Source organism: Bradyrhizobium sp. AT1, from assembly GCF_001590795.1.
Taxonomy (GTDB): Bacteria; Pseudomonadota; Alphaproteobacteria; order Rhizobiales; family Xanthobacteraceae; genus Bradyrhizobium.
In genome coordinates this window covers 5,669,461-5,718,192 of record NZ_JXDL01000001.1, presented here as the reverse complement: position 1 = coordinate 5,718,192, position 48,732 = coordinate 5,669,461, and the positions used below count along the sequence as shown (strand labels likewise).

The 48,732-nt window shown below is 64.9% G+C and carries 55 protein-coding genes, 1 tRNA gene and 2 pseudogenes; 28 read left to right on the top strand and 30 right to left on the bottom strand.

What is annotated here, in order from left to right:
* The 3 genes from SE92_RS26475 to SE92_RS26465 form a co-directional block, all read right to left on the bottom strand.
* On the bottom strand, window positions 1–299 hold a 299-nt coding region (locus SE92_RS26475), incomplete at its 3' end, for a PepSY domain-containing protein (RefSeq protein ID WP_198172790.1).
* 2 nt (window positions 300–301) lie between these two features.
* Window positions 302–2,626: a TonB-dependent siderophore receptor gene (locus tag SE92_RS26470; protein ID WP_063200013.1), complete on the bottom strand. Its 2,325-nt coding sequence runs from the start codon at window positions 2,624–2,626 to the stop codon at window positions 302–304.
* 212 nt (window positions 2,627–2,838) lie between these two features.
* Entirely contained in the window at window positions 2,839–3,723 is an 885-nt protein-coding gene (locus SE92_RS26465; RefSeq protein WP_063200011.1) for a dihydrodipicolinate synthase family protein, read from the bottom strand.
* Window positions 3,724–3,901: 178 nt separating this feature from the next.
* On the opposite strand from SE92_RS26465, the gene SE92_RS26460 reads away from it, so the two are divergent.
* Window positions 3,902–5,314 carry an FAD-binding oxidoreductase gene (locus SE92_RS26460; RefSeq protein WP_063200008.1) on the top strand — a complete coding sequence of 471 codons (1,413 nt, stop codon included), beginning with the start codon at window positions 3,902–3,904 and terminating at the stop codon, window positions 5,312–5,314.
* A 9-nt stretch (window positions 5,315–5,323) separates the two neighbouring features.
* Window positions 5,324–6,004 carry a GntR family transcriptional regulator gene (locus tag SE92_RS26455; RefSeq protein WP_063200005.1) on the top strand — a complete coding sequence of 227 codons (681 nt, stop codon included), beginning with the start codon at window positions 5,324–5,326 and terminating at the stop codon, window positions 6,002–6,004.
* Window positions 6,005–6,010: 6 nt separating this feature from the next.
* On the opposite strand, the gene SE92_RS36810 is transcribed toward SE92_RS26455, so the two are convergent.
* The 3 genes from SE92_RS36810 to SE92_RS26445 all read right to left on the bottom strand — a co-directional run bounded on the left by SE92_RS36810 (window position 6,011) and on the right by SE92_RS26445 (window position 7,529).
* Window positions 6,011–6,175: a hypothetical protein gene (locus tag SE92_RS36810; RefSeq protein ID WP_198172788.1), complete on the bottom strand. Its 165-nt coding sequence runs from the start codon at window positions 6,173–6,175 to the stop codon at window positions 6,011–6,013.
* A gap of 126 nt (window positions 6,176–6,301) precedes the next feature.
* A complete protein-coding gene (locus SE92_RS26450; RefSeq protein ID WP_245324702.1) occupies window positions 6,302–7,258 on the bottom strand; it encodes a DMT family transporter in 957 nt (318 codons plus the stop codon).
* Window positions 7,227–7,529, bottom strand: coding sequence for a hypothetical protein (locus SE92_RS26445; RefSeq protein ID WP_063200002.1), 303 nt, complete (start codon window positions 7,527–7,529; stop codon window positions 7,227–7,229). Before SE92_RS26445 ends, SE92_RS26450 begins: the two co-directional genes overlap by 32 nt.
* Window positions 7,530–7,749: 220 nt before the next feature.
* Here SE92_RS26445 and SE92_RS26440 point away from each other — a divergent pair, with 220 nt between their 5' ends.
* Window positions 7,750–9,771, top strand: a complete 2,022-nt coding sequence (locus tag SE92_RS26440) for a YgiQ family radical SAM protein (protein WP_063199999.1) — start codon at window positions 7,750–7,752, stop codon at window positions 9,769–9,771.
* A 4-nt stretch (window positions 9,772–9,775) separates the two neighbouring features.
* A complete protein-coding gene (locus SE92_RS26435) occupies window positions 9,776–10,411 on the top strand; it encodes a hypothetical protein (protein WP_157095686.1) in 636 nt (211 codons plus the stop codon).
* Between the two features lie 15 nt (window positions 10,412–10,426).
* Here SE92_RS26435 and SE92_RS26430 read toward each other — a convergent pair whose 3' ends face one another.
* Together SE92_RS26430 and SE92_RS26425 are read right to left on the bottom strand one after the other, a co-directional pair.
* A complete protein-coding gene (locus tag SE92_RS26430; protein ID WP_063199993.1) occupies window positions 10,427–10,720 on the bottom strand; it encodes an NIPSNAP family protein in 294 nt (97 codons plus the stop codon).
* Between the two features lie 324 nt (window positions 10,721–11,044).
* Entirely contained in the window at window positions 11,045–12,283 is a 1,239-nt protein-coding gene (locus SE92_RS26425; RefSeq protein WP_063199990.1) for an MFS transporter, read from the bottom strand.
* Between the two features lie 144 nt (window positions 12,284–12,427).
* Between SE92_RS26425 and SE92_RS26420 the strand changes: the two genes are divergently transcribed.
* Both SE92_RS26420 and SE92_RS26415 read left to right on the top strand, forming a co-directional pair.
* Window positions 12,428–12,886 (top strand): Rrf2 family transcriptional regulator, encoded by a 459-nt coding sequence (locus tag SE92_RS26420; RefSeq protein ID WP_063199987.1) that lies wholly within the window; start codon window positions 12,428–12,430, stop codon window positions 12,884–12,886.
* A gap of 24 nt (window positions 12,887–12,910) precedes the next feature.
* Entirely contained in the window at window positions 12,911–13,594 is a 684-nt protein-coding gene (locus SE92_RS26415) for a class I SAM-dependent methyltransferase (RefSeq protein WP_063199985.1), read from the top strand.
* A 7-nt stretch (window positions 13,595–13,601) separates the two neighbouring features.
* On the opposite strand, the gene styB is transcribed toward SE92_RS26415, so the two are convergent.
* Complete coding sequence (gene styB, locus SE92_RS26410; protein WP_063199982.1) at window positions 13,602–14,105, bottom strand: styrene monooxygenase NADH-dependent flavin reductase subunit StyB; 504 nt, start codon at window positions 14,103–14,105, stop codon at window positions 13,602–13,604.
* Between the two features lie 6 nt (window positions 14,106–14,111).
* On the bottom strand, window positions 14,112–15,362 hold the full coding sequence (gene styA / locus SE92_RS26405; RefSeq protein WP_063199980.1) for a styrene monooxygenase subunit StyA: 1,251 nt from the start codon (window positions 15,360–15,362) through the stop codon (window positions 14,112–14,114).
* 118 nt (window positions 15,363–15,480) lie between these two features.
* Between styA and SE92_RS26400 the strand changes: the two genes are divergently transcribed.
* From SE92_RS26400 to SE92_RS26395, 3 genes are all read left to right on the top strand, one after another.
* Window positions 15,481–16,407: a LysR family transcriptional regulator gene (locus SE92_RS26400; RefSeq protein ID WP_063203771.1), complete on the top strand. Its 927-nt coding sequence runs from the start codon at window positions 15,481–15,483 to the stop codon at window positions 16,405–16,407.
* Between the two features lie 218 nt (window positions 16,408–16,625).
* Entirely contained in the window at window positions 16,626–16,790 is a 165-nt protein-coding gene (locus tag SE92_RS36105) for a hypothetical protein (protein WP_157095685.1), read from the top strand.
* Window positions 16,791–16,957: 167 nt separating this feature from the next.
* Window positions 16,958–17,263 (top strand): hypothetical protein, encoded by a 306-nt coding sequence (locus SE92_RS26395; RefSeq protein WP_063199977.1) that lies wholly within the window; start codon window positions 16,958–16,960, stop codon window positions 17,261–17,263.
* A gap of 105 nt (window positions 17,264–17,368) precedes the next feature.
* On the opposite strand, the gene SE92_RS26390 is transcribed toward SE92_RS26395, so the two are convergent.
* Window positions 17,369–18,559, bottom strand: a complete 1,191-nt coding sequence (locus SE92_RS26390) for a sensor histidine kinase (RefSeq protein ID WP_063203770.1) — start codon at window positions 18,557–18,559, stop codon at window positions 17,369–17,371.
* A 718-nt stretch (window positions 18,560–19,277) separates the two neighbouring features.
* On the opposite strand from SE92_RS26390, the gene SE92_RS26385 reads away from it, so the two are divergent.
* The 4 genes from SE92_RS26385 (at window position 19,278) to SE92_RS26370 (ending at window position 21,851) form a co-directional block, all read left to right on the top strand.
* Window positions 19,278–19,436 carry a hypothetical protein gene (locus tag SE92_RS26385; protein WP_157095684.1) on the top strand — a complete coding sequence of 53 codons (159 nt, stop codon included), beginning with the start codon at window positions 19,278–19,280 and terminating at the stop codon, window positions 19,434–19,436.
* Window positions 19,437–19,685: 249 nt separating this feature from the next.
* Window positions 19,686–20,141: a hypothetical protein gene (locus tag SE92_RS26380; protein WP_245324701.1), complete on the top strand. Its 456-nt coding sequence runs from the start codon at window positions 19,686–19,688 to the stop codon at window positions 20,139–20,141.
* Between the two features lie 125 nt (window positions 20,142–20,266).
* Window positions 20,267–21,289, top strand: a complete 1,023-nt coding sequence (locus SE92_RS26375) for an LLM class flavin-dependent oxidoreductase (RefSeq protein WP_063199968.1) — start codon at window positions 20,267–20,269, stop codon at window positions 21,287–21,289.
* Window positions 21,290–21,389: 100 nt separating this feature from the next.
* On the top strand, window positions 21,390–21,851 hold the full coding sequence (locus SE92_RS26370) for a DUF2846 domain-containing protein (RefSeq protein WP_063199966.1): 462 nt from the start codon (window positions 21,390–21,392) through the stop codon (window positions 21,849–21,851).
* A 48-nt stretch (window positions 21,852–21,899) separates the two neighbouring features.
* On the opposite strand, the gene SE92_RS26365 is transcribed toward SE92_RS26370, so the two are convergent.
* Together SE92_RS26365 and SE92_RS36805 are read right to left on the bottom strand one after the other, a co-directional pair.
* Window positions 21,900–23,237: an aminotransferase class V-fold PLP-dependent enzyme gene (locus SE92_RS26365; protein ID WP_245324700.1), complete on the bottom strand. Its 1,338-nt coding sequence runs from the start codon at window positions 23,235–23,237 to the stop codon at window positions 21,900–21,902.
* A 100-nt stretch (window positions 23,238–23,337) separates the two neighbouring features.
* Window positions 23,338–23,496, bottom strand: a complete 159-nt coding sequence (locus SE92_RS36805; protein ID WP_198172786.1) for a hypothetical protein — start codon at window positions 23,494–23,496, stop codon at window positions 23,338–23,340.
* A gap of 419 nt (window positions 23,497–23,915) precedes the next feature.
* Between SE92_RS36805 and SE92_RS26360 the strand changes: the two genes are divergently transcribed.
* The 4 genes from SE92_RS26360 to SE92_RS26340 all read left to right on the top strand — a co-directional run bounded on the left by SE92_RS26360 (window position 23,916) and on the right by SE92_RS26340 (window position 26,364).
* The gene (locus SE92_RS26360; protein ID WP_063199960.1) at window positions 23,916–24,260 is read left to right on the top strand and encodes a DUF1236 domain-containing protein; all 345 of its coding nucleotides are present in this window, start codon (window positions 23,916–23,918) and stop codon (window positions 24,258–24,260) included.
* A 706-nt stretch (window positions 24,261–24,966) separates the two neighbouring features.
* Entirely contained in the window at window positions 24,967–25,500 is a 534-nt protein-coding gene (locus tag SE92_RS26350) for a hypothetical protein (RefSeq protein ID WP_063199954.1), read from the top strand.
* 60 nt (window positions 25,501–25,560) lie between these two features.
* Window positions 25,561–25,914 carry a hypothetical protein gene (locus tag SE92_RS35165; RefSeq protein WP_084251889.1) on the top strand — a complete coding sequence of 118 codons (354 nt, stop codon included), beginning with the start codon at window positions 25,561–25,563 and terminating at the stop codon, window positions 25,912–25,914.
* 21 nt (window positions 25,915–25,935) lie between these two features.
* Complete coding sequence (locus tag SE92_RS26340; protein WP_063199948.1) at window positions 25,936–26,364, top strand: hypothetical protein; 429 nt, start codon at window positions 25,936–25,938, stop codon at window positions 26,362–26,364.
* 85 nt (window positions 26,365–26,449) lie between these two features.
* On the opposite strand, the gene SE92_RS26335 is transcribed toward SE92_RS26340, so the two are convergent.
* From SE92_RS26335 to SE92_RS37395, 6 genes are all read right to left on the bottom strand, one after another.
* A complete protein-coding gene (locus tag SE92_RS26335; protein ID WP_063199945.1) occupies window positions 26,450–26,908 on the bottom strand; it encodes a hypothetical protein in 459 nt (152 codons plus the stop codon).
* 7 nt (window positions 26,909–26,915) lie between these two features.
* Window positions 26,916–27,137, bottom strand: coding sequence for a hypothetical protein (locus tag SE92_RS26330; RefSeq protein ID WP_063203769.1), 222 nt, complete (start codon window positions 27,135–27,137; stop codon window positions 26,916–26,918).
* Window positions 27,138–27,268: 131 nt separating this feature from the next.
* Window positions 27,269–28,828 (bottom strand): hypothetical protein, encoded by a 1,560-nt coding sequence (locus SE92_RS26325; protein ID WP_084251888.1) that lies wholly within the window; start codon window positions 28,826–28,828, stop codon window positions 27,269–27,271.
* Window positions 28,829–28,907: 79 nt separating this feature from the next.
* Entirely contained in the window at window positions 28,908–30,047 is a 1,140-nt protein-coding gene (locus SE92_RS26320; RefSeq protein ID WP_063199942.1) for a glycoside hydrolase family 5 protein, read from the bottom strand.
* 2 nt (window positions 30,048–30,049) lie between these two features.
* Window positions 30,050–32,209, bottom strand: coding sequence for a GumC family protein (locus tag SE92_RS26315; protein ID WP_063199939.1), 2,160 nt, complete (start codon window positions 32,207–32,209; stop codon window positions 30,050–30,052).
* 77 nt (window positions 32,210–32,286) lie between these two features.
* On the bottom strand, window positions 32,287–32,937 hold the full coding sequence (locus tag SE92_RS37395) for a LysR family transcriptional regulator (RefSeq protein WP_063199936.1): 651 nt from the start codon (window positions 32,935–32,937) through the stop codon (window positions 32,287–32,289).
* A gap of 203 nt (window positions 32,938–33,140) precedes the next feature.
* Between SE92_RS37395 and SE92_RS26305 the strand changes: the two genes are divergently transcribed.
* A complete protein-coding gene (locus SE92_RS26305; RefSeq protein ID WP_063199933.1) occupies window positions 33,141–34,340 on the top strand; it encodes an MFS transporter in 1,200 nt (399 codons plus the stop codon).
* On the opposite strand, the gene SE92_RS26300 is transcribed toward SE92_RS26305, so the two are convergent.
* Window positions 34,333–35,376: a zinc-binding dehydrogenase gene (locus SE92_RS26300; RefSeq protein ID WP_063199930.1), complete on the bottom strand. Its 1,044-nt coding sequence runs from the start codon at window positions 35,374–35,376 to the stop codon at window positions 34,333–34,335. The two genes, SE92_RS26305 and SE92_RS26300, sit on opposite strands and share 8 nt — an antisense overlap.
* 13 nt (window positions 35,377–35,389) lie before the next feature.
* Complete coding sequence (locus SE92_RS26295) at window positions 35,390–36,055, bottom strand: class I SAM-dependent methyltransferase (protein ID WP_063199927.1); 666 nt, start codon at window positions 36,053–36,055, stop codon at window positions 35,390–35,392.
* 180 nt (window positions 36,056–36,235) lie between these two features.
* On the opposite strand from SE92_RS26295, the gene SE92_RS36100 reads away from it, so the two are divergent.
* The 5 genes from SE92_RS36100 to SE92_RS26275 all read left to right on the top strand — a co-directional run bounded on the left by SE92_RS36100 (window position 36,236) and on the right by SE92_RS26275 (window position 38,421).
* A complete protein-coding gene (locus SE92_RS36100) occupies window positions 36,236–36,433 on the top strand; it encodes a hypothetical protein (RefSeq protein ID WP_157095683.1) in 198 nt (65 codons plus the stop codon).
* An 86-nt stretch (window positions 36,434–36,519) separates the two neighbouring features.
* Window positions 36,520–36,984 carry a GreA/GreB family elongation factor gene (locus SE92_RS26290; protein WP_245324699.1) on the top strand — a complete coding sequence of 155 codons (465 nt, stop codon included), beginning with the start codon at window positions 36,520–36,522 and terminating at the stop codon, window positions 36,982–36,984.
* Window positions 36,985–36,993: 9 nt separating this feature from the next.
* The gene (gene rnk / locus SE92_RS26285; protein ID WP_063199921.1) at window positions 36,994–37,434 is read left to right on the top strand and encodes a nucleoside diphosphate kinase regulator; all 441 of its coding nucleotides are present in this window, start codon (window positions 36,994–36,996) and stop codon (window positions 37,432–37,434) included.
* A 230-nt stretch (window positions 37,435–37,664) separates the two neighbouring features.
* Entirely contained in the window at window positions 37,665–37,928 is a 264-nt protein-coding gene (locus tag SE92_RS26280) for a hypothetical protein (protein ID WP_063199918.1), read from the top strand.
* Window positions 37,929–38,055: 127 nt separating this feature from the next.
* A complete protein-coding gene (locus SE92_RS26275) occupies window positions 38,056–38,421 on the top strand; it encodes a BA14K family protein (RefSeq protein WP_063203767.1) in 366 nt (121 codons plus the stop codon).
* A 103-nt stretch (window positions 38,422–38,524) separates the two neighbouring features.
* Here the strand turns inward: SE92_RS26275 and SE92_RS26270 are convergent, their stop codons facing one another.
* Genes SE92_RS26270 through SE92_RS26260 form a run of 3 tightly spaced genes read right to left on the bottom strand, consistent with a single transcriptional unit; the run spans window position 38,525 to window position 42,455 of the window.
* Window positions 38,525–39,550 (bottom strand): tripartite tricarboxylate transporter substrate binding protein, encoded by a 1,026-nt coding sequence (locus SE92_RS26270; protein WP_063203766.1) that lies wholly within the window; start codon window positions 39,548–39,550, stop codon window positions 38,525–38,527.
* 22 nt (window positions 39,551–39,572) lie between these two features.
* Window positions 39,573–41,660 (bottom strand): acetate--CoA ligase family protein, encoded by a 2,088-nt coding sequence (locus SE92_RS26265; RefSeq protein ID WP_063199916.1) that lies wholly within the window; start codon window positions 41,658–41,660, stop codon window positions 39,573–39,575.
* Window positions 41,661–41,663: 3 nt separating this feature from the next.
* On the bottom strand, window positions 41,664–42,455 hold the full coding sequence (locus SE92_RS26260) for an enoyl-CoA hydratase/isomerase family protein (protein ID WP_063199913.1): 792 nt from the start codon (window positions 42,453–42,455) through the stop codon (window positions 41,664–41,666).
* A 164-nt stretch (window positions 42,456–42,619) separates the two neighbouring features.
* Between SE92_RS26260 and SE92_RS37215 the strand changes: the two are divergent.
* Together SE92_RS37215 and SE92_RS26255 are read left to right on the top strand one after the other, a co-directional pair.
* Window positions 42,620–42,799 (top strand): annotated as a pseudogene (locus SE92_RS37215) (helix-turn-helix domain-containing protein); the annotation flags it as partial.
* 3 nt (window positions 42,800–42,802) lie between these two features.
* A complete protein-coding gene (locus SE92_RS26255) occupies window positions 42,803–43,396 on the top strand; it encodes an IclR family transcriptional regulator domain-containing protein (RefSeq protein ID WP_245324827.1) in 594 nt (197 codons plus the stop codon).
* Window positions 43,397–43,411: 15 nt separating this feature from the next.
* On the opposite strand, the gene SE92_RS26250 is transcribed toward SE92_RS26255, so the two are convergent.
* From SE92_RS26250 to SE92_RS26225, 6 genes are all read right to left on the bottom strand, one after another.
* Window positions 43,412–44,305, bottom strand: a complete 894-nt coding sequence (locus SE92_RS26250) for a hypothetical protein (protein ID WP_063199908.1) — start codon at window positions 44,303–44,305, stop codon at window positions 43,412–43,414.
* Between the two features lie 117 nt (window positions 44,306–44,422).
* Entirely contained in the window at window positions 44,423–44,731 is a 309-nt protein-coding gene (locus tag SE92_RS26245) for a HigA family addiction module antitoxin (RefSeq protein WP_063199905.1), read from the bottom strand.
* Window positions 44,732–44,744: 13 nt separating this feature from the next.
* Window positions 44,745–45,029: a type II toxin-antitoxin system RelE/ParE family toxin gene (locus SE92_RS26240; protein ID WP_063199902.1), complete on the bottom strand. Its 285-nt coding sequence runs from the start codon at window positions 45,027–45,029 to the stop codon at window positions 44,745–44,747.
* Window positions 45,030–45,207: 178 nt separating this feature from the next.
* Complete coding sequence (queD, locus tag SE92_RS26235; RefSeq protein ID WP_063199899.1) at window positions 45,208–45,564, bottom strand: 6-carboxytetrahydropterin synthase QueD; 357 nt, start codon at window positions 45,562–45,564, stop codon at window positions 45,208–45,210.
* Window positions 45,565–45,648: 84 nt separating this feature from the next.
* Window positions 45,649–45,725, bottom strand: a tRNA-Arg gene (locus SE92_RS26230).
* Window positions 45,726–46,003: 278 nt separating this feature from the next.
* The gene (locus tag SE92_RS26225; RefSeq protein ID WP_198172784.1) at window positions 46,004–47,497 is read right to left on the bottom strand and encodes a sensor histidine kinase; all 1,494 of its coding nucleotides are present in this window, start codon (window positions 47,495–47,497) and stop codon (window positions 46,004–46,006) included.
* Between the two features lie 364 nt (window positions 47,498–47,861).
* On the opposite strand from SE92_RS26225, the gene rpmH reads away from it, so the two are divergent.
* The 3 genes and pseudogenes from rpmH to SE92_RS26210 all read left to right on the top strand — a co-directional run.
* Complete coding sequence (gene rpmH / locus SE92_RS35160; protein WP_008542748.1) at window positions 47,862–47,996, top strand: 50S ribosomal protein L34; 135 nt, start codon at window positions 47,862–47,864, stop codon at window positions 47,994–47,996.
* A 28-nt stretch (window positions 47,997–48,024) separates the two neighbouring features.
* Window positions 48,025–48,423, top strand: a complete 399-nt coding sequence (gene rnpA / locus SE92_RS26215) for a ribonuclease P protein component (protein ID WP_063199891.1) — start codon at window positions 48,025–48,027, stop codon at window positions 48,421–48,423.
* A 16-nt stretch (window positions 48,424–48,439) separates the two neighbouring features.
* Window positions 48,440–48,732: pseudogene (locus SE92_RS26210) on the top strand (membrane protein insertase YidC); the annotation flags it as partial.

The following is a 48,732-nucleotide window of genomic DNA, read 5'->3' as shown; positions in this document are numbered from 1 at the left end:
CCGAAGCGGACATGGACCGCGGCCGACGGATCGCTCGACAGCGTGACGGCGGCGACCTTGCCGAGGTCCTGCCCTGCTTTCAGCCGCGCCACCAGCTCGTCCGGCATCAGCCTCGGCGCCTGACGCGGCGCGACCTGCATGATGCCGGCATTGAGATGATCGACGATCTCGTCCTCGAAACTCATGATCGCGCCGGTCAGCGCGATCAGGGACACCAGCAGCGCCAGGACCAGGCCCGCGGCGGAATGGACCTGGAACAGGATCGCCTTGATGGTGTGTCCCAGCCGCCGCACTGCCATGGCTAGAACTTCACCGTCGCCGACAGCGAGACGCGCCGTGCATCGCCGATGGCCACGTTGAGATTGTTGACGGCGGAGGGATAATAGACGGTGTCGAACAGGTTCTTGACGTTGAACTGATAGATCACCGGCGTGTTCTGGTACTTCGTCTCATAGGTCGCAAAGATGTCGGCGACCACATAGGACGGCAGGAAGAAGCTGTTGGTGGAGTCGCCGGGACGATCACCAACGTAGCGCGCACCGCCGCCGACGCGAAGTTGACCCGGCAATGCCGTGCCGAAGTCGTAGACCAGATAGAGCGATGCGGTGTTCAGGGCGACGTTCTGCAGCTTCCTGCCGAGCAGCGTCGCATCCTCGGACGCCGTCACGCGGGCATCGGTATAGCCATAGCTGCCGATCAAGGCCCAACTGTCGGTGAGCCTGCCGGTGACGTCCAGCTCGACGCCGCGCGAGTGGGCACGACCGACGGTGTGAAGCTCCACGATGCCCGCGCTGTTCGTCTTCGTCGTCTGTACGTTCTTCTTGTCGAGATCGTAGACCGCCAGCGTGCCGGAGATGCGCTTGTTCAGATCGAACTTGACGCCGGTCTCGTACGATACGCCCTCTTCCGGAGCGACGTTGGAATCGATCACCACGCCGATCGGCGCAATCGTCGAGTTCGGCTTCAGCGATTGAGTGTAGCTCGCATAGAGCGAGATCTGGTCGGTCAGCTTGAAGATGGCGCCGCCGAGGGGCAGCACCTTGTCCTGGGACACGTTGGTATTGGTGTTGAACGGCTTTCCGCGCCCCGCGAGCTGGTCATAGTCCATGTAGCGCGCGCCGCCAACCAGCGCGAGCCGCTCGGTCAGATGCAACGTGTCCTGGACGAACAGCGACCACTGGCCAAGCTTGTCGGTCTGGGCGCTGTCGGGGTTCGACGGCGTCGTCCCTGGCCCGATCAACCCGTAGACGGGATTGTAGACATTGAAGTTGGGCGTTGACTGCCGGATCAGAGTGTCACGGTAGATCGTGCGATACTGACCGTCGCCACCAAACACCACCTCATTACGCATGTTGCCTAGCCAGAAGCCGCCTGAAACGTAGGACGTTCCATAGCTGACGTTGCTGAGCGAGCTTCCCGTGCCGTCATTGCTGCGCTTCTCAGCGCCGGTGGCGAAGTCGATGCTGGTGATGCGAAGCTGGTTGGCACTGAAAGTTTCGGTGTTGTAGCTGTAACCGGCGTAGAGTTTCCAATCCTGGTTGAAGCGATGCTCGACCGAGGCCTGGATCAGGTCCGACGTACCCCAGGTGTTGTTGAAGGGCTCGTCGAGCCGGCGGGTGGCGGGCACCGCGAGCGGTGACTTGGTCACTGGATTGAACGCCGTGCCGCGATCGAATGGGTAGATGAACTCGCGGTGCTCGTAGTTGAGCTGCATCGTGGTGTCCTGGCCGTACCAGGCCAGCGACGGCGCCACCAGCAGCTCGCGGTGCCGGCCGAAATTGCGCCAATAGTCTTCGCTGACGCCGTAGCCGATGAAGCGATAGGCGAGCCCCTGGTCGCCGATCGGGCCGGTGACGTCGAGGAGGCCGTCGGCGCCGGTCTTGGAAGCGCTGAAGGCCGAACCGAGCAGCGTGACCGAACCGTGCTGGTAGAGCTCCGGCCGCTTGCTGATGGTGTTGACGATGCCACCGGGATCCATGATGCCGTAGAGCAGCGAGGCCGGCCCTTTCAGCACCTCGACGCTTTCGACGGCGGGATTGAAGCTGCGCCCTTGCACCAGCGGCATGCCGTTGCGCATGATCGAGCCGTCGCGGTTGTCGCCGAAGCCGCGGCGGATCACCGCGTCCTGGCTGCCCGCGAGCGTGTTGGTCTGGGTGATGCCGGAGACGTTGATGAGCGCGTCGTCGATGTTGCGCGGGAGCTGGTCCTTCAACACCTGCTCGGGCACGACGTTGACGGCTTGCGAAGTGTCGAGCGGCGAGGCGCCGCTGCGCAGCGTGGTCGAACTCGGCATCGCGCGGTAGCCGAGCTTTGCCGCCTGCTGCGCGGCGGCTTCCGCGGCCGCGCGCTCCGAGAGCGTCGGCGCTGCGGGCGCAGGATTGCGATCGCGCTGGCGCGCCGCGGTCTGCGTGCGGCGTGGGGACTGCTCGGATGTGCGCGCCGGTTTCGGCCGTTGTGTCGGCGCCTCCACCGTCACCGGCGGCAGCGCCGATTGCGCCTGCGCGATCGTCGTCGTGGAGGGACATTCGGCGAGCAGCACGGCTGCTCCAATGAGAAGATTTGCGCGGCGCTTGCCGGCGAGATGACGATGGCCACCGACGCGGAGGCCATTCGGATGAGCACGCACGTTCGATTCACTTCCAGGTCAGACACGGCATTGAAGCTCGCGCGTCTAACAGTCGTGGCACGTGAAGAGAACTGCGGGCGGCTTTGAATCGCTCTAGTGTTGAATCGTTCTAAGAACGGATCGGCACCGAACGGCAATCTGCAATTGTCGCCATGGCAACGGCGACACGTCGCGCGCGAGTTCGCGGCGACGTATCACGATCTTGTGCGATCTCACGCGATGGCGGGAGCCGTCAATTCGTCGAGCTTGCGCTTGAGCGCGGCGCCGTCGGACGAGGCGCGCAGCGGCGGGCGCACGCGCTGCCAGGCGGCATCGCCGGTCTGTGCCGCCAGAATGGCCTTCAGCGTCGCGGTGAACGAGGCCGTCTTCAGCACGATGTCGATCGCGGCCTGCATGCGCGCTTCGACGTCCTTGCCCTCGACCATGCCCTTGACCAGCGCCGGCACGGCATTGGCCATGCCGCAGATGGTGCCGGCGCCGCCGGTGGCGATCGCGCGGGTGATATCAGCTTCGTTGCCGACGGTGATGGCAAGTTCGGGAGCGGCGGCGCGGAAGGCCTGGAACTGCTTGAAGTCGCCGCTGGAGTCTTTCAGGCCCGCGACCACCTTGCCGTAACGCTTGCGCAGGTTCGCAGCGACGGTCGTGGGGATCGCAACGCCCGACGTCTGCGGGATGTGATAGAGATAGGCGCGCAACCGATCGTCGGCGACGCCGTCGATGATCGCAGCAAAGGCATCCTCGATGCCTTCAGGCGTGACGCTGCGGTCGAAATAGGGCGGCAGCACCAGCACGTGACGCAGGCCGAAGCCGAGCACGGCGCGCGTCAGGGCGATGCTGTCGGTGATGGCGGGAAAGCCGCCGCCGATGCCGATGCGCTCCGGCGCAACGCCGGCCTTGAGCACGGCTTCGATGGTCGCGAGACGCTCGGCGACATTGAAAGAGGTGCCCTCGCCCGTGGTGCCGAACAGCACGACGCCGTCGACACCCTTGCCGAAGAGCTGCTTGGCATGCGCCGCGAGCTTTGCGGAGTCCACGCTGCCGTCCGCCGCCAGCGGCGTCGCCGATGCCACCCAGAACCCGCGAATTGCCTCGGTCATCACACTGCCCTTTGCTTCGATCCCGACCTAATCCTCTGATCTCCAACGATCTTACGGAACTGTGCCGGGCCTTGTTTTTGCTTTACTTTTCATCTTGTACCTTACATACAAGAGACACGCAAATCCTTTCCGGCGGCACGGCGCGCATGGGCGCAGCCAAATATTGAGGAGGTCTCGCATGAACATGGTGACCCCCATCGGGCGACCCGACCAATTGCTCGGCGCCCTGCGCGACAAGCTCGGCGCGGCCGCCGTGTTGATCGGCACCGACGTGCCCGCGCGCAATTGCAACGACTGGAGCGCGAGCCTGCCGCAGACGCCGCTGGCGGTGATCCGCCCCGTCGACGCGCAAGGCGTGGCGGAAGCGATCGCGACCTGCCGGCAGGCGCGTCTGCCGTTCGTGCCGCAGGGCGGACTGACCGGACTGTGCCGCGGCGCCTCGCCCGAGGCCGGCTGGGTCGCGATCTCGATGGAGCGCATGACCGGCATCGAGGAGATCGATCCGGCGTCGATGACGATGACGGTGAAGGCCGGAACGCCGCTGGAGACAATTCAGAAAGCCGCGGATGAAGCCGGCTTCTTCTTTCCGCTCGACCTCGGCTCGCGCGGCTCCTGCGCGATCGGCGGCAATCTCTCAACCAATGCCGGCGGCAACCGCGTGATCCGCTACGGCATGACGCGCGAGCTGGTGCTCGGTCTCGAAGTGGTGCTGCCCGACGGCACAATCATCACCAGCCTCAACAAGCTGATGAAGAACAATGCGGGCTATGACCTCAAGCATCTCTTCATCGGCTCAGAAGGCACGCTCGGCATCATCACCCGCGTGGTGCTGAAGCTGTTTCCGAAGCCGCGCTCGACCATGGCCGCGCTCTGCGCGCTGAACGATTATGCCGCGGTGGTCGCGCTGCTCGGCGCGGCGCGCAGCGGGCTCGGCCCGCTGCTGTCGGCCTTCGAGGTGATGTGGCCGGACTATTGGGACGTGATCACGACCCGCGCCGGCGTGAAGCCGCCGGTCGCAGCTAACCAGGGCCTCTACGTGCTGGTGGAAGCGCAAGGCACCGACGAAAGCGTCGACGCGCCGCGCTTCCAGGCCTGGCTCGAAGAGCTGATGGAGCGCGGGCTACTGGCGGATGCCGCCGTGGCGCAATCGCTGGCGCAGACGCAAAGCTTCTGGCGCGTGCGCGACATCTGCGCCGAGTTCGGCCAGGTGCTGGGGCCGCACATCTCCTACGACATCGGCCTTGCGGTGGCCCGGATGGACGAGTTCGCCACGCGCTGCAAGGCGGCGCTGGCTGCCGGCATCAAGGGCTGCGAAAGCGTCTATTACGGCCATATCGGCGACGGCAATCTGCACCTCGTCTCCTGGGTCACCGGCCTTGCCGTCGAGCAGCAGCCGAAGGAAGAGATGGACGCGATCATCTACGGACTGGTGCGCGAGCTCGGCGGCAGCGTCTCTGCCGAGCACGGCATCGGCACCTTGAAGAAGAAATGGCTGGGCCATGCCCGGAGCGAAGCCGAGATCGCGCTGATGCGGACGCTGAAAGCGGCGCTCGATCCGGACCAGCTGCTCAATCCCGGCAAGGTGGTCTGAGACAGGCAAATGCGCTCGCTCAAGCTCGATACGCCGAAATCGCTGTCGCAGCGGGTGATGCAGCGGCTGCGGCAGGCGATCATCGACGGCGAGTTCGCGCTGGGGGCCGCCATCTCCGAGGAGATGGTGGCGAATTCCTTTGGCGTCAGCCGCACCCCGGTGCGCGAGGCGATGGGCCAGTTGCAGGCCCAAGGCCTCGTGGTGATCCGTCCGCAGGTCGGCAGTTTTGTCTTTACGCCGAGTGCGGATGATATCTCGGCGCTCTGCACCTTCCGCATCGCGCTCGAGCCGAAAGCCGCCGAGCTTGCCTTCCGTCACGATCGCGACGGCGCGATGGCGTCGATGGGCGAGGCGATCGCGGCGATGGAGCCGGCGGTCGCGGCAAAGGACAACGTCGCCTATGGCCGCGCCGATGCCGCCTTTCACGAGGCGCTGTTCGCCCATTGCGGCAACCGCTACCTCGCCGAATCCTATCAGCTGGTCTCGGGCCGCGTCGCCGCGCTCCGCACCAATCTGACCTCGCCGATCGACGTGCGCACCCGCACCTCGTTCGACGAGCATCGCAAGCTGCTCGATCTGTTCGCGCGCGGGGAGTTCGCCGCCTTCGAAGAATTGATGACAACGCACATCACCAATTCAGGCGTGGTCTACGCCAGGGCTTTGAAGGTCGAGACATCTACGGTGGATTGAGCGCGGCTATTTCGCGTCCTTCGATCCCGGCCTGTCCAGAAAATCCAGCGCGGTGTTGATCTGCTCGAGCTGGTGCTCGATCTTGTCGCGATCCTCGACCGACGGCGCCTTTTCGAGCTGCTCCACGAGCTTCTGCTTCCGCAACAGCAGGTTCTCTATGACTGTACTCACAGCTCCCCCAGCGCCAGAGGCGAACATTGCGAGCGCACGCGAGCCGGGCCCGCCGCAACCCCTCCATCAGAATGTTCACGAGACCCGATGGTTCCTGCGGATGCACCGGCACGCGTGCGGATGGAACTAGCGGCGCAGGCTGGCCCAGACGCCGCCCAGGATCAGCAAACCGCCGAAGAGATGGATCAGCTTCGGCGGTTCGCCGAGAATGGCGAAAGACAATAGCGCGCTTGCGACCGGCCCGAGATAGAGCACGAGCGAGGTTCGCACCGAGCCGAACTTGCCGCCGAGCCAGGCAAAGCCGGCATAGGCGAGCAGGCCGGGAACGATCCCGGCGAAGACATAGGCCGACAGCGCCTTGGTGCTGAAGACCTCGCCCGGCCTCGCCCACATCTCCATGGCCGCTGGTGGCAGCGAGAACAACGCGCCGGCGGCGGAGAACAGGCTGATGCGTGCGAGCAGCGACGCCTTTGGCGCGGCGCGCGATTGCAGCAGCGTATAGCCGGACCAGCCGAGCATCGCGATCACGACGAGGCCGTCGCCTGCCGCGGTCTGAAGCTCGATCAGCGTCTGCGGATGGCCGCCGGAGATGATGAGCAGCGCTCCTGCGAGCGCCAGCGCCGTGCCGAGCCATTGCAGCGGGCCGACATGCTCGATGCCGCGCAGGGCCGAGATCAGCAGCACCACGATCGGCGACAGCGCCATGATCAGCGCGATGTGGATCGCCGTCGTCGACACGCCGGCGACATAGACCGGACCGCCGCACAGGAACATGCCCATGAAGCCGGCGGCGAGGATCGGCCAGATGTTTCGGCCGAGCGTCACGCGGCCCTCACGAATCTCCCTCAGCGCGATCGGCGCGAGCCCGATGGCGACGATGCCCCAGCGGAAGAAAGCGAGCGCGAAGGGCGGAACGGAGCCGGCGAGCCCGCGCGCCAGAACCTGATTGGAGGCTTGCGCGGTCGCCACCAGGATGAAGCCGATCAGCGCAATGGCACCCAACCAGGCGTCGCTGGCCGGCACTATGCCGGCCACGGCGTCACGACCGCCGTCAGAGGTTTCCTTGCCCAGTTCCTCGCCCATGGATCAATCGGATATCCGATGTCGGCCGTGGTGAGAACCCCGACGACGGCTCAGCCACATGCATATGCGGCACGCGCGCCATTCCGGGCGGCGCCGAGACACTCGCCAGCAGCACCGGCACGATGGGGGTGCGGGTGATCGACACCGAGAACACCGCGAGCAGCGCACAGACCATGCAGAGCCTCATCCGCACCGTCCTGCGATCGGAGATCGGCAGGAACAGGAAAAACAGCATCGCCAGGATCAGCAGCGCGTCGATCAGAAAAAACATGGCTCTCTCCCTTGCAACTGCGGGAGAGCATGGCCTGAGCCGCGGTGGACCGTATGTGGAAGGCGTCACACACCTGACGGCACCGGCGCGCGAGCGCGTCGAGGAGGAAGCGGCACGCGTCCGTTAACCGCTGACCTGCTCCGGACTGCCGGGCTGGAACCTCGATCTTTCACGCGTCCGTCGGTTGTATTCGCAAGCCCGGAGTCCTATGCCTACGCCCATGGACACCCAGATCATCACCGCCGCAAAGCCCCTGATGGCGCAGGCCCGGCCGCGCAAGCCGGCGCCGTTCCTCCCCATGAGCCGCGCCGAGATGGACGCGCTCGGCTGGGACGCCTGCGACATCGTGCTGGTGACGGGCGATGCCTATGTCGATCATCCCAGCTTCGGCATGGCGATCATCGGCCGCCTGCTGGAAGCGCAGGGATTTCGGGTCGGTATCATCTCGCAGCCGGACTGGCATTCGGCCGAGCCGTTCAAGGCGCTGGGCAAGCCACGCGTGTTCTTTGGCGTCACCGGCGGCAACATGGACTCCATGGTGAACCGTTACACCGCGGACCGCCGCATCCGCAGCGACGACGCCTATACGGCCGGCGGCGAAGGCGGCAAGCGGCCGGACCGCTGCACCGTCGTCTATGCGCAGCGCTGCCGCGAGGCGTTCAAGGACGTGCCGATCGTGCTTGGCGGCATCGAGGCCTCGCTGCGCCGGATCGCGCATTACGACTATTGGTCCGACAAGGTGCGCCGCTCGGTGCTAGCCGACGCCAAGGCCGACCTGCTGCTATACGGCAATGCCGAGCGCGCCGTGGTCGAAGTGGCCAACCGCATCGCGGCCGGCGAGACCGCGCGCGAGCTCGACGACATCCGCGGCGTCGCGCTGTTCCGCAAAGTCCCCGAGGACTACACCGAGCTGCACGCCGACGATCTCGATTCCGCCGACGAGGGCGCAACGCGCCAGAAGGGCGCGACCGTGATCCGACTGCCGGCGCTGGAGCAGGTCGAGCAGGACAAGGAAGCCTATGCGCGGGCGTCACGCGTGCTGCACCGGGAGAGCAATCCCGGCAATGCGCGGCCGCTGGTGCAGCGTCATGGCGATCGCGACCTCTGGCTCAATCCGCCGCCGATCCCGCTCACGAGCGAAGAGATGGACGCGGTCTACGACCTGCCTTACGCCCGCGCGCCGCATCCCTCCTATGGCGAGGCCAAAATTCCCGCCTGGGACATGATCAAGTTCTCGGTGACGATCATGCGCGGCTGCTTCGGCGGCTGCACCTTCTGCTCGATCACCGAGCACGAGGGCCGCATCATCCAGAACCGCTCCGAGGGATCTATCCTGCGCGAGATCGAAAAGATCCGCGACAAGACGCCGGGCTTCACCGGGGTGATCTCCGACATCGGCGGCCCCACCGCCAACATGTACCGGATGGCGTGCAAGGACCCGAAGGTCGAGGCGGCGTGCCGGCGGCCGTCCTGCGTCTTCCCGGAGATCTGCCCGAACCTCAACACCTCGCATGACGACTTGATCAGGCTCTATCGCAAGGTGCGCGAGACCAAGGGCATCAAGAAGGTGATGGTCGCCTCGGGCGTGCGCTACGACCTCGCGGTGGAGAGCCCGGAATACATCAAGGAGCTCGTCACCCATCACGTCGGCGGCTACCTCAAGATCGCGCCTGAGCACACCGAGCGCGGCCCGCTCGACAAGATGATGAAGCCGGGCATCGGCGCCTACGACAAGTTCAAGCGGATGTTCGACGAAGCCGCCGAACGCGCCGGCAAGAAATATTACCTGATCCCCTATTTCATCGCGGCGCATCCGGGCACGACCGACGAGGACATGATGAACCTCGCGCTGTGGCTCAAGAAGAACCGCTACCGCGCGGATCAAGTGCAGACCTTCCTGCCCTCGCCGATGGCGACGGCGACCGCGATGTATCACACCGGCGTCAATCCCTTGCGCGGCGTGCGCCACGGCGGCAGCGACAAGGTCGAGGCGATCAAGGGCCTGCGCCAGCGCCGCCTGCACAAGGCGTTTCTGCGCTATCACGACCCCGACAATTGGCCGGTGCTGCGCGAGGCTTTGATCGAGATGGGCCGCCGCGATCTGATCGGCTCGCAGCCGCATCAGCTCGTCCCCGCACACCAGCCGCCCGGCACCGGCAAGGCTGCCGGCACGCGGCGACCGGTGCGTCCCGGCGATAAGACCCAGCGCTTCACGACCAAGGGCGTGCGCATAAGGAAGTGAGGCGATGTCTTCGTTGATCGTGATCGGCCGTCTCGACGGGATGATCCAGTCGAAGCAAGAGGGCCTTTCCTTCAACCCCGATCAAGCCGACATCAAGGACCTCGGCTTTTGCGACGGACCGGATCAAGCGTTATCGTATCGTCCACCCCGGCCCGAACGGCTGCCGTACGATCTCTGGTGTACAGACAGGTTCCTGTCGATCAAACCCGAGGACGATAGTCCTTCCATCGGAAGTGTGGAGATCGGCGAGGCTCTGGTCTACGATAACAGGATGCACGCGGAGATCGACTTTACCGGCTTCCGCGTGAGGCTGTCGCTGCGAAGGGACGCTTACCAAGCCTACCTGCAATACATCGGCGAAGTCCCAAGGCCGGAGCCGGGCGACGAAGATTGTTGGCAAGGCTGGATCGTGCTTCGTATCCCCTCGGAGCCTTTCGAATTCCCGGCGCCGCGCGGCGGCTCCGATCCGTGGCAGATCGCGAAGCCGGTCGTCGGCCGACTGAATCTGATCAAGCAATTCGCCTTCGACGAGATCGAGATCCAGGCGCTTCGCGACGGACAAGACCATCGGGTGACGTTCGACGATGCCGGGCGCCGGCAGCGGCCTGGCTGGCGACCGGCGCTGACGCTGCGCACGTAACGGGACACGACCGCTTTAGAGATCCAGCACCACCTCGCCCGACACCGCATCGGTCACGCCGCGTCCGTTGCCCTGGTCCTCGAGCACGGACCTGAAACTATCGAGGGTCTTGATCATTGCTGGTCGTGCCGCGAGCAGCGCATCCTGGCTGGACCACGCGCCAATGAGACAGAAGGTCTGCTCGCCGGTCTTGATGATGACGCCATGCTCCAGGCCCGGCCATTTGGCCTTGCCGTCACGGTGCGCGTCGAGGAAAGCAGCTTCCTCACCCGGCTTCACCTTGAACTTCACCACATTGTAAACCTGCATGACGCGCCTCCGAAAATGGATGGATGAAAACGGGCGCCGCGTGCGGGACAGGACAAAACGTCCATACCGTCGCCCGGCGGGATGTTGCGCCTCGCTCGTGAGGCCGTCACCGTGACAAATCGGCATGCCGGGCCCGCCTCCGGACATTTCAGGCTCGCCGAAACAAAAAAGTCGAAAACAACCCCATGCAAAGTAGCCGGCCCTAGCGGGATCAAGGGCTTAGGCGGATTACGGAGATGCTGACCGGTCGACCGGACGGGCGTTGCACCGTCGGGCAACACAGGCGCATGATGGCATCATCGGACGTGCTGGCCGTCCGGCGGTCTAAAAGGTCCGCGCCGGCCGCCCCACCCAAAATGCGCAGATGGCCAATCCCTGCACCAGCGCCGCGGCAGCATAAAATTCTGGTGTGGCAGCCGAACCGGCCGGAAATAGTTCGCGGATCAAGCCGAACACCGCCGGCGCAAATGAATAGGCACCTTGCGACATGGCAACGATCAGCGCGACCACGCGCGGCACATCCTCTCGCGCGAACTCGACCTGGGCAATCAGCGGCGGGAGGAACGTGCCATTGCCGAAGCCGAGGCCGTAGAGGACGACCCCGAGGATCAACAACGGGATGTTCGTTCCAGCCGCGGCAAGGAAGATGATCGAGCCCGTGATCTGAACGGCATAGCTGGCGCAGGCAATCAGCCGCCGGTCGATCCGCGCAGGCATGAGCCAACCCAGCAGCGTCCGGCCGGCGATCGCTATGATGCCGACCAATCCCACGGCCGGCCCTGTCCATTTCGCACCGAGCGCAGGTTGCAACAGCGAGAAGAGATGCGCGGCGAGGCCGATCTGTGCGAACAGTCCGAGGCTCATGCCCGCTGCAAGCGTCAGGAATTTTCGATCGTGCCAAAGCAGCGATCCGGGCAGCGGCCGTGCTGTCTCCGCCGAGATAGTCTCGGAGGCCGGCGCAGCTCCATCCGGCACCGATCCGGCGGACTCCGGCGGCCGCGACAGCACGGTGCTCGCGAGCGTCCACACCACGACGATCATGACGAGGCCGATGGCAGCGGCGGCCGCGGCAAATCCGACCATTGCGATGGCTGTGGCCCAGAGCGGTGAGAACACGATGCCGCCGACATTTGCGCCGTTATACGCAATGGCGAGGGCAGCGGGACGACGGCGGGTGAACCAGGGCGACACGATGGCGTTCACCGCGGCGATACCCATCGTCACCCAGCCGGCACCACCCAGCAGCGCCGCGGCGAAGAGCTGCCAGGGCGTTGCCGCCACCGCCCATCCGAGGACGCTGACGGCCAGCAACGTGGCACCGACCTTGGTCACGGCTGGAATGCCGAAGCGCCGATAGAGCGCCGGCAGATTGGCCGTCACGATCGATCCCGTCAGGAAGTGGACGGTGACGGCCGTCGAGACCAGGGCCAGCGACCACCCCCTGGCTTCGTGAACGGTACTCAGGAAGACCGGCGGACCATAGAAGCCGAACCCCAGCCCGAAGACAGCAAGCACGAAGGCCGCGGCGACAACCCGCCATCCATGGAACGTATCGGTTTGCATTTTCTTCGACCGCTCGAGTCCGGCGATTTGATTGTGCACACGCGGGCCGATGCGTCCTTCGCTGCCGGTCGAAGCGTGAGATCGGAAGCAAATGCATCGCGAAATGAGTTGACTCGGGCGGCATCACGCAACATATAAAGTTACATGAAACGAGATTCCCGACTATCCGGCGTGCTCCACGTGCTCTTGCACATGGCGCAGCAGCCGGGGCCGTTCACGTCCGAGACGCTGGCGACGGCGATGGACACCAACCCCGTGGTGATCCGCCGCATCATGGCGGGCCTGCGCGATCTCGGTTACGTGCGCTCGGAGAAAGGGCATGGCGGCGGCTGGATGCTGGCATGCGACCTCTCGAAGGTGACGCTGCGCGATGTTTACACCGCGCTCGGCAGTCCGTCGCTGCTGGCGATGGGCAACCGGACGGAGGCGCCGGGCTGCCTCGTCGAGCAGGCCGTCAATGCCGCGCTCGATCAGGCCTTTGCCGACGCAGAAGCGCTGCTGCTGGCGCGCCTCGGCGAGGTGACGCTGGCGATGCTGGGCGAGGACATGCGCAAGCGGCTTGGGTCTCGCAGGATTCACGACATCGGCGCGCATCGCGCGTGAACAGCTGTATTCAGGGACAGTATCATGACCGACATTCAAGCCGCATTCGCCGATCCGCAATTCGTGACTCGATACACCGAAGGACCACCGCGGTTCGTGCCGGGCTATGACGCCATGCAATCCATGGCGTCCATTCTGCTGGCCGAAAGCGTTCCCAGCGATGGGCAGGTGCTCGTCCTCGGTGCCGGCGGCGGCCTGGAGCTCAAGGCCTTTGCGCAGGCGCATCCCGGTTGGCGCTTCGACGGCGTCGACCCGTCCGCGCCGATGCTGGCGCTGGCCGGGCAAACCCTGGGAGAGCTCGCACCACGTGCACGCTTTCACCAAGGCTATATCGATGACGCCCCTGAGGGACCATTCGACGGCGCGACCTGCCTGCTGACCCTGCACTTCGTCGATGCTACGGAGCGACGCCGGATCGCCTCGGAAGTCCGCCGCCGGCTCAAGCCGCGCGCACCGTTCGTTGTCGCGCATTTCAGCATTCCCGACGGCGAGCAAGAGCGCCCGCGATGGCTGGCGCGGTATTCCGCATTCCTGGCCTTCTCCGGCGTCGATCCCGACAGGGCGGCAGCCGCGCGGGACGCCGTCACTAATCATCTGGAAATTCTGGAGCCCGCGCAGGATGAAGCGATCTTGCGCGAGGCAGGCTTCTCCGACCCGACCCTGTTCTATACCGGCTTCACGTTCCGAGGCTGGGTGGCTTATGCGTGAGGGGTGCTCACCGGTCCACAGGCACCCCGGGCCCGAGATGATACCGGCTGGAGAAGAACACCAGCGGCGTGGTGTCGCGATAGTCGCAGGCCGAGACTTCGGCGATGATCAGGGTGTGGTCGCGGACATCGACGTGGCGCGTGACCTCGCAGGCGAACCAGGCCATGGATCCCTGAAGGCGCGGCAGGCCGTCGACGATGTCGAAATCGGGAGCGGCGCCGGTGTTCGGCTGGCTCGCGAAATGTTGCGACAGATCCCGGCCATGGTCCGGCAGGACGTTGACGCAGTAGCGGCGGGTCGCCGAGATCGCGCGGTGCATCCGGCCGGGCATGACCGATACCAGCACGGTAGGCGGCGAGAGGCTGACGGTGACAAAGCTGTTCGCGGTCATGCCACAGACGCGGCCGTGCTCGTCGAGCGCGGTTAGCACCGCGACGCCAGTCGCAAAGCGTGACGCAGCTTCGCGGAACGCCGCCGGAGTGGCGCGCGGAATCTCAGTCCCTGCTCGCATCGGTGCTCACGCAATCGCCCGGACGGGCTCAGCCGGTGCTGACATGCGCTCGATCCAGGCCTGGATGCGCTGCGGCGTGGAGATGCGGTCCCACTGGCGATCCGGGTAATTGAAATTCTCGGTGAACTCGTTGGCCAGCGCGGGGTTCTGGCTCATCGCGCCGATCAGCATGCCCAACGCTTCGGTCGGCGGCTGCAGCATCACATTGGTCCAGCGCGAAGCCGCGAGCACGCGGTCCTGCCGCTTCAGGTCGATCTTCTCGCACAGGCGTGCATCGAGCACGTCGGCGTTGACGATCTCCTCGCCCAGCACGAAGGCGGCATAGGAGGCGACGTTGGCGCCCTGGCCCATCATGGGATCGACGATAGCGTGGACGTCGCCGAGCGCGATCGCGCATTTGCCGTCGTCGAATTCGACCATGGTGTTGCGCACCGTCGGCACGACGCCGCCCTGCAGCAGGTCCTGCGGCTGCGCCAGGTCGAAGCGCGCGGTGTCGATGCGGTCGTAGGTCGTCGGATGATGCTTCTCCAGCTTGCCCAGCAGCACTTTCAGGAAGTACTTCGGATTGTCGTCGTAGCTGAGCGTCGCCAGTTCCTCCATGTCGCCGCCCGGCACGTTTTCCATCAGCAGTGCGTTGGCGATGCCGCCGAAGGTGACGGTCGGGATCACGATCATCTCGCCGTGGCCGGGTGACACCGAGAGCGTGACGTTCATGGGATCAGGCTGCCGCACGCCGGTGTAGAGCCCGACGCACAGCCGCCGCTGGGGCTGCGAATAGGGCGAGTGCTCCGGCCGGTAGGTGAAGAGCTGTCCGAGCGGACCCTTGCCGGTCGAGACGACCAATAGGTCGAACCGCGCGACCAGCGGACGAATGTCGCGCTCCTCGATGCGGCGATACTCGATCTTGCCGCCGCGGTTCGCGAAGTCCTTCATCAGGGCGGGCAAATAGAGCCGGTAGTCGACGGCGCGGCTCGGCTTGGAGAAGTCGCCGCGAAAGCTCAGCGGCTGCGGGAAGTTGAAGACGTGGTCGTGGTAGTAATAGTGATCCTTCGGATCGCTCCAGTGGTTGACGCCGAGATAGTCCTCACGCGCGAGCGTCACGTGGTGATGCGCCACGGTGTTGATCAGCCGGATATCGCGATAGTCCTCGTGCGGACGGTCGGTGATGATGGTGGCGTCCACGCCATGCTTTTGCAGGTAGAGCGCGAGATGCAGGCCGGCGATGCCGGCGCCGACGATTCCGACGTTTCGTGCCACGTGGTCTCCTCCCCGTTTGCGGCCCTTGCGAGGGCTTGTTTTGAGGGATGCTAGCCAGCAGCCGTGTTGCACGCTACGGAATATATAGGATAAGAATCATTCCAGAATGGAATGAATGATGGACCGGATCGATTGCCTGCGCGCTTTCGTTCGCACGCTGGAGGGCGGCAGCTTCTCGGCGGCAGCCAAGGAGCTCGGCATCGGCCAGCCCGCGATCAGCAAGCGCATCGCAACGCTGGAAGCCGAATTCGGCACGCAACTGTTCTCGCGCACGACGCGCACCCTGAAGCCGACGGCAGAGGCGCATCGCATCTACGATCTGGCGCGCCAGATCCTCGACAGCTTCGACATGGCGCGCTCCAGCGTCGAGCAGGCCGCACCGCGTCCCAGCGGCACGCTTCGGATCGGCGTGCCCTCCTCGTTCGGACGGCGCTACATGATGCCTGTCATCGCCGACTATGTGCGGCACTATCCCGAAGTACGGGTCGACATCCGCTTCAGCGAACGCTTCGTCAATCTCGTCGAGGAAGGCATCGAGCTGGCACTTCGGATCGGGAATCTGGAGGCGAGCACCCTGGTGGCGCGCCGGCTCGGCACCGTGCAGCGCTATCTGGTGGCGACACCGACCTATCTGCACGGCCGCCCGCTGCCGCGCACGCCCGACGATCTCGCCGCCCATCAGTGCATCGTCTATTCCAGGATGTCGCCGGCGCACCAATGGGCCTTCGAATCCGAGCATGGCCGGCACGTCGCCTCGATCAACGGCCCCATTCACGTCGACGACGCCGACGCCATGCAGGAAGCGACCATGCATCATCTCGGCATCGCCATCCTGCCCGAATGGAATGCCGCGGACGGTCTTCGCAGCGGCGAACTCGAGCACGTGCTGCCGGACTACACCATCGCCGCGCTGCCGCTGCACGCGGTCTATCCGGAGACGCACTGGATGTCGCTGCGTGCGCGCAGCTTCCTCGATCTGCTGATCGCACGCGCCGATCATTTCTCACCGGCCTCGCCGATGGTCCACCGCGGGCACGACAGTTGAAGCCGACCGAAGCCGTGCCGGGAACAGTGCTTCCTATCCCGGCGGGGAGCCCTGGCAAATTCGAATCGAGAAGCTCGGCAAATTCCACGAACGCTAATAAGGGACAGCGCCGCTGAGGCATCTCGTCATCAGGCCCAGAATAGTTCTTGCATCGCGTGCACAATGAGCGGCTGATGTCAGCCTGAGCGCGCCACGCTGCTGAACTGCCGGAGGCCGCAATGAAGAGCTACGTAAACCACGAAAACATCAGACGGTATGAGAAGCTCATCGCCATCAGCGAAGGTGATCCCTCGCGCGATGAAGCAAGGCATCAGACGCTGTTGCGCCTCCTGGCCGAGGAAAAAGCCAAGGACGCGCGGCCGGACGACTGGCCAAATATCTGATCGGGACCGCCGAAGCCGACGCAATCCAATTCACTCCAAGCCCGTTCGGGCCATGGCGGCAATTTGCAGTTGACCCGCAACGGAGGAGTTTCTTTTGACGCTCGCGGAACCATTGTTCCCCGAGTCCATTGGCTCCCTGACACAAACTTATTTTTGGGAGATACTTCATGAGAATTCTCACAGTCTTAGCAGCCGCAGCCGGTACGCTCATCGTGACCGCTGCTTCGGCAGCCCCGCTTTCCCTCAGCGCGCCGTCCACACCCGAGAACAGCGTTCAGAACGTTCGCATGGTCTGCAACGAGAACGGACGGTGCTGGCGCGAGCGTAGCGAACGACGCGTGATCATCCGCGAAGGACGCGATGCCTACGGCTATGCACCGCGCGAGCGCTACATCGAGCGGCGTGGCTATGATGACCGCGGTGGCGTCGGCTTCCGCGCTCCCGGTGTCAGCGTCGGAATCGGCACCTACTGAGCGACGAAGCGAGCGAATGAAACAGGCCGCGGTGCAACCCGCGGCCTTTTTTTTTGGGATTTTTTTATCGGACTCTCGGGCGATCGGCGGGTGAAGAGATCCAGCTCAGCCCGCTGCGGCGACCGAGCCGAGCGGCACGTCCAGTGCGTAAACGAATCCGCCCCGTTCATATGCGAGGCTCACCTGCCCGGTCAGTTGCTGACCGAGAGACCCCATCATCCGGGTGCCGAAACTCCGGCGTGTGGGCGGCTCGACCGGGGGACCGCCCCTTTCGGTCCAGACAAGGCGAAGCCTTCGCTTCGCCTCATCGATCGCCCACGAAATCTCGACGCGGCCTGTCGGGACGGACAGCGCGCCGAACTTGGTGGTGTTGGTGCACAGTTCGTTGAACGTCATCGCGAGCGCAATGACGGCGACGGAGGTAATCCGGATATCCGGTCCATTGAAGTGGAAGCGTCGGTCTCCCGGACTGTCGTAGGGCTCCGTTGCGCTGCTCAGCGTGTGGGTCAGGCTCGCATCGGCCCAACTCACCTGCATCAAGAGATCATGGGCTCGCCCCAAGGCGAGCAGCCTGCCCTCCATGGCCTTCTGTCCATGCTCGATACTCGGCGCGCCGCGGAAGCTCTGGGACGCGATCGCACTCACCATGGCAAGCGTGTTCTTGACGCGATGATGCAGCTCTCCGAGGATGAGCTTCTGCAACTTGTCGGCGGCACTTCGCTGCTCGGCATCGATACCGGCCTGAACGATCAGGGCGCGCGCGTCTATCTCGGCCTGTTCGAGCAGCAGGCGGAGGGTGTCGTTCTCGGCGGACAGGGAAGCCTCCTGCTCCGACCGGGAGGTGGGCGCAGCGGTCCGCGCGGCGTCGAATATCCTATCTGGCGTCCAGTCGCCTGCCGTCGGAACGATCTGCAAAGCTCCTGCGCCGACCATGGCCTGCAACTCGGTGATCATTTGCTCGACACCGAGCGGTTTACCGAAAAACCTGCTGTCCGCTGGCCGTTCCGCCTCGGACGGCTTCACCTGGCCGGACACCAGAATGATCTTGATCGAGGGCCAGCGCTCGTGCACCGCATGGGCGAGCTTGAGGCCATCGATGCTGCCGGGCATCTGAATGTCGGTCAGCAGCAGCGAGATGTCCGATCGGGACTCCAGAACCGAGATTGCCTCGTCGGCGTTGATCGCCTCGATGGGACAGAACCCGGCATCCTCCACAATGTCGACCGCACGCATCCGCAGGATCATTTCGTCTTCCACGACGAGAACGTTCGGCACCTGGATTGGATCTGTCGACATGGTGATCTCACTCTCTCTCGTCGGGCCGAGGGTGTCTCGGAAGCCGCGAATCTCGTAAGCCGATTGCGCTTGACCGACGTCCCCCACCCATTGCTGCGCTTCTCGAGCGGAGAAGGCCAGCCAATTCGCCTGCGTCAGCGATATCTCGTCTCAGCGCTGCGGTCCGATCACGACCAGGCGGGTCGGATGGAAGCACTGGAGGGTTGGGCTGATCCCCTCAGGCGAGCGGATTGACGGACGACCGATCTATCGCCGGGCAGTCACGAGGCGAGCTTCCTGGATCTTCGCTCCAGCACCGGCATGTCGCAAGCAGGACGTGGTAAGGTCCGGCCAGACCTGTGCCGAGCAATCCGATGAAGCGGCTTGGATTGCGAGCCGGTCCCCTTTGGCCAGTGCCTGAAGCTCATCCGCCTGCACTTTTGGAGCAAAAGCCGGCAAAGCGATCACCGACGCTCCGAGGAGAACGAAAGCCGCGAGGGATGACAGAGATCTTACCATTTTGTTCTGCTGACTTTTTTCTCGTCGACCCTGCCACGTCTGAGGATCCGGCATGACAACAACCATAACGAGAGATTGTTCCCCTTTCTCAACTCCGTCGTTTGGTCTTGCTCATTCCAGTGGCTGGTGCGCCTCGGGTATCCAGCGGAGCGACGCGCGCTGACGCAACAGATCTGAACCATTGGCCCTGCTAATCGTCATCCTCCGTGGAGGACAACAGATGATGGAAGACCAATTGGCGCGCCAGGAGCAGATCGCTTCTCGTTTAGAACAATCCAAGCGCCTGCTGCGGGCTGCGAAAAGCCCCACGATCACGCAGCGCATTGGGAAGCTGATCAGTGCCCTGGAGCGGGAGCAAGCGGAAGAAAACGAAAAATAATCACCGCTCGCGGCCGCGGCCCCCCCGGGTCAGGCTTGCGCCGGCATGGAGCGTCACGGCGTCAACGCTAGCGATGGGGCGCGGCTCCCACTCGCCGAACTGAAAGACCCGCCAGCTATCATCACTGCCGCCGTTAACCCTGTCGGCAAATGATCCGCCGCAGGTCGGCGGCCGCCGTCAAAGTTGCCTTATTGGCGCGGAGAATTTTCCGGGGGGGCTAACTTGGGTTAGAGGCGCGTGATGCTGAGAATGGCGCTGTTGGGCCTCCTCATCCTGTTGAGTGTGGGAATGCTGTCGGCCATGGAGCTGAGCGCGCCACCGCGTCGCGCCGTCGCAATGGTCCAGCCACCGGCCGAACAGAGCGAGGGCATCACTGCTTCGCATGATGCGCTGGCGAAGGCGGATCGCCTCGAGGTCGCCGCTGTGAGCAGCGGGATGCCGACGCAGGCGGCTTCGATCGAAAACTCCGTTGCTCCGCAAGACGTCCATGTCGGTTCGTCCGCGCCGGCACCGCTCATCCGCCAGCGAAACAAGCCGAAGCCGATCGCGACCGCGAAACCTCGCGAGCCGAAGCCGAAGGCAATCGTCGTCAAGCGAACCGCCAATGTTCAACGCGCCCAGGCCGCCGGCGAAACCGAGTCCTGCCGGCTCAAGGCGTTTGGCGGCTTGCTCAAGGCACTGAATATGAGGGGCTGCGAAATCTGAGGACGCCGCGAACTGCCTGAGCCTGTGGCTGCTTTCCTCCGAGAGCTGCTGACCCTACGCCTGACTGCCATCTTTCCCCCGGCCGGCGTCTCGCAAACCGCTCCGATCATCCCTAAATTGCGCGCATGAAGAAGATCGGATTTCTGTCCTTCGGACACTGGACGCCCTCGCCACAATCGCAGACCCGGTCCGCCGGCGACACGCTGCTGCAATCGATCGAGCTGGCCGTGGCGGCCGAGCAATTGGGGGCCGATGGCGCCTATTTTCGCGTGCATCATTTTGCGCGGCAGCTCGCCTCGCCGTTTCCGCTGCTCGCGGCCGTCGGTGCAAAAACGAGCCGTATCGAGATCGGCACGGCTGTGATCGACATGCGCTACGAGAATCCGCTCTACATGGTGGAGGACGCCGGCAGCGCCGACCTCATCGCCGGCGGGCGGCTGCAGCTCGGCATCAGCCGCGGCTCACCCGAGCAGGTGATCGACGGCTGGCGCTATTTTGGCTATCAGCCGGCCGAGGGCCAGAGCGATGCCGACATGGGACGGCGCCACGCCGAAGTCTTTCTCGACCTCTTGCGCGGCGAAGGCTTTGCCGAGCCCAATCCGCGGCCGATGTTTCCGAACCCGCCGGGCCTCTTGCGCCTCGAGCCGCATGCGCAAGGCCTGCGCGAGCGGATCTGGTGGGGCGCCGGCTCGAACGCGACCGCGGTGTGGGCGGCCAGGCTCGGCATGAATTTGCAGAGCTCGACGCTGAAGAACGACGAGACCGGCGAAGCCTTTCATGTGCAGCAGGCCGCGCAGATCCGCAGCTATCGCGCCGCGTGGAAGGAGGCCGGCCACGCCCGTGAGCCGCGCGTGTCCGTCAGCCGCAGCATCTTTGCGCTGATGAACGATCGCGACCGCGCCTATTTCGGCGGAGAGCGGGGCGGCGAGGACCAGATCGGCTTCATCGACCCGCAGACCCGGGCCATCTTCGGCCGGAGTTATGCCGCCGAGCCCGATGCGCTGATCGAGCAGCTACGCCAGGACGAGGCCATCACCGAGGCCGACACGCTGCTGCTGACGATCCCGAATCAGCTCGGCGTCGATTACTGCGCGCATGCGATCGAGGCGATCCTGAAGCACGTCGCACCGGCGCTGGGGTGGCGGTGACAGGAGCCGGTGCGGCACCACCATAAGGCGCGGTTGACTTCGCGCACCACCCTCGCCAATGATCCCCCCGGGGACTATTGGACTGAATCAGGGGGTTGGAATGGGCTTGCGTCCGGGAATTTTCGTTGCGGCTTTCTTGCTTGCGGGGTGTGCGTCGGGACCGATGGGCAGCACGGCCCTGACAGATAACGTCAAGGCAAATAATGCGCGGCTGGTGGTCTATCGCTCATCGGCCCTCGGTTTCGCCATCCAGCCAAGCTATTCGGTCGATGGACGCTCCGTTGGAGGCAGTCAGGCTGCCGGCTTCGTGGCCTGCGACCTGCCTCCGGGCCGCCACGAGGTCGCGGTCAACAATCTTCCGCTGAGCAGCAATCTGTTCGGGCAGGGAAGCGAGAAGGTCAGCCTCGATCTGCGCGCCGGCAGCACCACCTACCTCTCCGCCCAACCGCAGATGGGAATCATCACGCCCGGTGCAATCACGCTGGTTCAGGTGACGGAAAGCCAGGGCCGAGCCGACGTCGCCAGCTTGCATCAGAGCAACAGCTCATGCGGCAAGGCATGATCTGAGGCGATACACTCTCATCGCATCGCGCTTTGGCGCGCCTCCACCTCACCCCGTCTTCGTCCCGGTGATGACGGCCAGCGCCTCGACGAGACGATCGAGATCGGCCTCGTCGGTGAACAGCGCCGGCGTCACCCGGATGCATTGGCCTTTGGCGACGCCGGCCCGGCGCACCGTCATGACCTTGTGGCTGTCGCGGAGCTTCACCACGATGGCCTCGTTGTCGGCCTTGCTGGTCTTGCCGGCGAGACGAAACGACGTGATCGCGCCGTATGAGCCGGCTTCGTCCGGCGTCAGGATCTCGATGTCCTTGAAGCCGCGGGCGCGGCTCACCCAATAATCGCGCAAATGGCGCAAGCGGGCCTGCTTCGCCGCCGCGCCGATCTGCTGATGCAGCGCGATCGCCGTGGGCACCGTCAGCACCGTGGCGAAATTGACCGTGCCGGTGTGAACCCTCGAGCGGATATCGGTCTCGGCAAAATCCTCGTCGCCCATGTCGCGATCGATGGCCGCGAGGCGGTCCTTCCTGATGTAGAGGAAGCCGACGCCGAGCGGCGCGCCGATCCATTTGTGCAGGTTGAAGCCGACGAAATCGGCTTCGAGCTCACCCACCTTGAAGTCGATCTGCCCCCAGGAATGCGCGGCGTCGACGATGGTGTCGATGCCCTTGGCCTTCGCCATGCGGGCGATCTCCGCGATCGGCATCACGAAGCCGGTGCGGTGGCTGACATGGGTCAGGAGCAGAAGCTTCGTCTTCGGGTTCGCTTCGATGGCGCGGGCATAGGCGTCGAGCACCGCCTGGCGCGTGGCGGGCTCCGGCACGTCGAACTTGACAACCTCGACGCCGCGGCGCGCCTTCAGCGCGTTCATCGCATATTGCATCGAATCATAATCGAGGTCCGCATAGAGCACGCCGTCGCCGGGCTTCAGCCTGTTGTAGCCGCCGATGAGCAGCTGCAGCGCTTCGGTCGCGCCGCGGGTGAGCGCGATCTCCTCCACCGCCGCGCCGACCGCTTCCGCCACCTTGGCGCGCACGGCATCGAAATCCGCACCCGCGCGCAGCCGCGCATAATAGGTGTTCTGATAATTGATCATGTCCGACTGGCGGATGAACTCTCGCCGCACCGGCTCGGCCATGACGCCCCAATAGCCGTTCTCGAGATTGACGACGTCGGACGTCACGGCATAGAGCCGCTTGACCTCGGCCCAATAGGCCCTGTCGGTGGCGATTGCGGCCCCGGCCGGCCGCATCGGAAGCCCCTCGGTCGCCACACCCTCGGCTGCCAGACCCTCGGTGACCATGGCCGGTGCCGCCAGCGACGTGACGGCGGCGGCCGCGAAACCCCTCAGGATCGACCGGCGGGCGGATGAAATCGTCTCAGTCATATGCATATCATTCTCCACGACGCGCGGCGAAAGGACCAGCGATCGATAGAGAGCGAATGACGAAACGGTGACGGTTCGATGATGGCGGATTCGCGCGATCTCACAGCAAGGCAGCGTTGGCTGCCTGCTGGTAGATCATCGCGGCCACCAGGGACAGCAGCAGGCCCGCGCCCGCGAAGATCAGCAGCACCTTCAGAGTCTCGGCGTCGACGTCGGCGCGTGTCGCACGCGATATCGCCCTTGCCAGTGCAGCCATCATCGCCAGCTCCGAACCGGGCCGCGCCGCACGCGAGCCCTTGGTTGATCTAGCGTGATCGGTCAGGTTTGCGTGTGAAGCAGATTACGGGTGAGCTTGCGAGCTGCGCCGACAGCGCGCGGCCACGATCAACGGCAAGACGTCGCGGTGCCGGCAGCACGACGTTGTTAGGTGCGGGCGGCGTGGGCCCCGGTTCTCGCAGAACGGGACCCCTCGCATTCAGTGCATGTGGCCGATGAGATAGATGCCACCGCCGACAACCAGGATGGCGGGCACGGCCCAGAGAATCAGTACCGGCATTTTCCTCTCCTCCAATCAGCGATGAAACGGGAAAAACTGGCAAATGTTCCTCTCGCAGAGGGAACGGGCAGGTGGATGGCGAGTTCATTGCAGCGCCGCATACAGCGGCGAGGGAGAATGCGATGAAGAAATTCATACTGATATCCGCGGCCGCGTTGCTCGTGTCGTCGAGCGCGATGGCGCAGACCACTGTCGTCACCACGACTGGCGCCGGCCATGGCGCTGCGGTGCAGATCGAGCCGGAATATCGCACCAAGATCCGGTCCTACGTCACCGAACACAAGATCCGCCCCGTCGAAACGCGCGAGAAGATCGTGATCGGCTCGCCGGTGCCGCGCGACGTCGAGCTCGCGACCGTTCCGAGCGACTGGGGTCCTTCGCTCACCAAGTACCGCTACGTCTATTCGGGCAGCCATGTGATGCTGGTCGATCCCGAGACCCGCATGGTCGTCCAGGAGGTCGACTAACACCGCCGCGGCGGGCCGTGGAGGAGCGGCCCGCCGCGTCATCGCACCTCGTCATGCCGCGGTAGCATTCAATGCCCATCGTTCGATACTTTCTGTTTGCAGGCGCATTCGTTGTCGCCCTGCTATTCGCACTCGATCGCTCCCTGCCACCGCCCGCCGATAGTTCTGCAAGCTCCGACGTCGACCGCAGCATCATCCGCATCCACTCCGCGCGCGCCTGGCCCGAAAAGATCGTCTTCGATACGTCCACAGACATCGCGACCATGGTCTCCTCGCACCTGCTTGCCACCGAGCGGCGAGACGACTCCAGCCGAGCGCTTGCGATGGCTGCGCCGCAGAAGCCGGAGACGAAGATCGCACCCGCATCTCAGCTGAGCACCGTTCCGACAACGAGCTTTCGTTCGAAGCGAGCGGCACGCCCGGCCGCTTCACGCCGGCCCTACGACCGTCAGCTGATCGTCGGAGCGTTCCGAGAGAATTGATCCATGCCGCGGCGCAGGGCGTGTATTGCCGCGAGCGTTCAGTCCGGATGAACAACGACTGAATGAACGACCGCGGTGCGCGTCCGTCGCGCCGCAGAACTCAGCACAAGCATAAATCTGCGCGCCAGCTTCTCTCGACACAGGAACGTTTGCGCGATTGCCAGTTTATCCCGAGCCTGATTTGGCGATTTGCTTTTTTTGAAACAACCCTGGAGGAGAACGACATGAGGATCCTGAAGCTTTCTGCGGCTGCGGCCGCGCTGCTTGCCGGCACCGCATTTGCTGTTGCGCAATCGAGTTCGACGGTCGGCACCGGCGGCTCGTCAGCGGGTGGCGGCACCAGCAGCTCGACGGTCGGTACCGGCGGATCTTCCGCTGGCGGCAGCGGGTCGGGCTCGGCCTCGACGCTCGGCACCGGCGGCTCGTCGGCCGGCGGCGGCACCAGCAGCTCGAGCGTGGGCACGGGTGGCTCGGCGGCCGGTAGCGGCTCAGGCAGCGGCTCGGCCTCGACGCTCGGCACCGGTGGCTCATCGGCCGGCGGCGGCAAGAGCTCGTCCAGCGTCGGCACCGGCGGCTCGGCAGCCGGCAGCGGCTCCAACTCCGCATCGACCGTGGGCACCGGCGGCTCGTCGGCCGGTGACGGCAAGAGCGGCTCGACGGTCGGCGCGGCCGGCTCGTCTGCGGGCCATGCCAGCGACATGGGCATGGAAAAGGGCAAAGGCCACCACAAGGACGAGATGAAGAAGGACAAGAATTGATGCCTTGACCGGGGAGCGGCAGCGATGCCGCTCCCTTGTCTTTGTTGGAGGAGAACTCCCATGACCAGATCAATCATCGCGATCGCAGCGTTGACCTTGATGACCGGCGCTGCTCAGGCGGCGACCATGGAAAGGACCGGCAAGACGGCATCGGGCGAGACCTGCAAGGTCACGGTCGAAAAGCACGCCGACGGCAGCATCAGCGCGGCCGGCGCATCAGGTTCAGGCACCACCGGGTCCACCGCGTCGAGCGGTTCGCTGTCGAGCTCGAGCTCGGCGGGCGGATCGTCCGTGCATGTGCAGGCCGGCGGCGGCAGCGTTTCGAGCTCCTCGGCGACGGCAGGCGGTCCTGGCACCACCAGCGCCAGCACCATCACCGTCAACGGCTGCACGATCTCGACGTCGTCCCCATAAGATTCACCGAAAGGATTGAAAATGAAAACCTTGCTTACGACTTCGGCGGTCGCATTGCTGCTGGCCGCCACTTCACCAGTTCTTGCGCAGAAGAGTATCACCGGCGGAAGCGGCGGCTCGGCCGCAGCTGGCGGCACCTCGGCCTCGACGGTCGGCACCGGTGGCACGTCCACCTCGGCGAACGGCAGCACCGGCTCGTCGATCGCGGCCGGCGGAAGCGCAGCTGCCGTCGACGGCAAGACGCAGACCGGCGTCAGCATGAACAAGGGCAACGGCCCGGTGATGAATTCCAACGCCCGGGCGCAGGCCCATGAGGGCGGCACGTTCAGCCGCTCGCATACGCGCACCCAGGTCAAGGCCGGCGAACAGGTCGGCTCGACCACCAAGACCATGTCGCATGTGCCGGGCTCGAAGCCGACCATGTCGACGACATCGACGACGGCGCGCTAATCCTCACAACCTGCTGCCCGGCTCGACCGGGCAGCTTTTTTCTTGAGTTTTTCCCGAGTTTTTCCCGAGTTTTTCCTGGGCCGGCTCAGCCGCCATTCAGGCTGTGGCTGATCCGCGTGACGATGCGGTCCCATTGCCGCTTCTCGGCCACGGGATAATTCACCAGCACGCAGTGCACGTAGCCGCGCGAGAAATTGCAGCGGTCGTACCAGATTGTGCCGCGCTTGATGCTGGAAACCACGAAGAAGTTCCGCGCAATGCGCTTGTAGATGATCTCGGGCGGAGGATTCTTCCTCGCCAGAAATTCGGCAGGCGACAGACCCTGCCGGTTGGAAACGGCCTGTACGGTGAGATCGGCCCTGCCGTCGGAGGTGCGAAACTGCTGGCCGTAGCCGTCGGGCTTGCCGGCCATCTCCGTGAAAATCGAGACGGGAATGTCAACGGAGGTCCCGGACTCGGGAATCTGGTAGCTGCTCCAGCTATCGGCCCGGGCAACGGACAGGGTGGCAGAAAGCGCAAAGGCGGCGGCAAGGATCGTCTTCATATCGGCCTCATCTGTTGCGCGGCGCCAATTGCAGCTCCATCAGAGCGATCCGCTGCAAGTTCCCGACGTTGCGCTCGCCCGCACCAGCCGTGCGCAGGATGGATTCCGCGAGCGCGTTGACGTGCGAGGAATGCACGGGCTCCGGCAGTGTGGCAACGGCGGCTTCCAGGGCGGTCGTCATGATCTCGATCACCTCGGGGGAAAACTCAGCGTTGGAAAAGTTCTTCATCGCATGCATCGCCGCTGGTGCGGAGCCGTCAGTCAACGCCAGGAAAAAATGGAAGTTCCTGAACAGGTGCGCGACCAAAGGGCATTGAGTACGACTTCCGCAGCCGATCCTGCGCGATGCCGGGCGTCGGCTTACGTCACGGCCTGGTAGTGCGTGAGCGGCTCGCGTTCCGCCTTCTCGCTGGCGACGGCCTGCATTCTCACATGATTGCCGATGACGAGGCCGGTGAGCGAGAGCATGAGGCCGAGCGCCAGCGGCGCGAACAGGGCTTCTTCCTGGAACAATCCGTTGAGCAGCACGACCATGACGCCGAAGCCCGCGAGGCCCTGCGTCGAATATCCTGAGGACGCGTAGAGGCGCCAGGCCTTGAGCGCCATCGCGAAATAGAACGCCAGCAGCACGAAAGCGGCGACGCCCATCTGGTACAACAGCACGCCGATCGCGCTTTCGACCGCGCCGTCGATCGTCCCGGCCGCCTGCGCGGCACTCCAGTCGATGGAGAAATAGCTGTCCGACAGATTGCCGCCGATGCCGAGGCCGCGGCCGTAGGGTCTTTGCACGAAGCCGTCCAGGCCGCCCATCAACCCGATGACGTGATAGTCGCCGATCTGAAGACCAAGTCGAATGGCCAGAATTGCAAAGGCGATCATGCCGACGAAGCCGAGCAACAGCGTCGCCACGGCACCGATGAGGCGGGTCCCGATCCAGGCCGCGATCACGAAGATGACGGTGATGAGCGCGCCCTTCACGCTGCAGAACACCAGCAGCGGCAAGGCTGCCAGGGCCAGCAACGGCCGCCCGACCGAAAACAGGAACAGGGTGAGAAAGCCGAGCCCGTAAGCAAAACTGATCGGGTGCATGTTCGGGCCGTGGATGCGCAGCATCTTCGACAGGCCGAACCCTTCGAGCAGGGGCGTGTTCAGGAAGTCGAAGCTGAAGCGGTCCTTGAGGTCGACGGGCACGTTGCCGGTGGCCCGCATCTGGGCCTCCCAGACGCCCGAATGGGTCGCCTTGAGCTCGTCGAAGCCCCAGAACGTATAGCCGTTGGTGATGGCCAGCCAGAAATCGCGGAAGGCGAACTCGACATAGCCGCAACAGATCAGGACGACCGCGAGCGCCACCAGGAACGGCGTGATGCGCACCTCATAGGTCGCGGCCGTCAGAAGCGAGAGCTGGAACAGGAACAGCGGCAGCACGATGTTGCGCAGATAAACCGCCGCCGGCTGGCCGTCCTGGATGAAGCCGATCGCGAAATACACCGACACCACGGCCAGGGTGATCACACCCCAGCGCATGATCTGATTGACTTCCGCTGACTGATTCCGCCGGCCCAGCACGTAAAGGCCGAACGTCGCCAGCCACATTACGGAGCAGACGAGGAAATTATAGCCCTTGATGAAGTCGAGATCCGACGGCAGTGGCACCAGCGGCGACAGGATCGAGACGAACAGGTTCTGGAAGAACAGGACGAAGATCGCGATGGCCGGCGCATAGGAGGGAACGCTGACGACGATGGCGATGCCGACGAGGACCTCGACGACAATGCCGAGCGCCGGACTGGCCAGATGCAGGATGGGTGCAAAGCCGATCGTCGCCGTCGCGATGCAGAACGTCGCAACCAGCTCGTACCATGCTGGCGGCGATATCGAGGCGTGCACGCTCTGATCCCGGGTCAAGTCGGCGGCGCTCATCGATCGTCCTTTGGCATCGCGCGGCGGTCACCATAGCGGGGCGATGGGTAAGGAGTCGTTAACGATAGCGGAGCGCGCGTCAGCGCCGGCCCGGCCGGGTCGTGCCGCCGAGCAGCGCCCGCATCACGTCGGGATCGGGCTGGCCGGTGCTGCGGTCGACGAGGCCAAAACCCTGCGCCAGCTCCCAATGCGTCCAGCCCCAGCAATGGTCGCGGGCATAGGCGGTGACTTCCGCGAGCCAACGCACCCGGCTCTGCCGGGGTGCGCCGGCTTTCAACACGCCGAATTCGTTGATGATGATCGGCCGCGCGAATTGCTGCTGCCATTGCAGCGCCGGCGCGAGCCAGCGATCGGCGCCCGGCCTGTCCTTGGCGGCGGCAATCGCAACGTCGAGCATGCCGAGCGCCTTGGAGGAGCCCCTCGCCTGCAGATCCTGGCGGATGGCCTGAACCTTGGGATCGCCGGCGCTGATCGGATAAGGCAGATCGATGATGTCGTGCAGCGGTTCCTGCGCATCCCAATGGGCCTGATGGGTGAACACCATGGGATCGTAGAAGTGGATGGCGTAGACGATATCGGGATCCGGCAGCGGCCGAAACCGCGGTAGCGAGTCCGCGCGTTGCCAGTTGACCGGGCCGATCACGAGAGTCGTCTTGGGAAGCAATCCGCGCACGAAAACGGCGAGCGTCTCGACCTCGGTCTGCCATCTGTCGGCGTCGACATCGGGCTCGTTGAGCAGCTCGGCGAAGATGCGATCGGGCGGATAGGACCGGATGACCTCCGCAAGACCGCTCCAGGCCTCCTGCATCTGCCGCAGCGCCGCGTCCGGATCCTCCTTGTGCAGGCGGTTGAAGCGCTCGCCGGGATGAAGATCGACCGAGATGGCGTAGCCGAGCGTGGTGAGCTGCTTCAGCGCCTGGTCGAGCACGCGCAGCGTCTCGTCGCGCTCGGCCTTGGCGACGAAACGAGGCATCACGCGCTCTGCCGGCACCGGAAGGCGGACATGGCTCATGCCGGCCCTGCGCAACTGCTGCAGCAATTCGCGGCTCGGCGCCGCGCCGTTGATCCAGCCGTCGGCATTGAAGCCGCGAGACAGTGCGGCAAGCCGGCCAGGTGCAACCGTCTGCGGCACGGGCACGCAATCGCCGGCGAACACCGGCGGGCCTGACGAGATCGACAAGAAGATCGCCGCGACCAGCAAACGACCGCGCAACGTCATGGTCAAACCGCAAGGCCCAATGCGCCGCCCTCGGGGTGCGGCGACAGCGAGCTCGCAGGCGCATGATTGACGACGAGACCCGTCGGCACGGTCTCGTAGCGCGACAGCGCCGCGGTCACCCGGCGCATCGCCGCCGAACCAAGCTCGCCGGCGCGCGCCACCAGGACGATGAGGTCCGCATGCGCCGCCAACGCGATGGCGTCGGGCTGCAGCGCGAGATTGCCGGCATGGACGATGATCAGGTCGAACTCGGAGCGAATATCGTCCTCGGGCCGCGCATCGGCCTTGCGGCCGGCGCTCAAGAGCTCGTCGATCGACTGCAATCCCGCCGTTGTCGAGCCGTCGTTCCATTCGGTCACCGGAGGCTGGTGACCTGCAAATTCCGGTTGGAGACGAATCAAGACGCTCATCATGCCCCGATTCACGGCGGCGCGATTCAGCGAGCGCGCAACGGTGTTGCCGCCGGCGCTCTTGCCGACCGACAACACCAGGGCGACCTTGCAACCGCGCACCGGCACGCGATCAATCCGCTCCAGCAGGGGACGTAGATAGACACCGAGATCGAGCTCGGCCGTCGCAATCGGTCGTTGCCAGACGGTATTGCTGTTGGTCCCGGCTCCGGACGAAAGATCGGGAATGCGGGCCCAGACGGGAAGCCGCGGCATCCCCTCGGGCCGTTCCGCGGCCGGAGGCTGAGCTTGAGGCTGAACGTGAGCCTGCACCTGCCGGCCTTGCGTCTCCCCCGCTGCGGCAGGCACGGGAGCTTCCGCGGGCGCGGGCTGGTCGGACAGGCTCGTCATCACCGCAACGGCCGCGGTCGACGTCAGCAGCGAGCCGATCGCCAGCGCGGCCAGCAGCAGCGCGAGCGGCGGGCGCGTCGAGCGCAGCGGCGGAATCGCAAGCGATGCGATCTTGGTCTGCGACGCCTGCAACTGACGCTGCTCGTTGGTGGTCTTGAACCGCGACAGGAACTGCTCGTAGATATTCCTGTTGGCGTCGGCGTCGCGCTGCAGCTCCTGCAGCTTCACCAGCGCCTGCCCGTCGACCAGCATCTGCGTCTCGACCGTCTTGAGCTGCTTTTCCAGCGCGTTCTGCTGTTCCAGCTGGGCTTCATATTCGGACTTGGCCGTGTCGATGTTCTTCTTCCGCTCGACCTCGATCTGGCGGTTGATGTCGGCCAGCTGGCTGTAGGAGATCGCGAGGTCCGGATGGCGCTCGCCATACACGGCTTTCTTCTGCGCAATCTGGTCATTCAGGGTCGAGCGCTGCGCCCGGAGCATGCTCAACAAGTCCTGCTTCACCGGCCCTTCGACATTGGCCTTGAGATCGCGCTGCACCTGCTCGTAGCGCGCCTTGGCTTCCTCAGTGCGCAGACGTGCGGCGGAGACCTGCTGGTTGAGATCGGTCACCCGCAATTGCTGGGTGGTGGAATCCTTGCCGGCGTTGAGAATCTTGTGCTCGAGCCTGAAGGCGGCGACGGCGTCTTCGGAGGCGCGCAGCCGCTCGTTCAACGTCTTCAGCCGGTCCTTGAGCCAGTCGGCGGCCTCGTCCGTGGCCTCGGTGCGGACGCGGCCTTGGCTCTTGACGAACGCCTCGGCGATGGCATTGGCGTAGTAGGCGGCCCGCTCGGAGCGGTTCGAAGTGAAGGAGATCGCAATGACGTAGGTGAGCCCGCGGCGCGTGATCTCGAGGCGGTTGCGGAATTTCTCGAGCAGGCGTGTCATGTCGGTATGACCGCCGGCGATGTCGTCATCGTCGGCGATCTTGAGCTGCTCGATCAGGGGGCGGAGAAAGCCGTCCGATTTGGCGATCTCGATCTGGCTCTGCAGGGCCGCCGCGTCCTGGCCGATGCCCGGCAGAACGTCCTGCTCCGTCGTGATGCGCAGCTCGCGGGGGTCGAGCACGACCAGAGCCGTCGCGGCATAGCGGACCGGCAGGATCATGAGAGCGACGACGCCGAGAGCGAACAGCGCCAATGCCAGCGTCAGAATGCGCCGGCCGTATTGGCGCAGGAAAGAGAGCGCTCCGGAGACGGTCAGCGATCCCTTGATCAATGCCGGCGCGGCGCCAGGCTTCGTCGCCACAGCGCGCGGCGTCTCCCACGAAGCCGCGGGCTCCGTCGGGGCGATGCTTCGCGGAGATGCGCGGCTACCGAACGCCATGGGGTTGGACTCGAAATCAACTGACAGTCACAGTTCAGAGGCTTTCGACACCGTAAATAGCCATGGTTAACCGGCGGTTACGGCCGGCGCGAAGCCGTCATGGCGCGCGGCTTGGCCGTGCCGGCAACCAGCGACGCCCGGGGTGTGACGGCGCGCTCGAGCTCGGCATCACCGAGCAGGCAGGACCGCAAGGCCTCGATCTCCGGACAATCGGCGGTTCCGAGCGGGCCGATCAGGAAGCCGCGCTCCAGAGGCTCGCATTTGTAGCCCGGACAGCGCTGCACCCGGTCCGCGATCACGACATCGACCTTGCCTTCGAGCAGCTCGTGCAGCCCCGCCGGCTGGCTGATGCGAATGGCGACCTGCGGCTCGGCGCGGCGAAACCGAGCCAGGCGCGCCCGCACGCCATCGACGGCGAAGCTCGCGTGCAGCCCGATATGAAGCATCGCGGTGACGCCCTCGGGCTTGAGCTCGGCGGTGGCCTCGGCAAGGCGGCGGAACGCCTTTCGGACCTGCGCCAGATAGGTCTCGCCGGCCGAGGTCAGAATCACCTGCCGCGTGCGCCGCTCGAACAGCTGCACCCCCAGCCGCTCCTCCAGCAGGCGCACCTGCTGGCTGATCGCGCCGGCCGTGACATGCAGCTCGTGGGCGGCCTGCTTGAAGCTGAGATGACGCGCGGCGGCCTCGAAGGCGCGCAGGGCATTGAGTGGCGGCAGCAGATACGTCATGGCCGGCTCCGGACGATGCGGGAAGAGGGGCGAGGATGCATGAGTTTTGCTCGCGCGACAAAAGAGAAATCCTGCTTTGTCGCCGCCGACGGCGGGCGATACCCCGGGGCCGATCCTAGCGCAGCCCGAGGAAGCCCGCCGCAGTGCCGCCCCAAAAGCCGTCGATCGAAAATTCGTACTCCTGGATTCGCCTCGCCGTCTCCATGGCGCTCAGCACACTCGGCTGCGTCGGCATGTGGTCGCTGGTCGTGGCGTTGCCGGCGGTGCAGGCCGATTTCCATGCGCCGCGCGCCGAGGCAGCCCTGCCCTACACGCTCACCATCATCGGCTTCATGATCGGCGGCATCGTCGTCGGCCGCCTGGCGGATCGCTTCGGCATCCTGCCCCCACTGGCGGGCGGTACGATCCTGATGAGTCTCGGCTACGTCCTCACCGCCTTCGCGCCGAGCCTGCCCATGTTCGCGCTGATCTCAGGCGCCACGATCGGCCTTGGCGGCGCGGCGAGCTTCGCGCCCCTGGTCGCCGACGTCTCCCTGTGGTTCGACAGGCGCCGCGGCCTCGCCATTTCCTTTGCGACGGCCGGCAGCTCTCTTGCCGGTGTGGTCTGGCCGCCGGTCGTCCAGCATGCCATCGCCGCACACGGCTGGCGACAAACCCAAATCGGCATCGGACTGTTCTGCCTGGTGACGATGCTGCCGCTCTCCCTGTTTCTGCTGCGGCGGCCGCCATTGCACGCGGCAGCGCGCGCGGCGGCGAGCAGCGGCGACACGATGCAGACTATCGGCCTGTCACCGGCCAGCACCCAGGGCCTGCTCGCCCTCGCCGGGATATGCTGTTGCGTCGCCATGGCGATGCCGCAGGTGCATCTGGTCGCCTATTGCGGCGACCTCGGCTACGGCTCGGAGCGCGGCGCCGAGATGCTGGCGATGATGCTCGGCTTCGCTGTGGCGAGCCGCCTGATTTTCGGCTGGGTGTTGAACCGCATCGGCGGCCTGCCGACGCTGCTACTGGGCTCGGCGATGCAGGCCATGGCGCTCGCGCTCTACCTGCCGTTCAACGGGCTGGTCTCGCTCTACGTCGTGTCGGCGATGTTTGGCCTGGCGCAGGGCGGCATCGTGCCGAGCTATGCCGTGATCGTCCGCGAGCTGTTCCCGGCGCGGGAGGCCGGCTTTCGCGTCAGCCTCGCCATCTCGGTCACGCTTGCCGGCATGGCGCTGGGTGGCTGGATGGCCGGCGCGATCTTCGACCAGGCCGGCTCCTATGCCGCGGCGCTGGTCAATGGCATCGCCTGGAACGTCGTGAACATGGCGATCGCAGCCTGGCTGCTGCAGCGCCAGCGCCGACATGTCGTCGGCGCCTGCGAGGTCCACCTCTCCCTGCGGGAGAGGTGGAGACTCAGCTGATGTTCAGCAGGATTCGCCCCGATGTGCCGCTGCGCATCAAATCCAGCGCGTCGTTGACGTCGTCTAGCGCGAATTCGTGGGTCACGATGCCGCGATAGTTCACCTTGCCGGCATCGCTGAGGCGAACGAGACGCGGGATATCGCGCGCCGGCTGGCATTGCCCGCCTTCCGAGCCCTTCAGCACCTTCTCGAAGTGGAGCGGCAGCGTGTAGATCTCGGCCTTCTCGCGGGGAACGCCGACCAGGATGCAGCGGCCCTTCTTCGCCGTGATCTCGTAGGCGAGCTCGATCAGATTCTTGACGCCGGTGGTCTCGACCACCTTGTCGGGACCGTCGGTGCCGGTAATCGCCCGAACCTCGGCGGCGACATCCTTGACCGCTTCGGAGTTGATGAGATGAGTGGCGCCGAACTGCCGCGCCATCTCGAGCTTGTTGTCGAGGCGGTCGATCGCAATGACGGGATAGGCCCCGACCATCGCGGCAAATTGCACGATGTTCAGTCCGACGCCGCCGACGCCGAACACGACGACGGCTTCGCCGATCGCAATCTGCGCGTCGTTGTTGACGACGCCGAGCGCGGTCGTCACGGCGCAGCCGAGCAGCGGCGCGCTGGTGCGGTCGATCGAGGCCGGAACCGGTGTGACGCGATTCTCCGATACCACGGCATATTCGTTGAAGGTGGTGACCCAGCCGGCGTTGAGGCGCTTGCCGTGCCAGGAATAGACCGGCGTGTTGGACTGGATGCCCTTGCCCGGCCGCCAATGCATGACGACGGTGTCGCCCTGCTTGCAGGAGACGACGCCGGGGCCAGTCTCGACGATCGTTGCCAGCGCTTCGTGCCCCAACAGATGCGGCAGGAACTTGTCGACGCCCTTGACCGCGTCGATCTCGTTGATCTGCGCGCCGCAGATGCTGGAGGTGTGCACATGCGCGAGCACCTGGCCGTGTTCAAGCCTGTCGGGCAAATCGAATTCGTCGACGATCAGCGGCTTGCCGGATTCAACGAGGATGGCCGCCTTGGCAGTCTTGATGTCCATGGGAAGCGTCCGGTCACTCGAAATAAATGAATTCGTAATCGCCGGTGTAACCGAGCTTGCCGTACAGCCAGATCCATTCCGACGTATGCAGGATGGACTCCGCCGTCAGCGCCCAGCATTCGAGGTTGTGCAGCTCGGCGACGTTCCGGTAGCCCTCGACCATGACGTATTTGTTCTTGCCGACCCGCTCGATCTCGTTCAGCGCGGCATTGAGCTCGTAGAGACGGAGATTGTGCAGCGTGCCGAGCGAGATCACGAGATCGAAACTCTGGTCGCCGTAGGGATAGATATCCTGGGCGCGATAGTTGAAGAGATACGGCTTCACCTGCTCATGCGCGTTGGCAAGGCCGTGCTTGGAGATATCGAAGCCCACGACCTTCAGGCCCGGCAGGATCTTCTGCATCTCGTACAGCAGGAAACCCTTGCCGCAGCCGACGTCGAGCACGCTGGAGCCGTCCTTCAGGCCATAGGTCTCGATCAGCGCCTTGGCGACCGGCGCCCAGCGGCCCTCGATGAAGCGGTAACCGCCATAGCCGAAGCGGCGGTCGCCATCCCAATAATCGGCCTCGTATTCCCGCGCCTTCAGCGAGCAGCCGATCTTGTCGTCGTTCATGCGCCCCATGTAGTCGCGCTTGGTCGCCGTATGCAGCGGCGTCACGATATTCAGCAGTCGTCCCATTCAGCCCTCGGATTCCAATGCGCGTTGCGATGGTCGCGGCCGGCCGGGAGCCTTGAGTCGCGACTTGCGAATCCTTCTAGCATTGGTGGTCGAGATCATCATTGCTTCAGATCAATGATGGGGAACTCCGGCGACGGCGCGGTCCGCGGCGGGCTGGGTTCCGCTGCCGGCAGCTGAGCCATGGAATCTGAAGTTCGCATCGCCGCCAAATTGCGGTGTGTTGCAAACATCCCCTCGCTCGCGACTGTGCGGTTTCGCCGCAATGTTTCCGGCGGAATGAGTCACTATATTCAGCGCATCATGGCATATGTCGTCGACATAGACGCGCGCACCGCGCGCTTCGGTCTTCACGCCGGCCGCCTCCAAGCAGGCGGTTAGCCGGACGGTGCTTGCGCCGTCCGGGCTCTTTTCCAGCTTTCGTGACCTCTCCCTGCGAGGTCGTCTTGAAGCAGAAGGAGTGTGCCGTGTTGCCTCTTCCAAAAATCGCGCTGACCGCATCGGACTATCCTCGTCTCGAACAGCTTGCCCGCCGCGCCGCCCAACGAGGCGATCTGGACGGGATATTCCTTCTGGGTGAGATCAACCGCGCCGACATCGTGCCGGACGAGATGAACGATCGCGATTCCCGCGTGACTGTTGGATCGTGGGTCACCTTTTGCACCAATTGGGGCGTTCCGCGCCGCACCGTGCAACTGGTCTGGCCCGAGGAGTGCCGGTCGGATTCCGCCCGCATCTCGATCCTGTCATCTTTGGGAGCGGCTTTGATCGGCCTGCAGGCCGGCGATCAGATGCCCTACGTCGTTGCCGGCTGCCTGAACGTCATCAGGGTTCAGAACGTCAATCGATCGAGCCCGAACGTCGTCAATCTGTTTCCGGCGACTCGGCGGAGCAGGCCGTTCGACGACGATCCTGGACCGACTGCAGCATAGGAGAAACCAATGCAGAACTTCGAAGCCGAGATTCGGGGAGACCATCCCGTGTTGCCGCCGATCCTGCTCGCAAAAGACGAATCGCAGCGTCTCAGCTCGCTGGCGAATTCGACCATGGATCTGTTTCCCGGTGTCGCCCAGTTTCTGGCTCGCGAGCTGGACCGCGCGACGGTCGCGGAAGACAACGACTTGCGCGGCGTGGTCAGGATGGGCTCCAAAGTGACCTATCGCGATGACAAGGGTGCGAGCCGCGAGATCGTGCTGGTCTATCCGCACGAGGCCAACATCGCGCTCAGCCGGATCTCGATCCTGACGCCCGTCGGGGCGGCCCTGATCGGCCTCTCGGTGGGACAGCACATCGCGTTCGAGACGCCGGACAAGCGCATCAGAGGACTGACCGTTCTGGCCGTCTCCGAATCAGAGATGATCGACCGACCCGATCGAGCATGACTCTCTCGCAATAGCGGGCGCGCCGCTACGGATGCGCGCCCCTTTGCCGGCGTGGCTCCCTCACGGATTTGACGGACGACCCGGAAGTTGCTGCAGCACAACGAATTCGCTTCCAGGCCTCGCTACCATGTTCCGGCAGGCCAACTCACGGGAGCGGCGAGGAGATCGGCGTCGTCCACGTCGTCGCCCTCCGCAATTGACTCTCGTCAGGCACGGGAACGGAAACAGCCATGAAGAATATCGGTGCCGGCCAGATCGCCCTGTTGGTTGCGCTCGGAGCCATGTTGATCCTCACAGGCGTTTGGGGATTTTCAGTCTGGGAAGCCAGCAGCGGCGTCGAAATGGGTAAGCATGGCTGGATCGCACTTGGCCTCGGAGCTTTCTTCTCCCTGCTGATCGGCTGCGGGCTGATGGCCCTGATGTTCTTCAGCAGCCGCAGCGGTCACGATGACGTCGCCGATCCCTTCCGCCGCCGGGACGGCGACGACAGGTAGCGGCACGTCGGCCAGCATCCTTACCAACAATTCATTTTCTGCGACCCTCTGACGCTCGCCACGCGGCAAGGGAACGGAGCGGGCAAGCGATCGTTGCTCCCGCACCCTCAGCAACATGGAGTCCGACATGACAATGCGCAGAACTTTCGTCGCCCTCGCGGCCGCTGGAGCGATGCTCTCGACGGCCGCATCGCCGGTGCTCGCGGCGCCTCTGCCGATCGCGAATCCGGGTGCTGACTCCGGCGTGCAGCAGGTGCAGTACCGGCATTGGCACGGACACGGGCATCGGCACGGCTATTACGGCCATCATCACGGTGGGAACGGCGCGGCCGTGCTTGGCGGCCTCGCGGCCGGCGCGATCATCGGCGGCGCAATCGCCAGCAGCCAGGCTCAAGCCAACGCCACGTCCTACTGCGCGCAGCGCTATCGCTCCTACGATCCCGGCTCGGGAACTTATCTGGGTCACGACGGTCTGCGTCACCCCTGCCCATGACGCGCGCATGAGCCTGCGGCAGCCTCCTCGCTCCGAGAGGCTGCCGGCCTTCGGCAGGGGCTTGCGGCTCATTTCAAAGGCGAGACAAGCGCGGCGCGCGCGTCTATTGCACCTCGATGTTCGCGTCCTTGATCAGCTTGCGCCAGCGATCTTCCTCCTGAGCGACATAGCGATCGAGCTCTTCCGGAGCGCTGCCGACCATGATGAGGCCTTCGTTGGCCTCCAGCTTCTTGAAAGCGCCTGACTGTACCGCCTTTGCGATCGCCTGGTTCAGGCGCGCGATCACCGGAGCAGGCGTCTTGGCCGGCGCGTAGAGGCCGTACCAGGACTCGGCGGCGTAGCCGGGCACGCCGGCCTCCGCGACGGTGGGCAATTGCGGAAACGCTGCTGACCGCTCGGCAGACGTGACGGCCAGCGCCCGGAGCTGACCCGCCGCCACCAGCGAGGCCGCGCTCGCCACCGTAGTGAACATCACGTCGATCTGTCCGCCCAAGAGATCGCTGATCGCAGGCGCCGCGCCCTTGTACGGCACCGCTGTCATCTTGACTTTCGCCATTGCATTGAACAGCTCGCCCGCCAGGTGCGCCGAGGTGCCGGTGCCGAACGTCCCGAAATTGAGCTTGCCCGGATTGGCCTTGGCCTCCGTGATCAAATCGGAAATCGAGTTGATCTTGGATGCGGGGTTGACGACGACGATGTTGAAGGAGCGCGCGATCAGCGAGACCGCGGCGAAATCCTTGTGCGGATCGAACGGCAGCTTGTTGTACAGGCTCGGGTTCACTGCGTGCGCGAAGGTCGCCATCAGCAGCGAATAGCCGTCAGGCTCGCTGGTCGCCACCGTCTGGGTGCCGATGATGGTCCCGGCGCCGGGCTTGTTCTCGATGATGACGGACTTGCCGAGATCCGCCTGGATTTCCTGCGCTGTCGTTCGCGCCATGATGTCGGTGCCGCCACCGGCTGCGAACGGCACCACGATCTTCACGATCTTGTCGGGATATTCGGCGCGCGCCGGCGTCAGTCCCAGGCCTGCGACGACCGCACAGGCTAAGACGGTGAGATCGAGCCATCGCCGCACGGCGAAATTCTTTCCGCGCGCGCTGTGGTGATTGATGCTTCCGCCAATGGCCATCTGGAGCTCCATGCGATCTTGTTCAGACATTGAGAACAACCAATCCGTCCGCTGCCTTCACGCCCTCACCGGCCGGCAGGACGAACACCGGATTGATTTCCGCCTCGGAAAGCCGGTCGCCGAGCTGCGCAACCATGCGCGAGAACGCGACCACCGCTGCTGCGAGCGCATCGACATCGCATGCCGGCCGGCCCCGAAAGCCGTCCAGCAAGGGCCAGGTGACGAGGTCGCGCGCCATCGCGCGCGCCGCGGACAGATCGAGGCCGCCCTGCGGCGGAAGCAGGCGCATCGTGGTGTCCTTGAACAGTTCGGCCGCGACGCCGCCCATGCCGACAAGGATCGCGGTTCCAAGGGAATCGCGATGCATTCCGAGAATGATCTCGACGCCGCCCGAGATCATCTCCTGGACCAGGAACTGGTCGGGCCGTTTCCCGGTCCTGGCCTCGACCTCATCGGCCATCGCCGTCAGGCGGCCGCCGATCGTCTCGACCGTCAAATTGACCGCGACGCCGCCGACATCGCTCTTGTGCGCGATCTCGCGCGAGAGGACCTTGAGCACGACCCGGCCACCGAGGTCACGCGCCGCCTGTTCCGCTTCGCGCACGGTTGCGACCACTCTCTCCGCCACGACAGGAATCCCAAAGCGCGCGAACAGCGCCTTGGCCTGCGCTTCATCGAGCGATCCAGCCGGGACATCGCCGACATCGACCGTCATCAGGGGCGAGGTGGATGTCTGAACCTGCTCCGGCATCGCAGCCCGCAGCAGCCCATCGAGCGCAGCCGTGCAACTCTCGGCGGAAGTATAGGCAGGGACTCCGCGCCGCGTGAGGACGGAGACGACCTCGGGCGCATAAGGACTGACATAGGCAATGACCGGCTTGTCGCTGAGCGGCAGGCAGTCACGGATGGCGTCGGCCAGCAGGCCCGGCGACCCCACGGCTGACGAGCCGGCAATGACGACCAGCGCGTCATAGGAGGGACTTGCGAGCAGGATGCGGATGGCGCCGCGCAGCAGATCCGGCTGCAGGCCGGCCAGGGTCACGTCGATCGGATTGCGATCGAGATTGGCATGCGATCCCGACTGCAAGGCTCGCAATTGCGCGGCCGTCTCTGCATCGGGCGCGGGTGTCGTAAAGCCGGCGACGCCGAGACTGTCGGACACGATCGTGCCGGCACCGCCGGTCGAAGTGAGGATCGCGACACGCCGGCCGGAGAGTTTCCGTCCCGCTGAAAGGGCTGCGGGAATGTCGAGCAGGTCTTCGAACGTCCTGGCGCGGATCACGCCGAGTTGCGTGAACAGGGCGTCGTACATGCGATCGGAGCCGGCCAGCGCCCCGGTGTGCGAGACGGCCGCCTGGGCGCCCGCCTCCGACCGCCCGATCTTGAAGGCGACGATGGGTTTGCCGGCGCGGCGCGCCCTCAGGACTGCTTCCCGAAAGCGAGGCGGATTGCGGATCGCCTCGATGTAGAGCGCAATGACTTTCGTCGCATCGTCTTCGGCAAGGAATTCGATGAAATCGGAGAGCTCGAGATCGGCCTCGTTGCTGGTCGACACCAGCTTGGACAGCCCGACCCCGCGCGCCGCGGCGCGCGACAGCACGGCGCCGAGAATGCCCCCGCTTTGCGAGATCAGCCCGATGGCCCCCGCCGGGAAGTGATCCATCGCCAGCGCACCCGACGCCGACAGCACGATATTGTCGGTGAGATTGACGAGGCCGATCGTGTTCGGCCCGAGGACCCGCATCGAGCCGGCGGCTTGCATCAGCTGCTGCTGGCGCGCGGCACCTTCCGGCCCGGTTTCGGTGAAGCCGCTGGCAAGAACAATTGCCGCTGCAGCCCCCCGCTCGGACAATTCGCGCACCGCGACATGCGCGCGCTCGGCGCCGAGCAGGACAAGACCGACGTCGGGCACGTCAGGCAGCGAAGCGACGTCGGCATAGCATTTGAGACCGCCGATGTCCGCGACCTTCGGATTGATGGGGTAGATCGCACCCGCAAAGCCATGCTTCTGCAGGTACGACACTGGCCGCCCCGAGGTCTTGCTCGGATCCGCGGACGCACCGATGATTGCGATGCTGCGCGGCCGGATCAGGCGTTCGATCGCGCTCATCACTCACTCCTTCGCGGAGGATTGCGCGAGGAACGCCGTCACGGCGTCGCGATGTTCTGCGCTGGTGTAGCAGATGGCCTGCGCCTGGCTGCCGAGATTGAAGATGTCGTGCGCGGAATGCTCGAAGGTCTCGTTCAGGATCTTCTTGCTCAGCGCCAGCGCCGTGGGGGACCCCTGAGCCAGCTCGGCCGCCCAGGCCTGCGCGGCCGGCAGCAGCTCGGCCGCAGCCACCTTGCGGTCGACGATGCCGAGCGCGAGCGCTTCGTCGGCCTCGACGATGCGGCCGGAGAAGATCAGCTCCTTGGCCCTCGCGAGGCCCACGCGCCGCGGCAGGAAATACAGCCCGCCGCCATCGGGGATCAAACCGCGCTTGATGTAGGACCAGGTGAATTTCGAGCGTTCCGTTGCCATGACGAAGTCGCAGGCCAGCGCGGTATCCGCCCCGAGCCCCGCAGCCGCGCCGTTGACCGCGGCAATGGTCGGCTTCGGCAGCCCCAGCAGCAGCGATTGCACGTGATGCACGCCCTGTTGACGGCTCCATCCGTTGAAGGCGACCTCGCCCTGCGGCGCCTCGAGCCGCCGCTTCATGCCGCTGATGTCACCGCCGGCACAGAAGGCGTGGCCACGCCCAGTCAGCACCAGGGCCTTGATCGTCTTGTCGCGGGCGACGGTTTCGAGTGCGGCTGCGAATTCGGCGCGCATCTCGTCGCTCATGGCGTTGCGTCGTTCCGGGCGGTTGAAGGCGATCGTCGCGACGCCGGCCTCGAGCGAAAATTCGATGAGCTGATAGGACATGGCGGGCTCCGTGCGGGCTTTTCGAATGCCGATGTCAGGCCGTGCCGCTTCCTCGTCGAGCCGTGCGCGGCCAAGCATTCTTCTTTCCGGTGGCTATAGCGGCTTGCACCCTCCGCAACATCCCCCTAATTCCACTAAGTGGAAATGGCGACGGAGCTGGGGACATGGCGGAGGCGCGCAGATACGCAGGCGGGATTGACGGCAACCGGTCGCTCGAACGGGGCATCGAGATCTTGCGGGCGTTCCGGCCCGGCGTCGACACGCTGGGCAACGGCGAGATCGCGGAGCGAACAGGTTTGCCGCGATCGACCGTCAGCCGGCTGACGCGAACGCTGGTCAATTCCGGGATGCTCGACGAGGTCCGTCACCAGCGGACCTACCGCCTTGCCGCGTCCGTCCTCAGCATCGGCCACGCCATGCGGACGGGATCACCGGTGCTCAACGCGATCGGCCCGATGATGCGGGCCGAATCGGCCAAGCGCCGGCTCAACGTCGGGCTCGCGACGGCGGATCGGACCATGATGGTTTATCTCGAATCGATCCGCTACAGCCCGCGCGCGGCGTTGCGCAACGTCGTCGCCGGCCAGCAGGTCCCCATGGAGTTGACGTCGCTGGGGCGCGCCTACCTCGCCGGCATTGCCGAGACCGAGCGCGAGCGCTTGCTGAAGTTGTTCAAGCGGCGCAACAGTGCCGCGACCAAGGCGCTGCTCGCAGAAGTGAGGAGATCGATCAGCGCCGTCGAACGCGACGGCTATTGCGCCGTGTCGTGGCAACCCGCCGTGCTCGCCGTCGCAACGCCCATCGTGCTACCCGGGCTTCCGGTCTACGCCCTCAACATGAGCCTGCAAAATGTCGACCGGTCCGCTGCGCTGGCGAACGAGATGGGCGCGTACCTCAATGCGTTTGCGGCGAAGTGCAAGGAGGTGCTGGCAGGCGGTTGACGTTGATTGAGACCCTTACAATTTTCCATAGACGCGCGCCGCGACCGCCTTCAGGCGCTCGACCGAGCCGGATTCCGGATGCGGCTTGACCGGCGCGAACAGGATCGAGGCCTGCCTGCCGTTCTTCCAGACATAGATGTTGACGGCATTGCCGTTGCCCTTGGTGCAGGAATGCTCGCCGAACGCTTCGCTGCCGAGATCGGGGATCGCGACGTGCTTGCAGGGACCTGCGCGCTTCATCATGCCGACGGCGGTGTCGCGCGAGGTGGCGATCACCGCAACCGTCATGGTGTTGGCCTCGCGATCGAACATCATGCAGCTGCCCGCGCCGGTCCGTTGCACCGTCAGCGTGCTCGCGTCGAGAAAGCCGTCGGCGTCGGCGGCCGTGAGCCACTCGCAAGTGCCGAAGCGCTCGCTGCTCTTGCTCACGCTTGCGATGGCAATGCGCGCCGCTTCAGTGAGCGGAGCGAGCAGCGCATCGTCGGCACGCCGGCCGATCGGATAGACGGTCATCTGGAGAATGTAATCACCGGCCAAGGCGACGACCGAGGCCTCCTGGCGCTCCGCACCGGCGGCGCTCGTTCCGCGCTGACCTTCGTCGCCGACCCCAGACACCGCGCTGAGCGGCATGCGCTCACCGAGCGTCTTGACGAAGGTGGCATACAATTCCCTGGCACGGTCCTTGTCGGGATTGCGGAACACGGAGAGCATCATCGTGTCGCCGCGCCCGGCCTGGTAGATGCAGCCGCGGCCGTCCTGATTTGAGATCAGCGACCATTTGAACGCCGGCATCGCGCCGGCGAGCTCCTTGGCGCTGATGAACGGGCAGGGTTCGGCCGCGCGCGCCGGGGCAGACGCGATGGCAAGGAAGAGAGCGAGGCCGGAGAGCAGGCGACTGATAGTGGGCATGGGACGTACTTAATATCGATACGGCACGCCGCGGCGGTTGAAGATGGACACTGCTGCTTCGCCGCGGCGGCTAGATAGCGTGGTACGCGCGATTGCGCGAAGATTTCCGCCCCTCGATCAGGCTGCCGGTTTAGCTTCGCGCGCCGGAGCGATCTTGCGCAGCGTGGCACCCAGCTCGTCCTCGGCCCGTTCGAGGTCGTACTGTGTCTGGATGCCCATCCAGAACGCGGCCGAGGTGCCGAAATATCTGCCAAGCCGAAGGGCGGTGTCCGCGGTCACCGGGGTTTGCTCATTAGCCAACCGCTCAATTCGCGTGCGCGGCACGCCGACAGCACGGGCCACTGCGTAAGGCGAGAGGTCCAGGGGGCGCAGGAATTCCTCGCGCAGGACCTCTCCGGGATGAACAGGGGGAAGCTTCTTCGCCATGACCGCACGCCTTTCAATGATAATCCACGATCTCGACCTCCTCCGGTCCCTGATCGCTCCATCGGAATACGATCCGCCATTGATCGTTTATTCGGATCGAATGCTTGCCAGCCAGGTCGCCTCGCAAAGCTTCCAGTCGGTTGCCCGGCGGCGCCATGAGATCACCAAGCATTGTGGCGTTGTTCAGCTGCACCAGTTTTCGGCGGGCCACTTTGGCAACGTCGGTCGGAAACCCCTTCGGAACACGTCGCTGTTGGAAGATCAACGCAGCGAACGCACCTCGGAAGCTTCTGATCATCACTCGTATGTATCATGATGTGATACTAAACGCAATCTGGATTGGCCACCTCGTGGCGGTCGCCTCGTCCCACCAGCGGAGCTAGGGCCTTTGAGTGAGGTCCAATTCGAGACTGACGCCGAATGAACAAGTCCGGCAACCGATGCGCGGCGCGGGTCGGGTCAGCGCAGGGCCGTCGTCACCGCCCGTTATATTCAGCCCAGCAGTCCGCCGTTTCATAGACCCGGACGGCCCACAGCTGCGGAAGGCTCGGCTTCAACCGGTCCCAGATCCAGATCGCAATATTCTCGGCGGTCGGGTTCTCGAGGCCTGCGACCTCGTTCAGGCAGCGGTGATCCAGCGCCTCCAGGATGTCGGCGAAGCATTTTTCGATGTCGAAGAAATCAGCGACGAAACCGGTGTGCGGATCGACCGGCCCGTCCAGCTGGACCTCGACCCGGTAGGAATGACCATGCAGCCGCCGGCATCGGTGGGTCTCAGGCACGTTGGGCAGCCGATGCGCCGCCTCGAACTTGAACGCCTGCGATATCCTCATTCCGCTCCTCACACGGCGTAGCCATCCGGTCTCAGGCCCGTCTGGCGACCAGATGCTGCTTGATCCCAACCTTTCGGCGAAGAATGGCGCGCCCGGAACGATTCGAACGTCCGACCCTCAGATTCGTAGTCTGATGCTCTATCCAGCTGAGCTACGGGCGCGTTTTTCGCAAACAGCGCGGGCTGGGCCCGCAAGCAGTCCCCGGCAGAGCCGGAGGGGGTGCGAAAGAGCGCTTTGACTAACCGCTCTTGCCCGGATTGGCAAGGTCCGGGATGGAGAGATTTTCGCGGATTTTCACTCATCTCTCCGTCATTCCGGGGCGCGACAAAATCGCGGGCCCGGAATCCATAAGCACCAGCTGGGGTTATGGATTCCGGGCCCGACCCTTCGGGTGGTCCCGGAATGACGGAATGAGTGAGATTGTCGGCCACTGGCCGACCTACGCCCTCTGGCGCTCGTTGCGGATGGAGAGCAGTTCCACGGGGCGGTCGGGGATGACGATGCGGAAGGTGGCTCCGATGGTGCCTTCGACCAGGTGGATGTCGCCGCCATGAGCGCGGACCAGCTCGGCGGCGATGGCAAGGCCCAGGCCGCTGCCGCCGGGGCGGCCGGAGGTCTGGAACGCCTCGAACAGGTGCTGCCGGGTCTTCGGGGGTACGCCGGGGCCGGTGTCGGACACCTCGATGATCGCCACGGCGCCCTCGCGCTTGCCGGTGATCCGGATCTGCTGCGGGCCGCCTTCGCCGGAGGAATGACTCTCCAGCGCCTGAGCGGCATTGCGGACGAGGTTGAGCAGCACCCGGAATAGCTGATCGGGATCGGCATCGACCGCCAGCCCGCGCTCGATCGCAGCAACCCAGGCGATCGAGGCGTCGGAGGCGAGGCCCGCGGTCTCCCGCACCTCCAGCACGACAGGCTCGATCATGATCATGCGGCGGTCCGGCGCGGCCTCCTGGGCGCGGCCGTAGGACAGCGTCGACTGGCAGAAGGCGATGGCGCGCTCGAGCGAGCGCACCAGTTTCGGCGCAAAGCGCTGCACCCGCGGATCCGGCACGCTGGCGAGCTGATCCGACAGCAGCTGGGCCGAGGCCAGCAGATTGCGCAGATCGTGATTGATCTTGGACACCGCGAGGCCAAGGGCTGCGAGCCGGCTCTTCTGATTCAGCATCGACATCAAATCGCGCTGCATGTCCGACAATTCGCGCTCGGCGACCCCGATCTCGTCGCTGCGCTGGCTCGGCACGATGATGCCCGCGGAGCTTTCCGGGTTCTCGTGGAAGCCGACCAGGCTCGCGGTGAGCCGCCGCATCGGGCGCACGAAGAGATAATGAAGCGCGAGATAGACGAGGCCCGCGGTCAGAACCGCGATGATCAGCGCGACCACCACGACGTTGCGGGAGAAACGATACATCTGCTGCCGCAGCGGCAGCTCGTCGGTGACGATCTCGATGAACTGGGCATTGCCGACGCCGGGACCGACGATGCGGATGGCCTGGTTGCCGGTCTCCAGCATCATCCGGAACGAGCCGGTGATGGCCTCCCACGCCGTCATGTCGCGGAGGTCGATGTCATGCTCGAGGGCGGCCGGAATGTTGTCGCTGGCGAGCAGACGGCGCTGCTGCCCCATCTTGATGGCGACGGCGCGGGCGTTGATGCTCTTCAGAATCTGGCGCGACAGCGAATCGGGGACCATGCCGAGCGGCGCCGCATCGAGCACCAGCGCCGCAGTGTTGGCTGCCGCGACGCGGTCGTTCAGCCGGTTGACCCAGAAGTTGGCGATAGCGGGCACGTAAAGCAGGCTGGCCGCGATCATCACCAGGGGAATGGTGAGCAGCAGCAGCTTGCCGGACAGCCCGAGCGTCCCGCGCGGGCGTACCGCCGGCGGGTCCGGCTGATCCTGATCCTGGATCGGCTGGAGGTCTGTCGCTGCCACGAAATTCGCCCTCGCTGCCTTTGGCGTATGAAGGATCGGCGGTAGAAGGATGCGACCCGTCCCCGGTCCGGTCAAATTACGGATCGCTAATCTACCAAGGTGGGATGTAAGCGCAGATATCGCGAGTCGCCACCTCAAGGGTTAAAAACCCCGCGCAAACAGCGATATTCACCGGAAACGTGCGCTTGTGCGGCGTTGACGAAAACAAGGCGCTCGCTTATAAGCCGCGCAAATTGTCCGCGATGACCCGGTGCGACACCGGGAGCGGCTCTCTTGGGGCCGGAAACGGCCCGTTTTGGGCCGCATCTTCCGGACTTTACCATCAATTCTACAGGCAAATTGCCCGGTCAGCGGAGAAAAACCCGTGAAGCGGACTTATCAACCCAGCAAACTGGTGCGCAAGCGCCGTCACGGCTTCCGTGCCCGTCTCGCCACTGCCGGCGGCCGCAAGGTTCTCGCCGCCCGCCGCGCCCGCGGCCGCAAGCGTCTGAGCGCCTGAGCCGGACCCTCTTTTCCGGGATTTCATCATGGATCGGCTGAGGCAGCGGGCGGATTTCCTCGCCGTTGCCAATGGCGCGCGGGTGAACAGTCCTGCGTTCGTCCTGCAAAGCCGCCCCCGCGATGATGGCGGCCCGGTCCGGGTCGGCTTCACCGTGACCAAAAAGAACGGCAACGCCCCCGAGCGCAATCGCATCCGGCGCCGGCTTCGCGAATTGGTGAAGCGGCTCGATCCGGTGTCGATGCAGCCCCATCATGATTATGTGCTGGTTGGCCGAAGGGATGCGCTCTCGCGCCCCTTCGCGACCATGCTCGACGATCTGCGCATAGCGTTCACGAGGCCGGCACGGCATACGGCCAAGGTGCCGACGAAGGCGCGCGGCCAAAGGCCAGGCCACGCCGCAGCGACCAGCCGCAAACCAGATTGATGACGAGACAATAGTGATGACCGACAATCGCAATACCATCCTCGCCGTCATTCTGTCGGGCCTCGTCCTGATCGCCTGGCAGTATTTCTACAATGTGCCGGCGATGGAGAAGCAGCGCGCCCAACAGCAGGCGCAATCCGAGCTCCAGAAGGGCACGCCGCAGCCGACCGCCTCTGCGACGCCGGGCGCGGCGCCGCAGCCGGGTGCTGCGACCCAGCCGGCAACGCCGGGCGCAAACCAGGCGGCCCAGCCGGTCGTGGCGCGCGATGCCGCGATCGCCGGCAGCCCGCGCGTGAAGATCGACACGCC

What these genes read in the sequence shown, in the direction of transcription:
- SE92_RS26330 (WP_063203769.1), bottom strand. Translation starts at nt 27,137, where the DNA reads ATGAAGAACTTTTCCAACGCTGAGTTTTCCCCCGAGGTGATCGAGATC.
- SE92_RS26280 (WP_063199918.1), top strand. Translation starts at nt 37,665, where the DNA reads ATGAAGAATATCGGTGCCGGCCAGATCGCCCTGTTGGTTGCGCTCGGA.
- SE92_RS26455 (WP_063200005.1), top strand. Translation starts at nt 5,324, where the DNA reads ATGCGCTCGCTCAAGCTCGATACGCCGAAATCGCTGTCGCAGCGGGTG.
- SE92_RS26255 (WP_245324827.1), top strand. Translation starts at nt 42,803, where the DNA reads ATGCTCGACGAGGTCCGTCACCAGCGGACCTACCGCCTTGCCGCGTCC.
- SE92_RS26240 (WP_063199902.1), bottom strand. Translation starts at nt 45,029, where the DNA reads ATGATCAGAAGCTTCCGAGGTGCGTTCGCTGCGTTGATCTTCCAACAG.
- SE92_RS26305 (WP_063199933.1), top strand. Translation starts at nt 33,141, where the DNA reads ATGGCGCTCAGCACACTCGGCTGCGTCGGCATGTGGTCGCTGGTCGTG.
- SE92_RS35165 (WP_084251889.1), top strand. Translation starts at nt 25,561, where the DNA reads ATGACCAGATCAATCATCGCGATCGCAGCGTTGACCTTGATGACCGGC.
- SE92_RS26265 (WP_063199916.1), bottom strand. Translation starts at nt 41,660, where the DNA reads ATGAGCGCGATCGAACGCCTGATCCGGCCGCGCAGCATCGCAATCATC.
- SE92_RS26260 (WP_063199913.1), bottom strand. Translation starts at nt 42,455, where the DNA reads ATGTCCTATCAGCTCATCGAATTTTCGCTCGAGGCCGGCGTCGCGACG.
- SE92_RS26380 (WP_245324701.1), top strand. Translation starts at nt 19,686, where the DNA reads ATGGCGCTGTTGGGCCTCCTCATCCTGTTGAGTGTGGGAATGCTGTCG.
- queD (WP_063199899.1), bottom strand. Translation starts at nt 45,564, where the DNA reads ATGAGGATATCGCAGGCGTTCAAGTTCGAGGCGGCGCATCGGCTGCCC.
- SE92_RS26320 (WP_063199942.1), bottom strand. Translation starts at nt 30,047, where the DNA reads ATGACGTTGCGCGGTCGTTTGCTGGTCGCGGCGATCTTCTTGTCGATC.
- SE92_RS36805 (WP_198172786.1), bottom strand. Translation starts at nt 23,496, where the DNA reads ATGATGGCTGCACTGGCAAGGGCGATATCGCGTGCGACACGCGCCGAC.
- SE92_RS26335 (WP_063199945.1), bottom strand. Translation starts at nt 26,908, where the DNA reads ATGAAGACGATCCTTGCCGCCGCCTTTGCGCTTTCTGCCACCCTGTCC.
- SE92_RS26250 (WP_063199908.1), bottom strand. Translation starts at nt 44,305, where the DNA reads ATGCCCACTATCAGTCGCCTGCTCTCCGGCCTCGCTCTCTTCCTTGCC.
- SE92_RS26465 (WP_063200011.1), bottom strand. Translation starts at nt 3,723, where the DNA reads ATGACCGAGGCAATTCGCGGGTTCTGGGTGGCATCGGCGACGCCGCTG.
- SE92_RS26270 (WP_063203766.1), bottom strand. Translation starts at nt 39,550, where the DNA reads ATGGCCATTGGCGGAAGCATCAATCACCACAGCGCGCGCGGAAAGAAT.
- SE92_RS26420 (WP_063199987.1), top strand. Translation starts at nt 12,428, where the DNA reads ATGAAACGAGATTCCCGACTATCCGGCGTGCTCCACGTGCTCTTGCAC.
- SE92_RS26440 (WP_063199999.1), top strand. Translation starts at nt 7,750, where the DNA reads ATGGACACCCAGATCATCACCGCCGCAAAGCCCCTGATGGCGCAGGCC.
- SE92_RS36100 (WP_157095683.1), top strand. Translation starts at nt 36,236, where the DNA reads ATGGAATCTGAAGTTCGCATCGCCGCCAAATTGCGGTGTGTTGCAAAC.
- SE92_RS26315 (WP_063199939.1), bottom strand. Translation starts at nt 32,209, where the DNA reads ATGGCGTTCGGTAGCCGCGCATCTCCGCGAAGCATCGCCCCGACGGAG.
- rnpA (WP_063199891.1), top strand. Translation starts at nt 48,025, where the DNA reads ATGGATCGGCTGAGGCAGCGGGCGGATTTCCTCGCCGTTGCCAATGGC.
- SE92_RS26415 (WP_063199985.1), top strand. Translation starts at nt 12,911, where the DNA reads ATGACCGACATTCAAGCCGCATTCGCCGATCCGCAATTCGTGACTCGA.
- SE92_RS26400 (WP_063203771.1), top strand. Translation starts at nt 15,481, where the DNA reads ATGGACCGGATCGATTGCCTGCGCGCTTTCGTTCGCACGCTGGAGGGC.
- SE92_RS26325 (WP_084251888.1), bottom strand. Translation starts at nt 28,828, where the DNA reads ATGAGCGCCGCCGACTTGACCCGGGATCAGAGCGTGCACGCCTCGATA.
- SE92_RS36105 (WP_157095685.1), top strand. Translation starts at nt 16,626, where the DNA reads ATGAAGAGCTACGTAAACCACGAAAACATCAGACGGTATGAGAAGCTC.
- SE92_RS26425 (WP_063199990.1), bottom strand. Translation starts at nt 12,283, where the DNA reads ATGCAAACCGATACGTTCCATGGATGGCGGGTTGTCGCCGCGGCCTTC.
- SE92_RS26375 (WP_063199968.1), top strand. Translation starts at nt 20,267, where the DNA reads ATGAAGAAGATCGGATTTCTGTCCTTCGGACACTGGACGCCCTCGCCA.
- SE92_RS26445 (WP_063200002.1), bottom strand. Translation starts at nt 7,529, where the DNA reads ATGTTTTTTCTGATCGACGCGCTGCTGATCCTGGCGATGCTGTTTTTC.
- SE92_RS26395 (WP_063199977.1), top strand. Translation starts at nt 16,958, where the DNA reads ATGAGAATTCTCACAGTCTTAGCAGCCGCAGCCGGTACGCTCATCGTG.
- SE92_RS26390 (WP_063203770.1), bottom strand. Translation starts at nt 18,559, where the DNA reads ATGTCGACAGATCCAATCCAGGTGCCGAACGTTCTCGTCGTGGAAGAC.
- SE92_RS26365 (WP_245324700.1), bottom strand. Translation starts at nt 23,237, where the DNA reads ATGACTGAGACGATTTCATCCGCCCGCCGGTCGATCCTGAGGGGTTTC.
- SE92_RS26430 (WP_063199993.1), bottom strand. Translation starts at nt 10,720, where the DNA reads ATGCAGGTTTACAATGTGGTGAAGTTCAAGGTGAAGCCGGGTGAGGAA.
- SE92_RS37395 (WP_063199936.1), bottom strand. Translation starts at nt 32,937, where the DNA reads ATGACGTATCTGCTGCCGCCACTCAATGCCCTGCGCGCCTTCGAGGCC.
- SE92_RS26275 (WP_063203767.1), top strand. Translation starts at nt 38,056, where the DNA reads ATGACAATGCGCAGAACTTTCGTCGCCCTCGCGGCCGCTGGAGCGATG.
- SE92_RS26385 (WP_157095684.1), top strand. Translation starts at nt 19,278, where the DNA reads ATGATGGAAGACCAATTGGCGCGCCAGGAGCAGATCGCTTCTCGTTTA.
- SE92_RS26340 (WP_063199948.1), top strand. Translation starts at nt 25,936, where the DNA reads ATGAAAACCTTGCTTACGACTTCGGCGGTCGCATTGCTGCTGGCCGCC.
- SE92_RS26370 (WP_063199966.1), top strand. Translation starts at nt 21,390, where the DNA reads ATGGGCTTGCGTCCGGGAATTTTCGTTGCGGCTTTCTTGCTTGCGGGG.
- SE92_RS26350 (WP_063199954.1), top strand. Translation starts at nt 24,967, where the DNA reads ATGAGGATCCTGAAGCTTTCTGCGGCTGCGGCCGCGCTGCTTGCCGGC.
- SE92_RS26295 (WP_063199927.1), bottom strand. Translation starts at nt 36,055, where the DNA reads ATGGGACGACTGCTGAATATCGTGACGCCGCTGCATACGGCGACCAAG.
- SE92_RS26450 (WP_245324702.1), bottom strand. Translation starts at nt 7,258, where the DNA reads ATGGGCGAGGAACTGGGCAAGGAAACCTCTGACGGCGGTCGTGACGCC.
- SE92_RS26245 (WP_063199905.1), bottom strand. Translation starts at nt 44,731, where the DNA reads ATGGCGAAGAAGCTTCCCCCTGTTCATCCCGGAGAGGTCCTGCGCGAG.
- SE92_RS26435 (WP_157095686.1), top strand. Translation starts at nt 9,776, where the DNA reads ATGTCTTCGTTGATCGTGATCGGCCGTCTCGACGGGATGATCCAGTCG.
- styB (WP_063199982.1), bottom strand. Translation starts at nt 14,105, where the DNA reads ATGCGAGCAGGGACTGAGATTCCGCGCGCCACTCCGGCGGCGTTCCGC.
- rnk (WP_063199921.1), top strand. Translation starts at nt 36,994, where the DNA reads ATGCAGAACTTCGAAGCCGAGATTCGGGGAGACCATCCCGTGTTGCCG.
- SE92_RS26360 (WP_063199960.1), top strand. Translation starts at nt 23,916, where the DNA reads ATGAAGAAATTCATACTGATATCCGCGGCCGCGTTGCTCGTGTCGTCG.
- SE92_RS26460 (WP_063200008.1), top strand. Translation starts at nt 3,902, where the DNA reads ATGAACATGGTGACCCCCATCGGGCGACCCGACCAATTGCTCGGCGCC.
- SE92_RS26300 (WP_063199930.1), bottom strand. Translation starts at nt 35,376, where the DNA reads ATGGACATCAAGACTGCCAAGGCGGCCATCCTCGTTGAATCCGGCAAG.